48 protein-coding genes, 1 other RNA gene and 1 pseudogene (1 of these 50 cut by a window edge) are annotated in these 51,504 nt (G+C 59.0%); 40 read left to right on the top strand and 10 right to left on the bottom strand.

The features are described 5' to 3' along the window. Both GWQ22_RS03740 and GWQ22_RS03735 read left to right on the top strand, forming a co-directional pair. Positions 1–134: transposase domain-containing protein (locus GWQ22_RS03740; protein WP_275929495.1), on the top strand; the 134-nt coding region annotated here is incomplete at its 5' end. Positions 135–154: 20 nt separating this feature from the next. Further along, positions 155–553 (top strand): annotated as a pseudogene (locus GWQ22_RS03735) (methyl-accepting chemotaxis protein); the annotation flags it as partial. A 355-nt stretch (positions 554–908) separates the two neighbouring features. On the opposite strand, the gene suhB reads toward GWQ22_RS03735, so the two are convergent. Further along, positions 909–1,712 (bottom strand): inositol-1-monophosphatase, encoded by an 804-nt coding sequence (suhB, locus tag GWQ22_RS03730; protein WP_005310327.1) that lies wholly within the window; start codon positions 1,710–1,712, stop codon positions 909–911. Positions 1,713–1,912: 200 nt separating this feature from the next. Here suhB and GWQ22_RS03725 point away from each other — a divergent pair, with 200 nt between their 5' ends. The 3 genes from GWQ22_RS03725 to emrD all read left to right on the top strand — a co-directional run bounded on the left by GWQ22_RS03725 (position 1,913) and on the right by emrD (position 4,668). Further along, the gene (locus GWQ22_RS03725; protein ID WP_108537705.1) at positions 1,913–2,368 is read left to right on the top strand and encodes a hypothetical protein; all 456 of its coding nucleotides are present in this window, start codon (positions 1,913–1,915) and stop codon (positions 2,366–2,368) included. A 189-nt stretch (positions 2,369–2,557) separates the two neighbouring features. Next, positions 2,558–3,220, top strand: coding sequence for a glutathione S-transferase N-terminal domain-containing protein (locus tag GWQ22_RS03720; protein WP_275929494.1), 663 nt, complete (start codon positions 2,558–2,560; stop codon positions 3,218–3,220). Positions 3,221–3,468: 248 nt separating this feature from the next. Further along, on the top strand, positions 3,469–4,668 hold the full coding sequence (gene emrD / locus GWQ22_RS03715) for a multidrug efflux MFS transporter EmrD (RefSeq protein ID WP_275929489.1): 1,200 nt from the start codon (positions 3,469–3,471) through the stop codon (positions 4,666–4,668). Positions 4,669–4,843: 175 nt separating this feature from the next. Here emrD and ssrS read toward each other — a convergent pair. Then, a non-coding RNA gene (gene ssrS / locus GWQ22_RS03710) (6S RNA) lies at positions 4,844–5,026 on the bottom strand. Positions 5,027–5,042: 16 nt separating this feature from the next. Next, entirely contained in the window at positions 5,043–5,375 is a 333-nt protein-coding gene (gene zapA, locus GWQ22_RS03705; protein WP_042034444.1) for a cell division protein ZapA, read from the bottom strand. Positions 5,376–5,548: 173 nt separating this feature from the next. On the opposite strand from zapA, the gene GWQ22_RS03700 reads away from it, so the two are divergent. The 7 genes from GWQ22_RS03700 to GWQ22_RS03670 all read left to right on the top strand — a co-directional run bounded on the left by GWQ22_RS03700 (position 5,549) and on the right by GWQ22_RS03670 (position 17,023). Further along, positions 5,549–6,118, top strand: coding sequence for a UPF0149 family protein (locus GWQ22_RS03700; RefSeq protein WP_042034443.1), 570 nt, complete (start codon positions 5,549–5,551; stop codon positions 6,116–6,118). Between the two features lie 201 nt (positions 6,119–6,319). After that, on the top strand, positions 6,320–7,546 hold the full coding sequence (ubiH, locus tag GWQ22_RS03695; protein ID WP_275929488.1) for a 2-octaprenyl-6-methoxyphenyl hydroxylase: 1,227 nt from the start codon (positions 6,320–6,322) through the stop codon (positions 7,544–7,546). 97 nt (positions 7,547–7,643) lie between these two features. Continuing rightward, positions 7,644–8,879, top strand: coding sequence for an FAD-dependent 2-octaprenylphenol hydroxylase (locus GWQ22_RS03690; RefSeq protein WP_275929493.1), 1,236 nt, complete (start codon positions 7,644–7,646; stop codon positions 8,877–8,879). Positions 8,880–9,296: 417 nt separating this feature from the next. Continuing rightward, positions 9,297–10,394, top strand: a complete 1,098-nt coding sequence (gcvT, locus tag GWQ22_RS03685) for a glycine cleavage system aminomethyltransferase GcvT (protein ID WP_275929487.1) — start codon at positions 9,297–9,299, stop codon at positions 10,392–10,394. Positions 10,395–10,487: 93 nt separating this feature from the next. After that, a complete protein-coding gene (gene gcvH, locus GWQ22_RS03680) occupies positions 10,488–10,877 on the top strand; it encodes a glycine cleavage system protein GcvH (protein WP_042034436.1) in 390 nt (129 codons plus the stop codon). A gap of 272 nt (positions 10,878–11,149) precedes the next feature. Next, positions 11,150–14,026, top strand: coding sequence for an aminomethyl-transferring glycine dehydrogenase (gene gcvP, locus GWQ22_RS03675; RefSeq protein WP_275929486.1), 2,877 nt, complete (start codon positions 11,150–11,152; stop codon positions 14,024–14,026). Between the two features lie 789 nt (positions 14,027–14,815). After that, complete coding sequence (locus GWQ22_RS03670; protein ID WP_275929485.1) at positions 14,816–17,023, top strand: Ig-like domain-containing protein; 2,208 nt, start codon at positions 14,816–14,818, stop codon at positions 17,021–17,023. 674 nt (positions 17,024–17,697) lie between these two features. Here GWQ22_RS03670 and GWQ22_RS03665 read toward each other — a convergent pair. Then, positions 17,698–17,943 (bottom strand): hypothetical protein, encoded by a 246-nt coding sequence (locus GWQ22_RS03665; protein WP_275929484.1) that lies wholly within the window; start codon positions 17,941–17,943, stop codon positions 17,698–17,700. 118 nt (positions 17,944–18,061) lie between these two features. Between GWQ22_RS03665 and GWQ22_RS03660 the strand changes: the two genes are divergently transcribed. Next, positions 18,062–19,339 carry an MFS transporter gene (locus tag GWQ22_RS03660; RefSeq protein ID WP_275929483.1) on the top strand — a complete coding sequence of 426 codons (1,278 nt, stop codon included), beginning with the start codon at positions 18,062–18,064 and terminating at the stop codon, positions 19,337–19,339. Positions 19,340–19,405: 66 nt separating this feature from the next. Here GWQ22_RS03660 and ahpF read toward each other — a convergent pair whose 3' ends face one another. From ahpF to GWQ22_RS03645, 3 genes are all read right to left on the bottom strand, one after another. Further along, positions 19,406–20,998: an alkyl hydroperoxide reductase subunit F gene (gene ahpF, locus GWQ22_RS03655; protein ID WP_275929482.1), complete on the bottom strand. Its 1,593-nt coding sequence runs from the start codon at positions 20,996–20,998 to the stop codon at positions 19,406–19,408. Positions 20,999–21,089: 91 nt separating this feature from the next. After that, entirely contained in the window at positions 21,090–21,656 is a 567-nt protein-coding gene (gene ahpC, locus GWQ22_RS03650; protein WP_275929481.1) for an alkyl hydroperoxide reductase subunit C, read from the bottom strand. A gap of 646 nt (positions 21,657–22,302) precedes the next feature. Beyond that, positions 22,303–22,755, bottom strand: a complete 453-nt coding sequence (locus tag GWQ22_RS03645; RefSeq protein WP_275929480.1) for a CBS domain-containing protein — start codon at positions 22,753–22,755, stop codon at positions 22,303–22,305. A 211-nt stretch (positions 22,756–22,966) separates the two neighbouring features. Between GWQ22_RS03645 and queA the strand changes: the two genes are divergently transcribed. The 7 genes from queA (at position 22,967) to nlpI (ending at position 29,949) form a co-directional block, all read left to right on the top strand. Continuing rightward, positions 22,967–24,019: a tRNA preQ1(34) S-adenosylmethionine ribosyltransferase-isomerase QueA gene (gene queA / locus GWQ22_RS03640; protein WP_042034427.1), complete on the top strand. Its 1,053-nt coding sequence runs from the start codon at positions 22,967–22,969 to the stop codon at positions 24,017–24,019. A 71-nt stretch (positions 24,020–24,090) separates the two neighbouring features. Beyond that, a complete protein-coding gene (gene tgt / locus GWQ22_RS03635; protein WP_108536492.1) occupies positions 24,091–25,227 on the top strand; it encodes a tRNA guanosine(34) transglycosylase Tgt in 1,137 nt (378 codons plus the stop codon). A 51-nt stretch (positions 25,228–25,278) separates the two neighbouring features. Next, the gene (yajC, locus tag GWQ22_RS03630; protein WP_042034425.1) at positions 25,279–25,614 is read left to right on the top strand and encodes a preprotein translocase subunit YajC; all 336 of its coding nucleotides are present in this window, start codon (positions 25,279–25,281) and stop codon (positions 25,612–25,614) included. A gap of 18 nt (positions 25,615–25,632) precedes the next feature. After that, positions 25,633–27,486, top strand: a complete 1,854-nt coding sequence (secD, locus tag GWQ22_RS03625; RefSeq protein ID WP_042034424.1) for a protein translocase subunit SecD — start codon at positions 25,633–25,635, stop codon at positions 27,484–27,486. A 9-nt stretch (positions 27,487–27,495) separates the two neighbouring features. Continuing rightward, positions 27,496–28,443, top strand: a complete 948-nt coding sequence (gene secF, locus GWQ22_RS03620) for a protein translocase subunit SecF (protein ID WP_275929479.1) — start codon at positions 27,496–27,498, stop codon at positions 28,441–28,443. 99 nt (positions 28,444–28,542) lie between these two features. Then, positions 28,543–28,911, top strand: a complete 369-nt coding sequence (locus GWQ22_RS03615) for a rhodanese-like domain-containing protein (protein WP_042034422.1) — start codon at positions 28,543–28,545, stop codon at positions 28,909–28,911. Between the two features lie 90 nt (positions 28,912–29,001). Then, positions 29,002–29,949, top strand: a complete 948-nt coding sequence (gene nlpI / locus GWQ22_RS03610) for a lipoprotein NlpI (protein ID WP_345893617.1) — start codon at positions 29,002–29,004, stop codon at positions 29,947–29,949. Positions 29,950–30,033: 84 nt separating this feature from the next. Here the strand turns inward: nlpI and GWQ22_RS03605 are convergent, their stop codons facing one another. Both GWQ22_RS03605 and GWQ22_RS03600 read right to left on the bottom strand, forming a co-directional pair. Next, positions 30,034–30,906, bottom strand: coding sequence for a U32 family peptidase (locus tag GWQ22_RS03605; RefSeq protein WP_275929478.1), 873 nt, complete (start codon positions 30,904–30,906; stop codon positions 30,034–30,036). A gap of 14 nt (positions 30,907–30,920) precedes the next feature. After that, positions 30,921–31,916 (bottom strand): peptidase U32 family protein, encoded by a 996-nt coding sequence (locus GWQ22_RS03600; RefSeq protein ID WP_275929477.1) that lies wholly within the window; start codon positions 31,914–31,916, stop codon positions 30,921–30,923. Between the two features lie 189 nt (positions 31,917–32,105). Between GWQ22_RS03600 and GWQ22_RS03595 the strand changes: the two genes are divergently transcribed. Further along, complete coding sequence (locus GWQ22_RS03595; protein ID WP_275929476.1) at positions 32,106–32,645, top strand: SCP2 domain-containing protein; 540 nt, start codon at positions 32,106–32,108, stop codon at positions 32,643–32,645. Here the strand turns inward: GWQ22_RS03595 and GWQ22_RS03590 are convergent. Next, complete coding sequence (locus GWQ22_RS03590) at positions 32,592–33,008, bottom strand: hypothetical protein (protein WP_275929475.1); 417 nt, start codon at positions 33,006–33,008, stop codon at positions 32,592–32,594. The genes GWQ22_RS03595 and GWQ22_RS03590 overlap by 54 nt on opposite strands. Positions 33,009–33,188: 180 nt before the next feature. On the opposite strand from GWQ22_RS03590, the gene trmJ reads away from it, so the two are divergent. The 19 genes from trmJ to der all read left to right on the top strand — a co-directional run. After that, on the top strand, positions 33,189–33,911 hold the full coding sequence (gene trmJ, locus GWQ22_RS03585; RefSeq protein WP_108536486.1) for a tRNA (cytosine(32)/uridine(32)-2'-O)-methyltransferase TrmJ: 723 nt from the start codon (positions 33,189–33,191) through the stop codon (positions 33,909–33,911). A gap of 93 nt (positions 33,912–34,004) precedes the next feature. Then, positions 34,005–34,508: a Fe-S cluster assembly transcriptional regulator IscR gene (gene iscR / locus GWQ22_RS03580; protein WP_042034415.1), complete on the top strand. Its 504-nt coding sequence runs from the start codon at positions 34,005–34,007 to the stop codon at positions 34,506–34,508. Positions 34,509–34,565: 57 nt separating this feature from the next. Beyond that, positions 34,566–35,780 carry an IscS subfamily cysteine desulfurase gene (locus GWQ22_RS03575; RefSeq protein WP_108536485.1) on the top strand — a complete coding sequence of 405 codons (1,215 nt, stop codon included), beginning with the start codon at positions 34,566–34,568 and terminating at the stop codon, positions 35,778–35,780. A gap of 41 nt (positions 35,781–35,821) precedes the next feature. Next, positions 35,822–36,205, top strand: a complete 384-nt coding sequence (gene iscU / locus GWQ22_RS03570) for a Fe-S cluster assembly scaffold IscU (protein WP_005310405.1) — start codon at positions 35,822–35,824, stop codon at positions 36,203–36,205. Between the two features lie 15 nt (positions 36,206–36,220). Continuing rightward, positions 36,221–36,544, top strand: a complete 324-nt coding sequence (gene iscA, locus GWQ22_RS03565) for an iron-sulfur cluster assembly protein IscA (protein ID WP_042034411.1) — start codon at positions 36,221–36,223, stop codon at positions 36,542–36,544. Between the two features lie 112 nt (positions 36,545–36,656). Continuing rightward, on the top strand, positions 36,657–37,175 hold the full coding sequence (gene hscB, locus GWQ22_RS03560) for a co-chaperone HscB (RefSeq protein WP_108536484.1): 519 nt from the start codon (positions 36,657–36,659) through the stop codon (positions 37,173–37,175). 28 nt (positions 37,176–37,203) lie between these two features. Further along, on the top strand, positions 37,204–39,066 hold the full coding sequence (hscA, locus tag GWQ22_RS03555) for a Fe-S protein assembly chaperone HscA (protein WP_275929474.1): 1,863 nt from the start codon (positions 37,204–37,206) through the stop codon (positions 39,064–39,066). A gap of 1 nt (position 39,067) precedes the next feature. After that, positions 39,068–39,406, top strand: a complete 339-nt coding sequence (fdx, locus tag GWQ22_RS03550) for an ISC system 2Fe-2S type ferredoxin (RefSeq protein ID WP_212512669.1) — start codon at positions 39,068–39,070, stop codon at positions 39,404–39,406. A gap of 158 nt (positions 39,407–39,564) precedes the next feature. Next, the gene (pepB, locus tag GWQ22_RS03545; protein WP_275929473.1) at positions 39,565–40,869 is read left to right on the top strand and encodes an aminopeptidase PepB; all 1,305 of its coding nucleotides are present in this window, start codon (positions 39,565–39,567) and stop codon (positions 40,867–40,869) included. Beyond that, entirely contained in the window at positions 40,866–42,149 is a 1,284-nt protein-coding gene (pepB, locus tag GWQ22_RS03540) for an aminopeptidase PepB (RefSeq protein WP_275929472.1), read from the top strand. The genes pepB (GWQ22_RS03545) and pepB (GWQ22_RS03540) overlap by 4 nt, the downstream gene beginning before the upstream one ends. A gap of 283 nt (positions 42,150–42,432) precedes the next feature. Further along, complete coding sequence (ndk, locus tag GWQ22_RS03535) at positions 42,433–42,861, top strand: nucleoside-diphosphate kinase (protein WP_042034402.1); 429 nt, start codon at positions 42,433–42,435, stop codon at positions 42,859–42,861. A gap of 166 nt (positions 42,862–43,027) precedes the next feature. Further along, positions 43,028–44,131, top strand: coding sequence for a bifunctional tRNA (adenosine(37)-C2)-methyltransferase TrmG/ribosomal RNA large subunit methyltransferase RlmN (locus GWQ22_RS03530; RefSeq protein WP_042034400.1), 1,104 nt, complete (start codon positions 43,028–43,030; stop codon positions 44,129–44,131). Positions 44,132–44,143: 12 nt separating this feature from the next. Then, positions 44,144–44,935 (top strand): PilW family type IVa pilus biogenesis/stability lipoprotein TapF, encoded by a 792-nt coding sequence (gene tapF, locus GWQ22_RS03525; protein ID WP_157013240.1) that lies wholly within the window; start codon positions 44,144–44,146, stop codon positions 44,933–44,935. After that, positions 44,925–45,869 (top strand): cytoskeleton protein RodZ, encoded by a 945-nt coding sequence (gene rodZ, locus GWQ22_RS03520; RefSeq protein ID WP_275929471.1) that lies wholly within the window; start codon positions 44,925–44,927, stop codon positions 45,867–45,869. The genes tapF and rodZ overlap by 11 nt, the downstream gene beginning before the upstream one ends. Positions 45,870–45,879: 10 nt before the next feature. After that, positions 45,880–46,995, top strand: coding sequence for a flavodoxin-dependent (E)-4-hydroxy-3-methylbut-2-enyl-diphosphate synthase (gene ispG / locus GWQ22_RS03515; protein ID WP_042034644.1), 1,116 nt, complete (start codon positions 45,880–45,882; stop codon positions 46,993–46,995). Positions 46,996–47,134: 139 nt separating this feature from the next. Further along, complete coding sequence (hisS, locus tag GWQ22_RS03510) at positions 47,135–48,412, top strand: histidine--tRNA ligase (RefSeq protein WP_275929470.1); 1,278 nt, start codon at positions 47,135–47,137, stop codon at positions 48,410–48,412. Between the two features lie 3 nt (positions 48,413–48,415). Next, positions 48,416–49,066, top strand: coding sequence for a tetratricopeptide repeat protein (locus GWQ22_RS03505; RefSeq protein WP_042034395.1), 651 nt, complete (start codon positions 48,416–48,418; stop codon positions 49,064–49,066). Beyond that, positions 49,059–50,243 (top strand): outer membrane protein assembly factor BamB, encoded by a 1,185-nt coding sequence (gene bamB / locus GWQ22_RS03500; protein ID WP_275929469.1) that lies wholly within the window; start codon positions 49,059–49,061, stop codon positions 50,241–50,243. The genes GWQ22_RS03505 and bamB overlap by 8 nt, the downstream gene beginning before the upstream one ends. A 74-nt stretch (positions 50,244–50,317) precedes the next feature. Further along, positions 50,318–51,504: the 5' portion of a ribosome biogenesis GTPase Der gene (gene der, locus GWQ22_RS03495; protein ID WP_275929468.1), read on the top strand. It continues 310 nt past the right edge of the window; only the first 1,187 of its 1,497 coding nucleotides appear in the window; the start codon lies at positions 50,318–50,320; its stop codon lies off the right edge, out of view.

Genomic DNA, 51,504 nt, shown 5'->3' with positions numbered 1-51,504 from the left:
CAGCCTATATCAACTATGTGCTGGAGCGGATTGGCGAGGCCGATACCCTGGAAAAGCTCGAAGCCCTGCTGCCATGGAACGTCCCGCTGGAGCCGATTGCAAAAAAAGTGGCGCAATACGGTAAAGGCAAGTAGGTCGATTTAACGGCGCTTACGATGAGGTGCGTACCCTGGCGGGTCGCACCCAGGCATCCACCGGCGAGATAGTGGCCATCATAGAAACCCTGCAGGCGCGCGCCAACCAGGCGAAAGAGGTGACAGGTCAAAGTTGTGACATGATCCGTCAGTGCGTGGTGCAGAGCGAGCAGACCAGCGATGGCATCCAGCAGATCGAAGAGGCGGTCGCCCAGATTGCCGACATGGCCATTCAGATTGCCAGTGCCTGTGGTGAGCAGGATGCGGTCTCCGATGAGCTGGGTCGCAACGTGGAGCGGATCAATGAATCTTCCAATGAAGTTGCCATCGGGGCCGATCACACCGCCCGCGCTTGTCTGGAGCTGAGCCAGCTGGCCGCCGGCCTGAAGCAGACCATAGGTCGCTTCCGTCTGGCTTGATGATATAAGGGCAGTGCCGGGTCGGCTCACGCTGAGCAGGCACTGTCCCCGTTGGATTGATAACAAAACCCGGCTCAGGCCGGGTTTTGTTATTTGGCAAAGACAGTACTGAAAAGGCCGGCGCCCAGTGTATAAACCCCTTTTTGTGGTTGATTGAGTCGTTGCAAAGGGGAGGGACTTGATATCGGTGGCAAGACACTTGCTGAGTGCATGTGTACATCAAGCTCCCGGCTGAGGGTATGGTTGGTGCCGGGCAGGATTGTTTTGCGGCTTTGCAGATAGATGGCTTTGCAATAGACATAAAAAAACCCGGCCTGGACCGGGTTCACTGTGCGTGCCTCTGCGAGGCGCTGGCTTATTTGGCCAGGGACTCAGGCAGGTTTTCACGGATCTTGCCGAGCATCTCTTTCAGGACGCGCGGGTTGGCAACCACTATGTTGCCGGAATTTTCGTAGTTGTGACCACCCACGAAGTCGGTGACGATGGCGCCGGACTCTTTGGCCAGCAGCTCACCGGCAGCGGTATCCCAGGGCTTGAGGCCGATTTCCCAGAAACCGTCGACGCGACCTGCAGCCACATAGGCCAGATCCAGCGCGGCAGAGCCGGAGCGACGGATGTCAGCACATTCGATGAACATGCTCTGGAACATCTTCAGGTACGGTTCTATGTGGTGCTTCTGTTTGAATGGGAAACCGGTGGCCAATACGGTGCCAGCCAGCTCTTTGGCCTTGCCGACACGGATGCGGTAGCCGTTCAGCTGGGCGCCGTTACCACGGGTCGCGGTAAACAGCTCGTCACGGATGGGATCGTAAACGACGGCCTGCTCGGTCTTGCCCTTGACGCGCAGGGCGATGGAGACAGCAAAGTGCGGAATGCCCTTGACGAGGTTGGTCGTGCCATCCAGTGGGTCAATGATCCATTGGTAGTCCGGATTGGTACCGGCAATCTCACCAGACTCTTCAGCTATGATGCTGTGTTCCGGGTAAGATTTTTTGATGGTGTGAATGATGGCCGCTTCGGCGTCACGGTCAACGTTGGTCACGAAGTCATTGCTGCCTTTCTGAATGGCCTCGATGTTTTCGGGCTGGGAGAAGGCTTTTACTACTACTTGACCGGCGTTGCGCGCAGCGCGCACGGCGATATTCAGCATCGGATGCATAGGTTCACCACTGGATGTTAAAGAACGGGGGATAAAAGGACGCGGTATAATAGCAGTCTTTTCGATAATGGCAACCGTTATACGCCTTCTCCCTGACCTTGGCGACTGCCAGATCTGACGGCTCCAATACAGACTCTTTTTGGTCTAATCTTATGGCGGTAGCCGAATAACAGGCTGCATTGAGCATAGGGACGTGGATCATGAATCTGTCATTAGTCAGTCAAAAACCGTCGGCAGCGACCACTCAAGGTCTGCTGGCTGCCTTGAGAGCATCAACCGGATATGGCGACTACTTCAACGAGGTGAGCATTGCCCAGCCATCACTGTGGCAGCCGGGTAAAGAAGAGGCGGCCATATTGCTGTTAGATGGCGATACACCCTGGCCCGAGTTTGCCTGGCAGCGCAGCGGCGAGACGTTCGGTTTGCCGGTATTACCGCTGTTGATGCGCGGCGGGGACGAGACCCTTACTATTCAGGGGCCGGATGTGCGGGATCCGCGTTTCTATTTTGTCTCCAATGGCATAGTGCTGGACGAATCCGAGCTGGCCGATCCCGCCTGTAGCAGAGTGCTATTGAGCAAGCTTGAGTCCTATTTTCCGCTGTTGTCCCGTCTCATCTTGTTGCGTCAGCGCCAACCCATGGGGCTGTATAGCTAGCGTTTCCTTTCCTGCTTTCGGCCTGTTAAAGCGGTGCAATATTTGTCATAACTGACCGTATTGTGCCGCTTTGCCATGCCGGAGCACGGGAAGATGTCCGCATGGGTCTACCCCGTAGTCTTTCACGATCTGGCATAAGCGCAGCAGTGGCCATCTCTGTGCCAATGTGTGGATCACAAGGAGTTCATGATGATTGATTTTTATACCGCAGCTACCCCCAATGGTTTCAAGGTGGCGATTGCCCTCGAAGAGCTGGGGCTGCCTTATCGGGTGATCTCGCTGGATTTGTCGGCGCTGGATCAGAAAAAGCCCGAGTTTTTGGCCATCAACCCCAACGGACGCATCCCGGCCATCGTCGATCGGGATAACGGTGACTTCGCCGTGTTCGAGTCCGGCGCCATCCTGCTCTATCTGGCTGAGAAGGCGGGCAAGTTGCTGCCGCAGGATCCCAAGCGTCGTTCCCTGGCCATCCAGTGGCTGATGTTCCAGATGGGCGGGGTGGGCCCCATGATGGGGCAGGCCAATGTCTTCTATCGCTACTTCCCGGAGAAGATCCCTGCCGCCATCGAGCGCTACCAGAAGGAGGGACGCCGCCTGTTCGAGGTGCTCGACAGTCACCTGGCGCAGCATGAATACCTGGCCGATGAGTACAGCATCGCCGACATCGCCACCTGGCCCTGGGTGCGCATTCATGACTGGAGTGGTATCTCCATCGAGGGTCTGCCGCATCTGCAAGCCTGGATGGTGCGCATGGCAGAGAAACCCGCCTGCCAGAAAGGGATTACTATACCGCCGCGCAACGAGACACCGGAGGATCTGATCAAGCAGGCACAGCGGATGGTAACGCGTTGATTTTTATTGCTGACGGGGCAATTTGCCCCGTTACATTAGAAAAACTTGGGAAAGCTGATTACAAAGATTCGTTCGTTTTTCGTGATCTGAATCACTAAGATCACGCCAAGCCAAGGGAGTGCCCTGCTCCCGGCCGGTGCGGGTTCTCCGCCTTGTATTTTCACCTTTGATTGACTCTTTTTTTGGATCCCCTCTGCAGGTTTCTGTCAGGGATGCGGCAGCTTTTTGATGATTTTCGGGACTGAGATATGTATCGGCACAGTTTTTACCCTCTGTTTTTTCTGACCATCCTGATGGTTGCGGTGGGCCAGATGACCCAGACCCTGTATGTGCCCTCCATTCCTATGATGGCGGGGGACTTCAACGTGGCCTCCGGCCAGTTGCAGGCGGTGATGGCCTGTTACCTCATTCCGTACGGGCTCTCCCAGTTTGTCTATGGTCCGCTGTCAGATCGCATCGGCCGTCGTCCGGTGTTGCTTATCGGCATGATGGTGTTTCTGGTGGGGACTCTGACCATTCAGCTGATCCCGAGCTTCAGCGCGCTGCTGGTGGGCAGCCTGATCCAGGGGATGGGGACGGGTGCCGGTGGTGCCATGAGCCGTACCGTGATGCGCGATCGCTACAGCGGCGCCGAATTGAACCGGGCCAACAGCCTGGTGAGCATGGGGGTGATCTTCTCCCCGTTGCTGGCGCCCGTACTGGGCGGCTGGTTGACCGAGCTGTTCAACTGGCGCGCCGGTTACTGGTTCCTGTTCGGCTTTGGTGCCGTGACCACCCTGGCACTGCTGGCCTGGTTTGGTGAAACCCTGCCGCAGGCTGCCCGGCAACAGCCGCTGCGAGTCGGCGCCGCCTACCGCCACGTACTGGGCAATCCGCGCTTTCAGGGTAACCTGCTCTGCCTGATGGCGACCTTTGCCGGTCTGGCAGTGTTTGAAGCGGCGGCCGGCGTGCTGCTCGGCGATGTGCTCAAGCTGAGTGCCCGCACCGTGAGCGTTCTGTTCGTGTTGCCGCTGCCCGGCTACCTGTTCGGCGCCTGGCTCTCCGCCAAGCTGAGCTTTCGCCTGAGTCAGGGCAAGCTGATGCGTCTGGGCATCGTCTTCCTGGCGCTGGGGTCGCTGATCATTCTGCTGCCTGGCTTGTTTGGCGTGGTAAGTGCGGCTTCTTTGGTAGGCGGCGCGGCCGTCTACTTCATCGGTAGCGGCATCCTCTATCCGACCGCCACCTCCTGCGCCATCGAGCCCTTCCCGGGACAGGCAGGAACAGCCGGCGCGATCCTGGGTGGCATGCAGAACCTGGGGGCGGGGATAGTCACCCTGCTGGCAGCCGGCTTCCCGATGGAAGGGCAGGTGACCCTGGGGGTTATCATGACGCTCATGGTCCTGCTGGTGGCCCTGAGCTTTGCCTGGCTACGCCACCACGGCTCGCCTCACGAGCAGATGGCCGTCTGATCGTCTTCTGTCACAATGACAAGCCTGCCCTCGTCGGCGGGCTTTTTATTGGCTCGATAGCCGGTGCCGCGTGGGCATCGACCGGGGGGAATCTGAGCAGACAAGAATGCGCTGCGCCTTGGTAAACGGCAGGCAAAGAAAAAGCCCGTCATCTGGATGACGGGCTTTTTGCTGTTGGTACCCCGGAGATGCCGTTGCCGGTTTGGGCCCTTGAACCGTAGGTTCAAGGCGGGAATCGAATCTGACCGCAGGCTTCTCGGTCGTGCCGAGCATGCGCAATAGCCAGAAGGCCGATCCCCTGGTGGGTATGATTATCGGCTCGGGGACTTGAACCGGCTGACAAACATCCCAGGGAATTTTAAAACGGTACGCGATTAGGGCTGCAGGCCCTCGCCGCTGGATTCGCCATACTGTCCGTGCTCGATCAAGGCCGCTTCTATGGTGCGTTGCAGCATCTTGATCCGCTTGTCCATGGTCTCAGAGTATTGGTGATTCTTCTCTTTTTCAAGGCAGAGCTCATGGCAAAAATTGAGCGCGGCCATCACCGCCAGCTGTTCATTGCTGGAGACCTTTGAGCGTTGACGCAGCTCGATGAGTTTGTCAGTCAGCTGGTCGGCGGCCTGGCGCAGGGCATCCTGCTGTCCCAAGGGACAGGATACCTTGTAGGGACGTCCCAAAATGACGATTTCTACGGCCTCTGTGCTCATGCCTTCCTCAATACGGCGGTGCTGATTTCCGCCTTTATCCACGTGGACAACTGGGCGGGACTATATAGCGCAGATGCAGAAGTTTCAAGGCCTTGCTGGCTCTGGAAGGGGGAGAATGCTAGGATCCTGACCATTAATTTTGCATATTTGCCTGAACTTTGAGCGGATCTTCGATGAGCAAAACGAACCCCCTGAAATACACGGCCGTGGCCGACCTGATGGAACAGCATGAGCTGATGGCAACGGCGGTGGAGGCCCATGGCGTGATCTGTGGTCTCGTCTGCGGTGGCGTGGCACTGGATGACAAGAGCTGGCTGCCGCCCTTCAACGATCTGGTCAACGACGGTTTCGGCTTGCCGGCCCCGGTGCGCCAGGTGATGACAGATCTCTATCACGAGATAGTCGAGAGCCTGATGGCCCAGAAGGGCGTCGAGCTGCTGCTGCCAAGCGATGAGGCGCCGCTCGATGAGCGCATCGACTCGCTGGTGGACTGGTCACAGGCATTTCTGGCCGGGTTTGGCGTGGTGCAGCAGGAGCTTTCCAGGGCGTCCGAAGAGTTGCAGGAGATGATCCAGGACATCGCCAGCATCACCCAGGTCTCTGCCGAGTTCGATCAGGAGGATGACGAAAACGAAGCCTCCTTCCTGGTGCTCTACGAGCATGTACGGCTGGGGGTGATGATGACCTTCGAGGAGTTTGGCAAGCGTCCCGATACCCCGATCGCGCCGCCGACCTTGCACTGATGGCCCTTGCGACAGAAACAGCATAATACAACGCAGAGCGCCCTGGTGGCGCTCTGCTTTTATCCGGCCTGATGGAGATAAGCCGGGCATTTTTTCAACCAGATCATGGTCGTGACGCCGTTTTTTGCCCGTGGCTTCGCATCCCGGCCCCCCGCTTTGTGATAGCATGGGGCCACGTTTCCAGCTTCTTCCTCTCATCTCATGTCTCAATCTGATCTGGTTCATGTCGACGTGGCTATCGTCGGCGGTGGAATGAGTGGCGCCGTGCTGGCGCTCTCTCTTGCCGCGTTGCGAGGTGCCGACGGCGAGCCCCTGCAGATCCTGCTGCTGGAGGCGAGCGCCCCCGAGCTCAATGCCCATCCCGGCTTCGATGCCCGCGCCATCGCGCTCTCTGCGGGCACCTGTGATGCGCTGGCCCGTCACGGCCTCTGGCCTCGCTTCGCCCCCCACTGCACCCCCATCACCCAGATCCATGTCTCGGATCGGGGCCATTGTGGCCAGGCCAGGTTGTCGGCGGCGGAATATGGACTGCCTGCGCTCGGCCAGGTGATCGAGCTGTCGGCGGCCGGCATCACACTGCAACAGGGAATGGCGACCTGTCCTCACATCCATATGCGGTGCCCGGCCCAACTCTCGACCATTGAGCCGCTTGAGGAGGGCGTGACCCTGGTGCTGGCCAGTGGCGAGCGTTACCAGACCCGGCTGCTGGTGGCGGCGGATGGCGGTCACTCCTTCGTGCGTCAGCACTTCAAGCTGCCGGTCACTCGTCACGACTTTGAGCAAAGTGCCATCATCGCCACGGTCAAGACTGCCGAGGATCCTGCCGGGCGGGCGTTCGAACGTTTCACCCAAGGGGGGCCGCTGGCTTTGCTACCGATGCAGGATGGGCTCTCTTCCCTGGTGTGGAGCGTCGGGCGGGATCAGACGGATGACCTGATGGAACTGGATGACACCGCCTTTCTCGCCCGGTTGCAGCAGGCGTTTGGCTGGCGGCTCGGCCGTTTCGAGCGATGCGGCCAGCGTCACGTCTATCCGCTGGTGCAGACGGCCACCGACTATCCGTTGGCTCAGCGCACCGTGCTGGTGGGCAATGCCGCTCACCTGCTGCACCCCATCGCAGGGCAAGGCTTCAACCTCGGCATGCGCGATCTTGACCTGCTTGCTCAGGCGGTTGCTGGCGCGCTCGCGGTGGGGGAGGACATCGGCAGCTTTGCTGTGCTCAACGGTTACTGGCAGCAGCGTAAGGAGGATCAGGCCCGCACCATCTGGCTCACCTCCTCGCTGGCCCAGCTCTTCTCCAATGGCCACGATCCGTTGGTGGTGGGCCGCAACCTGGCGCTCTCCCTGATGGGGCGGCTGGCTTGCCTCAAGGCGCCGCTGGCCTCCCGTACCCTGGGGTTTGTGGCTGACGTGTGCCGTAGTAAATGAGGTGCGTTGCCCAGCAGCGGTCAAACGCGAATTGAAAGGGCTGATGCCAACGGGCGTCCCCTGCTGACCCGACGGTCAGCCACGAAAGGAACAGATGATGCAGATGCAAAACGTGGATGTGGTGATTGTGGGGGGCGGCATGGTGGGCCTGGGGCTCGCCGCCGCACTCAAGCAGAGTGGTCTCAAGATCGCCATCGTGGAGGGGCAGTTGCCCGATCCTGCGCTTGGTGACGCGCCGGACAACCGCGTCAGTGCCCTGAGTCTGGCCAGTCAGCGCATCTTGCAGCAGGTTGGCGCCTGGGCCGGGATCGAGTCGCGCCGCCTGCAGCTCTACGAGAAGATGCAGGTGTGGGAGCAAGACAGCTTCGGCCAGATTGGCTTTGATGCCGCCGGTCTGCGCCAGGCGGCGCTCGGTCACATCGTCGAGAATCGGGTCATTCAGCTGGCGTTGCTGGAGGCGATTCTCGATGACAGGAACGGGGGGGCGAGCAACATCAGTCTGCTGAGCCCAGCCCGAGCCGCCAGCCTGCAAAGTGGTGAGGCGGGTTCGCTCCTGCTGCTGGACGATGGCCGCGCCCTGTCGGCCAAGTTGGTGGTGGCCGCCGATGGCGCCCACTCCTGGGTGCGCCGGCAGGCGGATATTCCGCTCACCAGCTGGGATTACGGTCATCACGCCCTGGTGGCGACGGTGCGCTGTGCCGAGCCCCACGAGGCGGTGGCCCGCCAGATCTTCACCCCCGATGGTCCACTCGCCTTCCTGCCCCTGTGGCAACCCGATCTCTGCTCCATCGTCTGGTCTGTGCCCGCCACGCGGGCCGAGGCGCTGTGTGCCTGCGATGACGAACAGTTCAACCGCCAGCTCACCACCGCCTTCGATGGCCGGCTGGGGTTGTGCAAGGTGGAAGGGGCGCGCAGTGCCATCCCGCTCACCGCCCGCTATGCCCGTGATTTCGCTCGCGAGCGGTTGGTGCTGGTGGGGGATGCGGCTCACACCATACATCCGCTGGCGGGGCAGGGGGTCAACCTGGGCCTGCTGGATGCGGCAGCGCTGGCGGAGCAGATTGTGCACACTCATCGTGTCGGTGGGGATATAGGCCTGCTGGCCAACCTGCGCAGCTACGAGCGCTGGCGCAAGAGCGAGGCGGCCCGCATGCTGGCGGCGATGGAAGGGCTCAAGCGGCTGTTCAGCGGGGCCAACCCCCTCAAGAAGCTGGTGCGCGGGGTGGGATTGTGTGCTTTCGACGCACTGGCGCCACTCAAACAAGGGGTGATCCGGGCTGCCATGGGGCTCGATGGCGAACTGCCCATCCTGGCCAAGGGTGAAAAAATCTAATACTACTCAGGTTTTTTTACAACAAAACTAATCTGACGAGGCTGATGACCCATTTTGGGCATCAGCCTTTAATCTGGGTGGCGGGCGAAACGTTTTTCTGTAAATTGTGACGAAACGGTAAAAATCAAAATTTAATCTCGTGTGAGTCGCTTTTTTACTGTTTTTATCACTGTTTTTACCTTAGTGTCTGGGGTCTGTTTACTGGCAGTGGATTAGTTTTTTTTGAGCGGCCAGCTCGCCCGCTTGTCATATAATCCGCTGCGTTCAAGGAATCACTCTTGCCCTGCGGGGCTGGAACGAGCACAGACTCCGACCGTCTCTTCTCTTTTTCTGTTGCACAGACGATGGCATGTTCTGTTGGCTGTCAGGGGAGGGCGGATTGCGAGTGTTGTCGCGAACGCTTAAGGAAACACAGCGATGATCCAGACTACAGTATTGCATCCCAAGCACCTGGAAGCCGGCGCCAAAATGGTGGACTTCCACGGTTGGGAAATGCCCATCAACTACGGCTCCCAGCTGGAAGAGCACCACGCGGTGCGCACCGATGCCGGCATGTTCGACGTCTCCCACATGACCATAGTCGACTTGACTGGCGAGCGGGTCAAAGCCTTCCTGCAACACCTGCTGGCCAATGACGTGGCCAAACTCACAGTCTCCGGCAAGGCCCTCTACAGCGGCATGCTCAACCCCGATGGCGGCGTCATCGATGACCTCATTACCTACTATCTGACCGATACCTTCTATCGCCTGGTGGTGAACTCGGCTACCCGCGAGAAGGATCTGGCCTGGATCCGTCACCACGCCATCGATTTTGCCGTGAGCGTGACCGAACGTCCCGAACTCGCCATGATCGCGGTGCAGGGCCCCAACGCCAAGGCCAAGGCGGCCAAGGTGTTTACCCATGAGCAGAACGCGGCAGTGGAAGGGATGAAACCCTTCTTCGGCGTGCAGGCAGGGGATCTCTTCATCGCCACCACGGGTTACACAGGTGAAGACGGTTACGAAATCGTGGTGCCGGGATCCCGAGCATGCGAGCTGTGGCAGGCGCTGCTGGACAACGGCGTGGCCCCTTGCGGGCTGGGCGCGCGGGATACCCTGCGCCTCGAAGCCGGCATGAACCTCTACAGCCAGGACATGGACGAGAGTATCAGCCCACTCGCCGCCAACATGGCCTGGACGCTGGCCTTCGAGCCAGCCTCCCGCCAGTTTATTGGTCGCGCCGTGCTGGAAGCACAGAAGGCGGCGGGCACCCAGCCCAAGCAGGTTGGTCTGGTGATGGAAGAGAAGGGGGTGCTGCGTGCCGGCATGCCGGTCACCTTCACCACCGCCAGCGGTGAGAAGCGGGAAGGTGTGATCACCTCAGGCTCGTTCTCGCCGACCCTGGGCTACAGCATCGCCCTGGCTCGGGTGCCCCGGGATATCGGTGAAGAGGCCCAGGTAGAGATCCGCAAGAAACTGGTCACTGTGAAGGTCACCAAGCCCGCTTTCGTGCGCAACGGCCAGAAGCTGGTGTAACAACCCCATTGCGGCGAAGGGGCAGCCCTTCGCCAGTACCCCTTGTACGCGGTCCAGGTACAAGTGATCCAAGTGAATAAGAAGGAAGCACAAATGAGCCATATCCCGAGCGAACTGAAATATGCCACCTCCCACGAGTGGATCCGTGTTGAAGCCAACGGCGAGGCCGTGGTCGGTATCACCGAGCACGCCCAGGATCTGCTGGGAGACATGGTGTTTATCGACCTGCCGGAAGTGGGCAAGCAAATTGGCGCCGGTGATGACTGCGCCGTGGCCGAGTCGGTCAAGGCCGCCTCTGACATCTACAGCCCGGTGAGCGGTGAGATAGTTGCCATCAACGAAGAGCTGGAAGGCAGCCCGGAGCTGGTCAACTCAGACCCCTACGGCGCTGGCTGGCTGTTCCGCATCAAGCTGGACGATGCGGGCGAGCTCGCCAACCTGCTGGATGCGGAAGGCTACCAGAACGTGGTGGACGAAGAGTAATGCCCCCGGGCCCTGCCACACAGCAGGGCCCGTTTGTATGACCGCCAGCCGGGCACGCGCCCTCTGGTAGAAGGGTGACGTCGCCTGCGCCTGCCGTTTGCCAACCTGGCCTTGCCACGGGGCAAGCAGGCCGGTACGCAACAAGGCGATCCCCTGTCGATGCTGGTGCCGCACTCTGCCTGCGGGACCCAGAACATGAGTGGAGCTGGTATCTGCCGGCTATCAGGAACATCAGGTCTTGGTTATCAGGACTTAAAACCAGGAATAGGGAAATGACCCAGTCACTGTTTGAACTCGAGCAAAAAACCAATTTCATCCGTCGCCACATAGGCTCGGGTGAGGAAGAAGTGCGCGCCCTGTTGGCCATCGTTGGCGCAGAGAGCCTGGACGATCTGATTGAACAGACGGTCCCCGCCGCCATTCGCCGGCCGGGCCCGCTCGGTATCGGCGCCTCCATGACGGAAGTGGAGGCGCTGGCCAAGCTCAAGGGCTACGCCGCTCAGAACAAGATCGCCAAGAGCTACATCGGCATGGGCTATCACGACACCCATGTGCCCCACGTCATCCTGCGCAACGTGCTGGAGAACCCGGGCTGGTATACCGCCTACACCCCGTACCAGCCCGAGCTGGCCCAGGGGCGTCTCGAAGCCCTGCTCAACTTCCAGCAGCTGACGCTGGATCTCACCGGCATGGATCTCGCCAGCGCTTCCCTGCTGGATGAAGCCACCGCTGCCGCCGAAGCCATGGCGCTGGCCAAGCGCATGGCCAAGTCCAAATCCAACCTCTTCTTCGTGGCTGACGATGTGCACCCGCAGGTGATCGACGTGGTCAAGGAGCGCGCGGTTCACTTCGGTTTTGACGTGGCGGTCGGCGCCGCGAGCGATGCGGTGAGCGAAGAGGTGTTTGGTGCCCTGTTCCAGTACCCCACCACTACCGGTGAGGTGAAAGATCTGCGGGCCCTGATTGCTGCGGTACAGGCCCAGAAAGGGCTGGCCTGCGTCAGCGCCGATCTGCTCTCCCTGCTGCTGCTCAAATCCCCGGGCGAGCTGGGTGCCGACGTGGTGTTGGGCACCGCCCAGCGTTTCGGCGTGCCCATGGGTTACGGTGGCCCCCACGCCGCCTTCTTCGCCACCCGCGATGCCTACAAGCGCTCCATGCCGGGCCGCATCATCGGTGTCTCCAGGGACGCCCGTGGCAAGAGTGCCCTGCGCATGGCGATGCAGACCCGCGAGCAACATATCCGCCGTGAGAAGGCCAACTCCAACATTTGTACCGCACAGGTGCTGTTGGCCAACATGGCGAGTTTCTACGCCGTCTACCACGGCCCGGTGGGGCTGAAAACCATCGCCTCCCGCGTTCACCGTCTCACCACCATTCTGGCGCTGGGTCTCAAAGCCAAGGGCGTGGCCCTCAGGCACGCCAGCTGGTTCGATACCCTCACAGTGCTGACAGCAGATAAAGCCGCGCTCATTGCCAAAGCCGAAGGGCTGGGCATCAACCTGCGTGCCGATCTCGATGGCGCCGTGGGGGTGTCGCTCTCTGAAACCACCACCCGCGCCGATGTGGCCGAGCTGTTTGATCTCTTCCTCGGTCAAGGCCACGGCCTGGACGTGGAGGTGCTCGACAAGGCGGCCCAGACCCATCACGGCATCCCGCAGGATCTGCTGCGCACCGATGCCGTGTTGACCCACGAGGTGTTCAACAAGTACCACTCCGAGACCGAGATGCTGCGCTACATCCACCGTCTCGAAGCCAAAGATCTGGCCCTCAACTACGCCATGATTTCGCTGGGTTCCTGCACCATGAAGCTCAACGCCACCGCCGAGATGATCCCGGTGACCTGGCCCGAGTTTGGCAAGTTGCACCCGTTTGCGCCGCTGGCCCAGGCCAAGGGCTACCAGCTGCTGCTGGCCGACCTCGAAGACTGGCTGGTGAAGGTGACCGGTTACGATGCGGTCTGCATGCAGCCGAACTCAGGTGCTCAGGGTGAGTACGCGGGCTTGCTCGCCATCAAGAAGTACCACGAGTCCCGTGGCGATGGTCATCGCGACATCTGCCTCATTCCGGCCTCTGCCCACGGCACCAACCCGGCCTCCGCCCAGATGGCGGGGCTGCGGGTCATCGTCACGGCCTGCGACAAGTTCGGCAACGTGGATCTCGACGACCTGCGCGCCAAGGCCGCTGAGGCGGGGGATCAGCTCTCCTGCCTGATGGTGACCTATCCCTCCACCCACGGGGTGTATGAGGAGACCATCAAGGAGGTGTGCGACATCGTTCACCAGCACGGTGGTCAGGTCTATCTCGACGGCGCCAACATGAATGCCCAGGTGGGCCTCACTGCCCCGGGCTTTATCGGGGCGGACGTCTCTCACCTCAACCTGCACAAGACCTTCGCCATTCCCCATGGCGGCGGTGGCCCGGGCATGGGCCCCATCGGCGTGAAGAAACACTTGGCACCGTTTGTGGCCGGTCACGCCGTGGTCAAGACCAACAAGGAGAGCCGTAACAACGGCGCCGTGTCGGCGGCGCCGTTCGGCTCGGCCAGCATATTGCCCATCAGCTGGATGTATATCGCCATGCTGGGGGATGCAGGGCTCAAAAAATCCACTCAGGTGGCCATCCTCAACGCCAACTACCTGGCCAAGAAGCTGGGTGAATCCTTCCCCGTGCTCTACTCCGGGCGCAACAACCGCGTGGCCCATGAGTGCATCCTGGATATCCGCCCGCTCAAAGAGGCCTGTGGCATCAGCGAGATGGACGTGGCCAAGCGGCTGATGGACTATGGCTTCCATGCGCCGACCATGAGCTTCCCGGTGGCGGGCACCCTGATGGTCGAGCCGACGGAATCCGAATCCAAGCGCGAGCTGGATCGCTTCATCGAGGCGATGACTGCCATCCGTGCCGAGATTGCCAAGGTGCAGGATGGTCACTGGAGCTTGGCCGACAACCCGCTGGTCAACGCGCCCCATACCCAGGATGACGTGATGGACAGCGAGTGGAACCGGGGTTACAGCCGCGCCGAGGCGGTCTTCCCGACCGACGCCGTGCGGGCCAGCAAGCTGTGGCCGTCGGTGAACCGTATTGACGACGTCTACGGCGATCGCAACCTGTTCTGCGCCTGTATCCCGACTGAGGATTACGCCAAGTAAGGGCGCGTGATCACGACCATTTAAGTTAGAAATGAAAGAGGCCCTGCAATCGCAGGGCCTCTTTCATTTCTACTGTAGTGCTATTGAATGCTCATCTTGGTTAACGGCGTCTGCGTCTACAGGTGATGTCAATTTGAGAGCGGAGGCCTCAGCCAACTTGGCAGCGGTACGCCCTATGGCGCTGACCATACTGAGCTCGGAGCCAAGCAAAAAAGGTGGGCGTCGGGCGCAAGCAAAAGATGGTGGCAATGAGCAGCAGCTATCTGGAACTGGTGATCCTGAGTGGCTTTAACGGAGTGAATAAAAGTGAGCCGTCATGCGTTTGCCCTGGCCTAACAGGGTGTCCGGACTTGGTTGATCATTGCGTCAATGAACGATAAATTAATCACATATTGAAGATGTGATGGGTTTGCGTGTTAATGAATGTATGTAAAAGTTACCTTGCTGTGCTTTTATGGTTGCCGTAGCGGCAGTAGGGATGACTTCATTTGTAGAAAAGTTTAAGTTTAAGTTAAATGTAATTTTTTGATGAGTCTCGTTCATTGTTTCGGTGGTTATCTCTTGATGGTGGAGTGAGAGATGTCGTTAAAACAACAATGTGCAAGGAGTACAAGGTTTATAGTGGGTTTCTGCCGGAGGGAGCGTTAATTACAACTTTATATTCGGGTGAGTCTTGTTTGTGGCGTGTAACCTTCTGGGGGGATGAAAAATATTTCACATGGAAGAACACTCTTTGTATAAACAATATATATAATTAACTTGTCCATTTTTAAATCATGGTGATTAATAATGATAGCTTTAAACACTAAAAGATGCATTGGTTTATTTTTAACGTTGATTTCATTACTTTTTATATCAGGTTGTAGTGGAGGTTCAAATAGTTCTGATAGGCCTACTGATATACCTCCGGATATATCGGTAGTGCGTTTGCAGATCACCCCCGCCGTTTCCTATCTGCCGGTAGATCTACATAAGTCCCTCAAGGCTGAAGCCATCCTTGAAGATGGCAGGGTACTGGACGTCACCGCTGATCCCGCAGTCCAGTGGAGTAGTAGCGACCCAGACGTAGCCACCGTCGACCAGGGCATTGTCACCGGCCTTGCGGTTGGCACCGTCAACATCACTGCATCCGGTGAGGCCAATGGCCAGTCGTTCAGCGAAAAGGTTGAGGTGATCATCACCAATAGAATCGTGACTGATCTACAGATCACCCCCAAAGAATACGCTTTGCCGATAGGGCTACAGACGAACCTCAAGGCTAAAGCCACCCTGGATGATGACAGTGTACTGGACGTCACCACTGATACTACAGTCCAGTGGAGTAGCAGCGCCCCAGGGGTAGCCTCCGTCGACCAGGGCACTGTCACCGGCCTTGCGGTTGGCAACGCTACCATCACTGCATCCGGTGTGGCCAATGGCAAGGCGTTCAGCGACTCTGCCGTGGTGACCATCACAAGTGCGGTCGTGAAGGAGCTTCAGATCAACTCCCACGCTCCCACTCTGGCGGCAGGGCTACATAAGGACCTCAAGGCTCAAGTCAGGCTGTCTGATGGCCGTGTGCTGGACATCACCGGTAATGAGGCTCTCAACTGGAAGAGTAGCGACGACAAAATAGCCACTATCAGCAACATCGGCAGGGTTACTGCCAAATCGGCTGGCACCGTCGAGTTCACTGCATCCGGTGTGGCCAATAACACGCCGTTCAGCGACGAGACTAGCTTGGAGATCACTGCTGCCTTCGTGCGGTCACTGGCGATCCTCGACGAGGACGGAGCGCCGATCGTAGAGCCGAACAATCTGCCGGCTGGGCTACATCAGCAGCTTTTGGCTCAAGCCACCCTGTCTAATAACACTTTAGAGAACGTCACCACTGAGGATGATCTCCACTGGAACAGTCTCAATCCAGAGGTAGCCATAATCGATCAGAATGGCCGGGTTACTGCCCACGAGCCTGGCCAGGCCACCATCACTGCTAGCTACATTATTGAGGGGCGGGACCCGGTAGCAGCACCAGCAGTTGTTGTGAAAGTAACAAATGCAGTCGTGAAGAAACTAGTGATCAACGCCGCCGATGGTACAGAACTGCCGCTCAGACTGCCGGCAGGGCTACATCAGAACCTCCAGGCTCAAGCCACCCTGTCTGATGGCGATGTGCGGAACGTCACCGATGAGGATGCTCTTTTCTGGGTGAGTGAGCCCCCAGAGGTAGCCACCATCGACGACAATGGCAGGGTTACCGCCGGCCGCTTGCCGGGCGAGGCCACCATCACTGCTACATACATTTATGGGGATCGCGCGCCGGTAGGGACATCTACTGAGGTGACCATTACAGACGCAGTCGTGAAAGCCCTACGGATCACTCCCCCCCGTTTCCTTCTGTCGATAGATGGGAATCAAGGGCTCAATGCTATAGCCACCTTGTCTAATGATAGTGAGCGGGTCGTCACCACTGAGGAGCTAGTCAGCTGGGAGAGCAACAACAGAGGGGTAGCCACCATCAGCAGCATTGGCAGCGACAAGGGCACGGCTACCGGCCGCGCGAATGGCTCCGCCCGCATCACTGCACGCATTGACGACGATGCCGACGATATCTATGCAGTGGCTTCGGTGACGGTTTCGGATAGTTTATTGGACTATTTCACTGATCCTACTAATAAGCTGATGAACTGGAGTGAGGCCGATGAATTCTGTAAAGCGTCAGACGCTCGCTTGCCAACCGTGGCAGAGCTGCAAAATCTATTTATCCAGAGCACGTCTGCTACGGCAATCGGCAGTATGGTGGAGAATTATGAGATGTGTAATCTTCACGGCTGGCCATTGTTTGCTGAATCCTGCGAAGGTACATACGGCGCCTACTGGACCGGTGAGCCGAAAGATCCCCTAGTTAGTGGCGTCCACAGTCTCGTCTATATGAGCTCCGGCACTAAAATTCCGGGAATCGAAACCGGCGACGAAGCCATAATCGGCCTTGCAGTGTGTGTTGAGACAGGTTTTTAGCTTTTAATATGTAACTTTTAACCTTTTGCAAGTCAGTTAAGAGAATGTGAGCCTCAACCCGCGAGGTATAGGGCCAAAGAGTGAGGGAGGCATGATGCCTCCCTCTTTTTATTGGATACCAGTCAGGGTAAGGGGTTTCGCCAAATTGACGGGTTAACCATGGCGCGGCTCCTGTTATTCAACATTTCGATTATTGAGTCGCAAAAGTGGCTAACTGTGCCATAGAAAGGACCATCTCTTTGCCTCGGAAGTTGTGTTCGGGGCCGGTTTCGACATCGGCGGCGTAGTTGCATGCCGCCTGGTGCCTGGTTCGCAATCCCATCTTGTCTTGCCAGACCAACCCCTGGGCACGGCACCGGCGCGGGGATGGCGACCGCCGCCGTGATTTTCTCGGCAACCTCGGCTGGCACCATCTCCATGAGCCGCTGTCGGCCCTGCCCAGTGCCTGGCGCCGCACCTGGACCCTTGTCATGAATATCGTGGTGCAAAAGAGGCCGCCACTATGAAGGGAAGGGGGGAACGCTGCCGGTGATGCTGCCAGCCAGAGGCTGATATGCCGGTGCGTGCCGCCCAGACTGTTGCCAGTAAAAAGCCCCCGCCAGTTGGCGGGGGCTTGCTCTTGTTGAGTCACCTACAGTTGCCCTGCATCGGGGCAACCTCAGTCGTGGGCTGCGTCAGGAGTTGGCCGGTGCGAGCAGGGCCAGGGCTTTGGCCAGGGTATCGACGGATGCCTGATGTTTGCCCGCATTATGCAGGGTTTCTCCTTCGGCCCTGAGCTGCTTCACCTCGGCCAGTTGCTCGGCGCTGAGGGCGGGGCCTGCGGCGAGGGCATCATCGATCTTCTTCATGTCTGCGGGGCAGTGAAACGCGAGGGCACTGCCGGCAAAGAGCAGGCCAATCAATAACAGGACAGGCTTCATCTTGGTTACCTCAATGGTGGGTCTCATCAAGCATAGTGTGGTCGTGGCAGGGCCGGTTGGGTTGAAGTGGGGGGGAAGCAAACGGTACCATGGTTGTTTAGCCCGAAAGGAAGACCCCATGACGCTCACAAGGTTGTTGTCACCCTTGGCCAGTCTGGTGATATTCATTCTGGGCCACGGCATGTTCAATACCCTGCTGACGGTGCGCCTCTCGGCCGAGCAGGTGTCGGTGCAGGCCATCGGTCTGGTGTCGGCTGCCTATTTCGGTGGCCTGGTGCTGGGGGCCTTCGTCAACGCTCGCCTTATCATACGGGTCGGCCATATCCGGGCTTATGCGGCCTACGCCTCCCTGCTCTGTTTTCTGTTTCTGTTGCACGGCATGGTGGTGGACCCCATCAGCTGGGCCGCACTGCGGCTGGTGGGGGGCTTTGCCACCGGTGGCCTGTTCGTGGTGCTGGAGTCCTGGATGCTGGTTTCAAGCACCCCGCTCAACCGGGGGCGGCTGATGTCGCTCTACATGATCCTGCTCTACGGATCCTTGGCGATGGGCCAGTTGCTGCTCAAGTGGGTGGACCCCATGGTGCTGACCCCGTTTGCCCTGTGCGCCATGGCGGCCACCTTGTCTGTGGTGCCGCTGGCGCTCTCCCGGGTGGCGACGCCCGCCATGGTCGCGCCCCAACCGGTCGGGGTGATCGATCTGGTGCGGCTCACTCCGGCTGGCATGGGCAGCAGCTTCCTCTCTGGCCTGATCCTCGGCGCCATTTACGGCCTGCTGCCACTTTACTTTACCGACAGCGGTGCCTCGCTTTCGCGGGTGGCGGAGATGATGGCACTGGTTATCCTGGGGGGCATGTGCCTGCAGTACCCCATAGGCCGTATGTCCGATCGCTATGACAGGCGGCTGGTGATCCTGCTGCTCGGCGCCGTGCTGACTCTGCTCGCCCTGCTGATGGTGCTGTTGCCGGAAGATTGGCGCGAACCTGTCACCGGTACTCTGGTGTTCTTGCTGGGAGGGATGGCGTTTTCTATCTATCCCCTGAGCCTGAGTCACGCCTGCGATGAGCTGCGTCCGGATCAGGTGCTGGGGGCCAATCAGGGGCTGCTGCTCGCCTACAGCCTGGGGGCCATGATAGGGCCGCTGCTGGCGCCTTTCGTCATGCTGCAGTTTGGGCCGCAGGGCTTGTTTGTCTATTTCGCCCTGTGCGGCACCCTGCTGACAGCGTATCTGGGTTGGCGCAAGCGGCAGCGGGCCCCCATTCCCCTGGCCGATCATCAGGTGTTCATGCCGGTGCCGCCCAATACGCCCATGACGCCTGAGCTGGAGCCGAGAACGGATCTGGCGGGGGAGGCCGTACCTGCCAGCTATGCCACGCCTGAGTCGTCCGGGCCGGCCTAGTGGTCTGAATGACGTGGACAAAAAAGCCGGCTCCAGGGAGCCGGCTTTTTATTGGTAAAAGGATTATCAGGCGGTCACGCCATCGGCCTTGGCGGATGCCTCGGTGGCGTCCGGCGCCGCATTGCGGATGAGGTAATCAAACGCACCCAGTGCAGCAGTGGCACCCGCTCCCATGGAGATGATGATCTGCTTGAACGGCACGGTAGTGGCGTCACCGGCGGCATAGACGCCGGGCAGGGAAGTGGCGCCCTTGGTGTCGATCTCAATTTCGCCAAAACGGGTCAGGGCAATCTCGCTCCCTTTCAGGAACTCGGTGTTGGGGATCAGGCCTATCTGCACGAAGATACCCGCCACGCCTAAGTGCTTGATCTCACCAGTAGTGCGATCTTCGTAATCCATGCCGACCACCTTGCTGCCATCACCAATCACTTCGGTAGTGCGGGCGCTCATGATGATGTCGATATTGCCCATGGAGCGAGCCTTCTTCTGCAGCACCTCGTCGGCACGCAGGGTATCGGCAAATTCCACCACGGTCACATGCTCGACTAGGCCGGCCAGATCGATGGCTGCCTCGACACCTGAGTTGCCGCCCCCGATCACCGCCACCCGCTTGCCTTTGAAGAAGGGGCCATCGCAGTGCGGGCAGTAGGCCACGCCCTTGGTGCGGTACTCGAGCTCGCCCGGCACGTTCAGGTCGCGCCAGCGGGCACCGGTTGCCAGGATCACGGCGCGGCTCTTCAAGGTGGCGCCGGAGGCGAGATCCACGTTCACATAGCCATCTTTGCTGATGGCGGCAGCGCGCTGCTCTGTGATCACTTCCACGCCGTACTGCTTGACGTGTTGCTCCAGGCTTGCGGTCAGCTTGGGACCTTCGGTGTAGGGCACGGAGATAAAGTTCTCGATACCGACGGTGTCCATCATCTGGCCACCGAAGCGCTCGGCGACGATGGCGGTGCGGATGCCTTTACGAGCGGCATAGATGGCGGCTGCAGCACCAGCCGGGCCACCACCGACCACCAGCACGTCGTAGGGGGCTTTTTCACTCAGCTCGGCAGCCTTGCGATCGGCCGCGCCGGTGTCGAGCTTGGCCACTATCTCTTCCAGCGAGATGCGGCCCTGGCTGAACGGTTGACCGTTCATATAGACGTTCGGCACCGCCATGATTTGACGTTCGGTGACTTCTTCCTGGAACAGGGCGCCGTCGATCATGGTGTGGGTGATGCCGGGGTTTAAGGTCGCCATCAGATTCAGCGCCTGCACCACGTCCGGGCAGTTGTGGCAGGAGAGGGAGATATAGGTCTCGAAGTGGAACTCGCCCTTGAGATTGCGGATCTGCTCCTGCACGGCCGCATCGGCCTTGGAGGGGTGACCGCCGCTTTGCAGCAGGGCGAGCACGAGAGAGGTAAATTCATGACCCATGGGGATGCCGGCAAAATGAACGCGCGGGGCTTGGCCCTGTGCTGCGACACTCATGGAAGGCTTGCGGGCATTGTTGCCATCTGTCATGGCAATCTTGGGGGACATCTCGGCTATCTCGCGGGCCAGCGCCAGCAGCTCGGCGGTTTTGTCACTGTCGTTGCCGGACACGCTGATCTCGATGGGATTGACGATGTACTGCAGATAGGTGTTCAGCTGTTGTTTGAGGTTGGTATCCAACATCTTCCAATTCCTTCTTGTGATTGCGGGTCGGCGTTTTGTCAGGCCAGAAAGCAGACCGGCCCTTGAATGGGCCGGTCTTGGAAGCGGAGGCTTAGATTTTGCCTACCAGATCCAGGGACGGGGCCAGGGTGGCATCGCCTTCTTTCCACTTGGCCGGGCACACTTCACCCGGGTGGGAGGCAACGTACTGGGCCGCTTTGACTTTGCGCAGCAGTTCCAGAGCGTCACGGCCGATACCGCCAGCGTTGATTTCAACGATCTGGATGATGCCCTGCGGGTCGATGACGAAGGTGCCGCGGTCAGCCAGACCGGCTTCTTCGATCATCACGCCGAAGTTGCGGGTGATGGCGCCTGTCGGGTCACCAATCATCGGATACTGGATCTTCTGGATGGTGTCGGAGGTGTCGTGCCACGCCTTGTGAGTGAAGTGGGTGTCAGTGGAGACGGAGTAGATCTCGACGCCCAGCTTCTTGAATTCGGCGTAGTTGTCAGCCAGGTCACCCAGCTCGGTCGGGCAAACGAAGGTGAAGTCTGCCGGGTAGAAGAACACCACGGACCACTTGCCTTTCAGGTCAGCGTCAGACACCTGAACGAATTTGCCATTGTGGTAGGCGGTGGCGTTGAACGGCTTGATTGTAGTGTTGATGTAGGTAGACATGTATTTGCTCCTTGGTGATGTACATATGCCTGTCTGGTGTTGAAGAGTCTATCCGGATCAGGCGTTTAACGTTCGATGGATTCATCATAGGGGCTTCTCCTAATCGGCTAAAGCCGCAATTTTGAATCACTTCAATCTATCTATTAGATAATCTACCGCTGCTGTACTAAACATGAATATTTCTGACGTGCCAAGGTAACCCCTTGCCGAGATTAACATCTGTGCGGCACCCTGGATTTTCAAGGGCCGAATGGGCATCTTCTTCAGGGACGGGCAGGGCGTGGCAGTGACGTGCTGCGTGACGCATGTAACAAAGTGGGGTGGGGCAGGATCGTGCAGATAAAAAAATCCCGGCGCTGTCGTGAGGACAAGGCCGGGTCATCAAACAAGGAATGGCTATGTAAACAAAAGCTTTACAGCAAAGACTAACTACGGGGTGTGCAAACTTGCAGACATATGAGAGGAAGAGGCTGGGTGCACAATCCCTCGTCTCCCCCTCGGCAACTATTGCATGGGGTAGATAATAGTGTGATGAAGATCACAAAGCAAGTCTGTGGTGTAATTTTTCCATCAAAATGGAGCGCTTTCAGCATTATTGCTGATTTCATGTGCTGAAAACGCTTTTATTGTAATTTTATTACAGAATTTACAGATCAGAATCGCTGGGCGGCTCCTGTTCTTCCATCAGTTCGAGCAGGTTGATGGCAACTGCAATGAAATCTGACTCCGTGACTATGCCTACCAGTTTGCGCCCCTTGAGCACCGGCAGGCAGCCATATTTGTGGCGTTGCAGGTAGAGGACCGCTTCCTTGATGCCGGCGTGGGGATCCACGCTCGCCACCTGGCGGGTCATGATCTCGTCGAGCTGGACGCTGTCGGTGAATTCCGCTTCCCGCTCCGGGTTGATGAGCAGCAGCTTGGACTCGCGGGTGGCCAGGATGTCTGTGAGGGTGACCAGACCCAGCAGATGACGGTGCTCGTCGACGATGGGGATGTGGCGGATCTGCTCCTGTTGCATCAGATCCATCGCCTGTTTGACGCTGTTTTCCGGACCCAGGGTGAAGGGATGTTCTGTCATGATCTCGGATAAAGTCATCATGGTGGGCCTCCTTGTGTATCTGCTTTCACCCTAGCTCACCCCTCCTGAATAGAACATGATCAGGGTCAATACAGATCATTAAAGAATCATTAACCGGAGGTGTGTCTCAATATTGCTCGCTATCCCTTGTCTCTCTTGGGTTTTTGGTCTTTTGGGTTGCCTTGGAAGAGGGGGATAACTAGACTAGCCGCCGATTCCCCCGAGGTGAAAGATGCAAGTATCCGATTTTCATTTTGATCTGCCAGACGAGCTGATTGCTCGCTATCCGATGGCAGAGCGTACCGCCAGCCGCCTGTTGCAGCTCGATGGTCAAAGCGGCGCCCTGCGCCATGGTCAATTTGTGGATGTGCTGGACCAGCTCCACCCCGGTGATCTGCTGGTATTCAACAACACCCGTGTCATTCCGGCGCGCATGTTTGGCCAGAAGGCCAGCGGCGGCAAGCTGGAGGTGCTGGTGGAGCGCATCCTGGACGAGCACAGCGTGCTGGCTCACGTGCGTTCCTCCAAGTCGCCCAAGCCGGGCACCCGGATGATCATGGATGGTGGGGTGGAAGCCGAGATGCGGGCCCGCCACGATGCCCTGTTCGAGATCCATTTCCTCGACCCGCGTCCGGTGTTGGAGATTTTGGACGCCATCGGTCACATGCCGTTGCCGCCCTATATCGACAGGCCCGATGAGGATGCCGACAAGGAGCGCTACCAGACTGTCTACAACCAGAAGCCGGGTGCCGTGGCCGCGCCGACCGCCGGCCTGCACTTCGATGAGCCGCTGCTGGCAAAGATCCGCGCCAAAGGGGTTGAAACGGCCTTCGTCACCCTACATGTAGGTGCGGGGACCTTCCAGCCGGTGCGGGTGGACAAGATTGAAGATCACCACATGCACTCGGAATATGCCGAAGTGCCGCAGGAGGTGGTGGATGCCATTACGGCGACCCGTGCCCGTGGTGGTCGCGTCATCGCCGTCGGCACTACCTCGGTACGCTCCCTGGAGAGTGCGGCCAAGGTGAGCCTGGCCCAGGGCAAGCCGCTGGCGCCATTTTTCAGCGACACCGACATCTTCATCTTCCCCGGCTACCAGTTTCAGGTAGTCGATGCCATGGTCACCAACTTCCATCTGCCGGAGTCGACCCTGATCATGCTGGTCAGTGCCTTCGCCGGATACGATCAGGTGATGGCGGCCTATCAGGCCGCCGTGGCCGAGCAGTACCGTTTCTTCAGCTACGGGGACGCGATGTTTGTCACCCGTCGCCGGGCAGTGGCATAAGCCTCGCCCTTATATACCGGGCCTTTGGGCTCTCTATTGTCAGACTGTTTCTCTGACGCAACGAGGTAACAATGAAATTTGAACTGAAAACCACCGATGGCCGTGCCCGTCGCGGTCAACTGGTGTTCGAACGTGGCGTGGTACAAACGCCGGCCTTCATGCCGGTCGGTACCTATGGCACCGTCAAGGGGATGACCCCGGAAGAAGTGCGTGAGACCGGTGCCCAGATCCTGCTTGGCAACACCTTCCACCTCTGGCTGCGGCCGGGGCAGGAAGTGATGCGCGCCCACGGCGATCTGCACGACTTCATGAACTGGCAGGGCCCGATCCTGACCGACTCAGGTGGTTTCCAAGTGTTCAGCCTGGGACACATTCGCAAGATCACCGAGGCGGGTGTGCACTTCCGTCACCCCATCAATGGCGAGAAGATCTTCCTCGACCCCGAGAAATCCATGGAGATCCAGTACGATCTGGGCTCCGACATCGTGATGATCTTCGACGAGTGCACCCCCTATCCGGCCACTTACGAAGAGGCGCGCAAGTCCATGGAGATGTCCCTGCGTTGGGGCAAGCGCTCGCGCGACAAGTTTGATGCCATGGGCAATAAAAATGCCCTGTTCGGCATCATCCAGGGCTCGGTATATGAAGAGCTGCGGGATGTGTCCCTCAACGGCCTGCTGGAGATCGGCTTTGACGGTTATGCGGTTGGCGGTCTGGCGGTGGGCGAGCCCAAGGAAGACATGCACCGGATCCTCGAGCACGTCTGCCCGAAAATTCCGGCCGACAAGCCGCGCTACCTGATGGGGGTGGGCAAGCCGGAAGATCTGGTTGAAGGGGTGCGCCGCGGGGTCGACATGTTCGACTGCGTGATGCCGACCCGCAATGCCCGCAACGGTCATCTGTTTACCACCGATGGTGTGGTCAAGATCCGCAACGCCAAGTATCGCAGCGACACCAGCACTCTGGATGCCGATTGCGATTGCTACACCTGCAAGAACTACACCCGCAGCTATCTGTACCATCTGGACAAGTGCAACGAGATCCTCGGTGCCCGTCTGAACACCATTCACAACCTGCGTTATTACCAGCGTGTGATGCAGGGTTTGCGGGACGCGATCGAGCAGGGTAAATTAGACGACTTTGTAACTGAGTTTTACCGTCGGCAAGGGAAGCCTGTGCCTCCATTAGCTGAAAATGACGTTAAATAACAACGATATATAAGTTAGTTATCAAATCTACATCAAATAAGAGGTTGTTAAATGAGCATTATCTCCAAGGCATATGCAGAAGGCGCAGTTCCGGGTGCACAGAGTGGTGGCATGGAAATGATCATCATGCTGGCCGTGTTCGGCCTTATCTTCTACTTCATGATCTATCGTCCCCAGGCCAAGCGTGCCAAAACTCATCGTGACCTGATGAGCTCCCTGGCAAAGGGTGATGAAGTGCTCACCTCAGGTGGCCTGGTTGGCAAGATCGCCAAGGTGTCCGCCGATAGCGAATACATAGTGCTGTCCCTGAATGATCAGACTCAAGTTACCATCAAACGTGATTTCGTCTCTGCCGTTCTGCCCAAGGGTTCTATCCAGTCCCTTTAATCTCCCGAGGAGCACAGCGTGTTAAATCGCTATCCGCTGTGGAAATACCTGATGGTGGTCTTCGTGATCGCCATCGGTTTTCTATATGCAGCCCCCAATCTTTACGGCGAAGACCCGGCCTTGCAGATCTCTGCCAGCCGGGGTGCCGAAGTCAAGCTAGAGACGCTTGATCTGGTGAAAGAGGCCCTAGAGGCGGCTCAGATCCCGGTCAAGCATGCTGCGTTCGAGCATGGTTTCATTCTGATCCGCTTCAGGAACACCGAAGAACAGCTCAAGGCGCGCGACGTCGTCGCCAACAAGCTGGGCGACAACTTCATTACCGCCCTCAACCTGGCGCCCTCCACGCCGGCCTGGCTTGAAGCCATCGGTGCTGCACCGCTGAAGCTGGGTCTGGATCTGCGCGGTGGTGTGCACTTCCTGATGGAAGTGGACATGGCCGAGGCGCTGACCAAGCAGCAAGAGCAGATGGTGCAGGATTTTCGCACCGAGCTGCGTACCCAGAAGATCCGTTACTCCGGCGTGCGCCGGGTCGGTGATCAGGTACAGGTTCTGTTCCGTGATGAAGCGGATCAGGAACGCGCTATCTCTTATCTGCGTCGTCAGAACCCGGATTTGAACTTCACCACAGAGCAGAAAGGGGACGAGTTCGTTCTCAACGCTGCCCTCAGTGATGCCAAGATAAAAGAGGTGAGAAAGTATGCTCTCGAGCAGAACATCACCATTATCCGTAACCGGGTGAACGAACTGGGTGTGGCTGAGCCGCTGGTCCAGCAGCAGGGCGCTGAACGCATAGTGGTCCAGCTGCCCGGTATTCAGGATACAGCCCGCGCCAAGGAGATCCTGGGGGCAACCGCGACCCTGGAATTCCACATGGTCGATGAAACCGCTGATATCCAGGCTGCCGCTGATGGCCGGGTTTCGCCGAGCTCCAAGGTCTATACCGACCGCCACGGCCGTCCGGTTGTGCTGCAAAAGCGGGTGATCCTGACCGGCGACCACATAGTGGGTGCCCAGTCCGGTTTCGATGAGTACAGCCGCCCTCAGGTCAACATCAAACTCGATGGCCAGGGTGGCAACAAGATGGCCAACTTTACCAAGGACAACGTCGGTAAAGGCATGGCGACCGTCTTCATCGAGTACAAGCCGGTGGGCCAACCCGGTCCGGATGGCAAGCGCAAGTTCCGCAAGCAGGAGGAGGTGATCAACGTCGCCACCATCCAGTCGCGTCTTGGCAGCCAGTTCCGCATCACGGGTATCGACAACGCCAATGAAGCCCATAACCTGGCGCTGCTGTTGCGTGCCGGTGCCCTGATTGCCCCCATCCAGATTGTGGAAGAGCGCACCATAGGCCCAAGCCTGGGTCAGCAGAACATCGACAGCGGGATGGAAGCCATCGGCTGGGCAATGCTGGTGATCGTACTGTTCATGGGGATCTACTACCGTGCCTTCGGCTGGGTGGCCAACCTGGCGCTGGTGATCAACCTGGTATTGATTGTCGGCATCATGTCGATGATCCCGGGGGCCACCATGACACTGCCGGGCATTGCCGGTATCGTCTTGACGCTGGGAATGGCGGTGGATGCCAACGTGTTGATCTTCGAGCGTATCCGGGAAGAGATCCGCAACGGTCGCGGTGTGCAGCAGGCCATCCATCTGGGCTTTGATCGCGCATTCTCGACCATCGCCGACTCCAACGTCACCTCGCTCATCACCTGTGTGATCCTGTTCGGTATCGGTACCGGTGCCATCAAGGGCTTTGCCTTGACGCTGGGTATTGGTCTGACGGCTTCCATGTTTACTGCCATCACGGTTTCCCGCGCCATTATCAATCTGGTCTGGGGTGGACGGCATATCGACAAGCTGCCGATCTAAGGAAGAGACATGTTTCAGATTCTACATTTTGAAAAACCTATCCCGTTTATGCGCTATGCCAAGCCGGGTGTGGTTTTCTCTACCCTGCTGATGGTGATCTCCCTGTTCTTCCTGTTCGATCGGGGTCTGAACTGGGGTCTGGACTTTACCGGCGGCACCACCATAGAGGTGGGATTTCCGCAGTCGGTGAGCCTGGACAAGATCCACAAGGTGCTGGATGAGCAGAAGATTGCAGGGGCAACCCTGCAACACTTCGGCTCCAGCCGTGACGTACTGGTGCGGATGACTCCACAAGAGGGGGTCAGGGTAGAGCAGCAGGGCAATCAGGTGCTGGCAGTTGCCCAGCAGATTGATCCGGAGGCCGTGCTCAAGCGCGTCGAGTTCGTCGGCCCTTCAGTGGGCGATGAACTGGCTACCGATGGTGCCCTGGCTATGCTGGCATCCATCCTTTGCATCATGGCCTACGTGGCGGTGCGCTTCGAATGGCGTCTGGCGTTGGGGGGGATCGTTTCCTTGGTGCACGACGTTGTCATCACCCTGGGCGTATTTGCCTTCTTCCAGTATGAGTTCGATTTGACCGTGCTGGCGGCGCTGATGACGCTGGTAGGTTACTCCTTGAACGACACCATAGTGGTGTTCGATCGCCTGCGGGAAAATTTCCGCAAGGTGCGCAAGGGGGATACCGAGTACATCCTGGATCTCTCCATGACCGAAACCTTGAGTCGGACCGTCATTACCTCGGGTCTGACTTTCGTGGTGGTGCTGGCGTTGCTGCTCAAAGGCGGCGCCCTGCTCCACGGGTTTGCGGTAGCCATGGTGATAGGTGTGGCATTTGGTACCTATTCCTCCATCTATGTGGCGAGTTCGTTCGCCATGTTCCTCGGGGTTAAACGGGAGCACATGCTGCCGACTCCGGTGGAAAAAGAGGGCGCGGATCAGCAAGAGATCCTGCCGTAATCGACAAGGGCGCCGTGAGGCGCCCTTTCTCTTATGGGCCGAGTGAGTCATGATGCTACGCATCATCAATGTCCTATTACTCAAGGCAAGGAGCAAACCATGCAACATAATCCACGTTTTCTGGCGCTGGTCGAGGCGATCCGTCCTCAGGTAACAGAGACTGACGTGCACCAGATAAAGCGTTGGCAGAATGAGGGACGTGCCTTTCACCTGATCGACGTGCGTGAGGAGAGCGAGTGGGGCAGGGGCCATCTGCCTGGCGCGGTTTACCTCGGTCGTGGCGTGATTGAGCGCGATATCGAGACGCGCTATCCGGATCCGGCCACCGAGCTCTACCTCTATTGTGGTGGGGGATTTCGCTCCATCCTGGTGGCGGATAACCTGCAGAAGATGGGGTATAGCCGGGTTGTCAGCGTCGATGGTGGTTTTCGGGGCTGGTGTGATGCCGGATACCCTGTCGAATCCTGATTTATTTGAGGGATAGAGGTTCAGCCACATGACAAAGTGTCGGTTGACCTTTACCATATGCGGGGTCAAGCGTCAGCGTCGGAGTGTTCATTGAACGTCAGGAAAGGGATTGGATACCTCCTTGGTATCCTGTTGCTGCTCCCCATGTGGGGTTGCAGCAGTAGCAGTCAGGTTGAAGCGCCTCAAGTTCCCAAGCCGCAACCCGCTTCACTGGTATTGGCGACCCCCCTGCAGGTCTCTTACCAGAGCGAGTTGGCGTTGGCACGACTCGGGCAAATGCTCGGTGAGATGGAATTAACCACCGAGCAACGGGCTGAACTGTTTTATGAGCGTGCCGTGGTGTTTGACCGGGTTGGCTTGCGTTCCCTGGCGAGGCTGGATTTCAACCGGGCCTTGCGGGAGAAACCGGATTTTGCCGAGGCCTACAACTTCATCGGCGTTTATCTGGTGCAGCAGCAGAATTATGACGAAGCCTACGAGGCATTTGATTCTGCCCTCGAGCTGGCTCCTGATTATGACTATGCCTATCTCAACCGTGGCATTGCGCTCTATTACGGCAATCGTCCCGAGCTGGCCGCCGCCGATATGAAACGCTTCTATGAAGCGCAGCCAGAAGATCCCTATCGGGTGATCTGGCTCTATCTGGCCGAGCAAAAGCTCAATGCGCCAGCCGCCATGAGCCGGATGCGCGAGCGTCTCAACAAGTATGACGACGACGCCTGGAACTGGGATCTGGTGCGCCTTTACACCGGCGAGATCAATGCGACCCAGTTGATGAGCAACGTGGTGAAAGGGGTGAAGGATAACCGGGAGCTTGCCGAGCGCTTGAGTGAAACCTATTTCTACCTCGGCAAATTTGAACTGGCCAAGGGCAACCGCAAGGAAGCCATCAGCTACTTCAAGCTGGCACTCGCCAACAACGTGTACGACTTCATCGAGCACAGATATGCCCTGCTCGAGCTGGAACTGATGGCGCGCAAACCCTTGCCGCCGGGGACCCAGAGCTCACAGGGCAAGAGCAGCAAGCAGGCCTACTGATTGCTGGTGCTCGCGATGTAAAAAAGGCCTCAATGATGAGGCCTTTTTGCTGTCTGCTGCCTGCGTTCTGGTATCGGTACGGCATTATTCCACCAGACTCATACCGGGGATCTGGCGCCAGTAACCGTTGCAGTCACGCTCCCGTTGCAGGGAGAGGGGGGCCTGACCTTGCTGATTGGCCTTGAAGCGATCCAGCATCTCAAGGGTGTCCAGTCCTTCGGGGGAGAGGCGTACCACGTCCACCAGACCCTCCATGCCGGTGATCTCGTTGCCCAGGTTGTAGCAGTAACCTGACTGGGTCTGGATACCGTTGAGGTTGAACACCTTCTGTCCCTCGCGGCTGCTGGCCAGCCGGCCTGTGGGATAGTGGATGCAGGCGAGTTCGCAGTTGTCCTTTGGCTTGTCGAGGGAGCGGGCGGTGAAGCAGCGCGCTGAGTAGGCGAGCGGCAAGTGGCCGTAGGCGAACACCTCCACGTCGAACTGCTGGCGAGCGCTGCCCAGATCCTGATTGAGCTGCATCAGCCAGTCGCGCGACAGCTCCACCGGCATCACCCAGCGTGTCATCCCCTGTTTGAGCAGCATACGCAGCACGTCGGCGTTGTAGGCATTGATGGCCGGGCCGCAGACAAACGGGATCCCCGCCTCCCAGGCAAGTTGCACCGTGCCGAGATCGTTGGCTTCGACCATCAGATCGCCATTGTCGACCAGCCGTTTGACCTCCTTGAGCTCCGAGGGGGCCGAGATCAGCGCCAGGGTGGAGAGTACGGCCTGCTTGCCTGAGGCCGCCACCTGGCGGGCGAGGGAGATCCAGTCATCCACCTTGAGTTCACGGCGCTTGCTGCAGACCGTTTCCCCCAGATAGATGATGTCCGCCTGGCTCTGTGTCGCGGCGTCATAAAAGGCCTGGAGATCGGCTTTGGGCCAGTAGAAGAGCAGAGGCCCGAGAGAGAATTGCATGTGGTTGAGATCCTTTATTGCCACTGACGATGATAGGCGCCGAGAGTAGTCTGACTCCCCTCGGAGACGCGGGCTAGCTGGGCATCCCACTCGGCTTTGACGCTATAGGCATCGGGATTGGCCTGGTAGGCGTCAATGGCCGCGCGCCAGACCCGGGTGACTTGCTCCACGTAGGCGGGACTGCGCTGGCGCCCCTCTATCTTGACCGACTGGATCCCGGTCTGGAACAGCTCTGGCAAGAGCCCCAAGGTGTTGAGGCTGGTCGGCTCCTCCAGCGCATGGTAGGTCTGGCCATCCACCTCGAAGCGGCCCTTGCACAGGGTTGGGTAACCGGCGTTTTCACCCGGGCCGTAACGGTCGATCAGCACCTCGTTGAGGCGGGATTCGAGGCCACTCGGTGTTTCCTCCCAGCGTACAAACTTGGCCGGTGAGCAGGCTCCCACCGTATTGGGACTCTCACCTGTCATGTAGGAGGATAAGTAGCAACGTCCCTCCGCCATGATGCAGAGGCTGCCGAAGGCGAACACCTCGAGACCGACGTCAGTCTCGCGGGCCAGCTGCCTGACCTGATGCATGGAGAGCACCCGTGGCAACACCACTCGGCCAACGTTGAAATGCTGCTGATAGAAGCGGATGGCGGCGGCGTTGGTGGCGCTGGCCTGCACCGAAACGTGCAGCTCCATGTCCGGATGGTGGCGGCTGGCGTAATCGAGCACGGCGAGATCGGCGATGATCAGGGCGTCGGCACCGAGCGCCACACCCCGGTCCACTGCCTGCTTCCATCTGGTATCCGATCCCGGATGGGCGAAGGTATTGATGGCGATGTGTAGCTTTCGGCCATGCTGGTGCACGTAGTCCACCGCTTTTTCCAGCTTGCTGTCGGTGAAATTGAGGCCGGCAAAGTGGCGTGCATTGGTGTCATCCTTGAAACCGATGTAAACCGCATCGGCCCCGTTATCCACGGCTATTTTCAGTGCCGGCAAACTACCTGCCGGACAGAGTAATTCCATCGGGTACGCTCCGAGAGGGCAAAAAATGCAAAAGTGGCCCGATTGTATTCATCGATGCCTTCCCACTTTTTGACCTGAGGCAGCTTTGTGTGGCTTTACCCTTCTTGAGGTAAGTCGGCACAAGTTTGATTTTCAACAGGATCCAGCGCGTGGCCTTGTGTTTGAATGCGCAAAAACTGGGAGTTTATCGTGTTTCAACAACTGCAATGTCGCCTGGTCGAACAGGCTCCCCGCTTTCTGCGCCGCCCCCTCAAGCTGGTGCCGTTTGCGCTGCAGCAGAACCTGATGGAGCGCCTGCTGGCGCGGGTGTTCAAGGAAGCCATCCAGGAGGGTGATTTCGAATTTCTGGCCGGCAAATGGCTCAGGGTCGAGGTGTCGGATCTCGAGCTCAGCTGGTTCATCAGCGAACAGGATGGAAAACTGGTGGTGGTCCGCCATTGTGAGCGGGCGGATGTCTGCTTCAGCGGCACCACCAATGACCTCATCCTGATCGCCGGTCGCAAGGAAGATCCTGATTCTCTCTTTTTTCAACGCAAGCTGAAGATTGAAGGGGATACCGAGCTGGGACTGGAGGTGAAGAACCTGATGGACAGCCTGGACCTGGATGGCTTGCCGAGCCTGATGCGCTATCCGCTGCTGGATCTTGCCACCTTCATCGAACGGGCGCGCACCGCGTCAGCGCAGGAGTCGCGCTCTGCGCTGACGGGCGGGGTCCCGTCTCAGGTGTAATACCAGGCCACTGGCATGGTGGCGGTAGTGACTGCGAGCCCACAGGCAGCGACAGGCCCAGACACAAGGGATCACAGCCAGCAGGGCGGCAGCGTTGGGGAGGCGGGAGAGCAACAGACCCAGCGCCAGCCAGACGAAGGGTTGCGCCTCGTACAGCCACTCCGGCTTGAACCAGCGTTTGGTCGGAAAGATGATCAGGTCGGTACGTCGATAGCTGGAGCGCATCATCCAGATGACAGCGCCTGCGACAAATAACAGGCTGCCCGCCAGCCAGAGCAAGGGGGTTTGGGTGAGCGTGATCATGCCGACCGCGGTCAGCAGATAGCAGACTGGTAACCTCTCATAAAGCCAGTGCGGGCACATGTTGCCTCCGTTCCTAGATCCACGCATCCTCCAAGTTTAGCCTGTGGTCAGCCTCTGCTCATGATGCTTTGTTCTACACAATGAGGGTTTTGTTGTGAAATGGCGCGCCTTTTACGGTGCCAAAATAGCGATTGGCTATGTTACAATTGCGCGCCATTTTTGACTGAAGATTGACAGGGCATGTTGGATCAGATTCGTATCGTGTTGGTAAACACTTCTCACACCGGCAACATGGGCTCTGCGGCACGCGCCATGAAGACCATGGGACTGACCCAACTGGTGTTGGTTGATCCGCAGGCCTTGCCAGATGACAACGCCATGGCCCTGGCGGCAGGTGCCAGCGATGTCCTGGCCAATGCCCGTATAGTGCCGACGCTGGATGAAGCCATTGCCGATTGTGGTCTGGTCATAGGCACCAGTGCCCGTTCCCGTACCCTGAGCTGGCCCATGCTGGATCCTCGCGAAGCGGGGGAGAAGGCGGTGGTGGAAGGCGTGAAGCATCCGGTGGCCCTGGTGTTTGGCCGTGAACGCACTGGCCTCACCAACGACGAGCTGCAGAAATGCCACTACCACGTGGCCATAGCGGCTAACCCTGAATACAGCTCTCTTAATCTGGCCATGGCGGTGCAGACTATCTGCTACGAAGTGCGGATGCACTGGTTGCAGGATCAGGCTCCCGAGGTGGTGAGTGAGGCGGATTATCCCAGTGCCGACCAGCTGGAAGGCTTCTATCAGCACCTGGAGCAGACCCTGCTCAAGACGGGTTTCATTGCTGACGACCATCCCGGGCAGGTGATGAGCAAGCTGCGTCGCCTGTTCAATCGGGCCCGTCCGGAAACGGTGGAGCTGAACATTTTGCGCGGTATTTTGACCTCGGTACAGAAGCCGAAACCGCAGGATTAAACCTGACTGTATTACTCAACCATATACTTGACTGTTTTAGTCGGGTATGTGACCATATGCCCATGTTGATTGGTTCGCAAGACGGTAAGGCATATGAGACTGACCTCAAAAGGACGTTACGCTGTGACTGCCATGCTCGACGTGGCGTTGCATGCAGAGCAGGGGCCTGTGCCTCTGGCTGATATTTCAGAACGCCAGGGCATCTCTTTGTCCTATCTGGAACAGCTGTTTGCCCGCCTGCGCAAGCATGGCCTGGTGAGTAGCGTACGTGGCCCGGGTGGCGGTTATCGCCTCGGTCTGGCCCCTGACGCCATCTCGGTCGGTCAGGTGATCACCGCAGTCGACGAGTCGGTGGATGCCACCAAGTGCCTAGGCAAAGGCGGTTGCCACGGCGGCACCCAGTGCCTCACTCACTCCCTGTGGCGTGATCTTAGCGAGCGCATTTCCAGTTTCCTGGGGGATATCACCCTGGCAGAGCTGGTGAGTCAGGCGGATGTGCGCCGGATCGCCGGCAAGCAAGACGAACAAATGAAAACCGTGTTGTCCCTGGTTGATCGGGCAGAACGCGGCGATGTGAGCTTGAAAGTCCAACTATAAACAAACGTGCTTTCCACAGTCGGTCGATGTGTGACCCTGGCTGTAACGGAGAAAAACATGAAACTGCCTATTTACCTTGATTATTCGGCAACCTGTCCGGTGGACCCGCGTGTCGCAGAAAAAATGATGCAGTGTCTCACCATGGATGGCCTGTTTGGCAATCCAGCATCCCGTTCCCACCGCTTTGGCTGGCAAGCCGAAGAGGCGGTAGACTTGGCCCGTAATCAAGTGGCAGACCTGATCGGTGCCGACCCGCGCGAGATCGTCTTCACCTCCGGCGCGACCGAATCCAACAACCTGGCCATCAAGGGCGTTGCCCATTTCTATGCTGGCAAGGGCAAACACATCATCACTTCCAAGACAGAGCACAAGGCAGTACTCGATACTTGTCGCCAGCTGGAGCGTGAAGGCTATGAGGTGACTTACCTCGAGCCGATGCCGAACGGTCTGTTCACCCTGGAGCAGATCGAAGGCGCCCTGCGCGATGACACCATTTTGGTCAGCATCATGCATGTGAACAACGAGATCGGCGTGGTGCAGAACATTGCCGCTATCGGCGATCTGTGCCGCTCCCGCAAGATCCTGCTGCACGTGGACGCGGTTCAGAGCGTGGGCAAAATCCCGGTGGATGTGGAAGCCCTGAAAGTGGATCTGCTCTCCGTGTCCGCCCACAAGGTATACGGCCCCAAAGGCATAGGTGCCCTCTACGTGCGTCGCAAGCCCCGCGTGCGTCTGGAAGCCCAGATGCACGGTGGCGGTCATGAGCGCGGCATGCGTTCTGGCACCCTGCCGACCCACCAGATCGTCGGCATGGGCGAAGCCTTCCGCATCGCCAAGGAAGAGATGGTGAGCGAAGGTCAACACATCATGGCTCTGCGTCAGCGTTTGTGGGATGGCATCAAGGACATCGAAGCCGTTTATATCAACGGTGACCTGGAACAGCGCGTGCCGGGCAACCTGAACGTCAGCTTCGCCTATGTGGAAGGGGAATCCCTCATCATGGCGCTGAAGGATCTGGCAGTCTCTTCCGGCTCGGCCTGTACCTCGGCCAGCCTGGAGCCCTCCTATGTGCTGCGTGCACTGGGTCTGAACGACGAGCTGGCGCACAGCTCCATCCGTTTCAGCTTGGGTCGCTTCACTACAGAAGAAGAGATTGATTACGCAATCAAGCTTATCCGTGACTCCATCGGTCGTCTGCGCGAGATGTCTCCCCTGTGGGAGATGTACAAAGATGGCGTCGATCTGAACACGGTCGAATGGGCTCATCACTGATCCACAGGATCAGTGATCAACGGAATTAGCAGGAGTTAGATATGGCTTACAGTGAAAAAGTAATCGACCACTACGAGAATCCCCGCAACGTAGGTGGCTTCGACAAGAACGATCCCAACATAGCGACCGGCATGGTTGGCGCCCCGGCTTGTGGCGACGTGATGAAGCTGCAGCTGAAGATCAGCGACGATGGCATCATCGAAGATGCCAAGTTCAAGACCTACGGCTGTGGCTCTGCCATTGCCTCCAGCTCCCTGGTGACCGAGTGGGTCAAGGGCAAGACGCTGGACGAGGCCGCCGGCATCAAGAACACCGACATCGCGGAAGAGCTGGCCCTGCCGCCGGTGAAGATCCACTGCTCCATTCTGGCTGAGGATGCCATCAAGGCCGCCATCGCCGATTACAAGCAGAAGAAAGGTCTCTAAGGTCAGGAGCGCAGTATGGCCATTACCATGACAGATGCCGCAGCGGCACGGGTTTCCTCTTTTCTGACCAACCGGGGCAAGGGCATTGGCCTTCGCCTCGGCGTCAAGACCACCGGCTGTTCGGGTCTTGCCTATGTGCTCGAGTTTGTCGATGAGCTGGCGGATGAAGATCAGGTGTTTGAGCAAAACGGTGTCAAAGTCATCGTCGATGCCAAGAGCCTGATCCATCTGGATGGCACTGAGCTGGACTTCGTCAAGGAGGGGCTCAACGAGGGCTTCCAGTTCAACAACCCCAACGCCAAGGGCGAGTGTGGTTGTGGCGAAAGTTTCAATGTCTAACCGGTTTGACATACGGTATGTTTTGCCGCTTGAACTGGCCGGAAACGGCCAGTTCAATATCGCCCACGCCAGGGGCGAGTGTGGTGGTGGCGAACGTGTCTAAGAGGCTTGCATGAATCATTTCGAGCTGTTTGGGCTGGTTGAAGGCTTCGAGCTCGATACCCGTCAGCTGGCGGATACCTACCGTCAGTTGCAAACCCAGTTCCACCCCGATCGTTTTGCCACGGCTCCCGAGCGGGAGCAACTGGTTGCGGTGCAACGTGCCGCCCAGATCAACGATGCCTTCACGACCCTCAAGGCGCCCCTGCGCCGAGCCGAGTATCTGCTCTCCCTGCGCGGCACCGAACTTCGTGGCGAGCAGCAAACCCTGCAAGACACTACCTTCCTGATGCAGCAGCTGGAGTGGCGTGAGCGGCTGGCCGACCTGAAAGGGGAGTCCGAGCCTGAGCGTGCCATCAAGGATTTTCGCCACGAAATCAGGCATGATCACCAGTTGTTGATGCAACGCCTGACGCAGGATCTCGCCGCTGGCGATGATGTGAGCGCGGCTGATTGCGTTCGCAAACTCAAGTTTGTCGACAAGCTCCTCGAAGAGCTGGAACGATTCGAAGACTCGCTGTTCGAGTCTTGATCCTTTAACGCTGGAATTTTGATTACCCATGGCATTACTGCAAATCGCCGAGCCCGGCCAGAGCGCCGCACCTCATCAGCATAAACGTGCCGTTGGCATCGATCTTGGCACCACCAACTCTCTCGTTGCTGCGGTTCGCAGCGGTCACGCCGATACCCTCTGCGACGAGCAGGGGCGCGATCTGCTGCCGTCTGTGGTGCACTATCAGTTTGACAATGGCCAGGCTGATGCCATTCGGGTCGGCTTCGACGCCAAGCGCGAGGCGGCCCTCGATCCGCACAACACCATCGTCTCCGCCAAGCGGATGATGGGCAAGGCGCTGGCCGATATCGATACCCGCCAGCAGCCTTACCAGTTTGTGGCCGCCGACAATGGCATGCCCCAGTTTCAGACCCGTCAGGGGCTGGTCAACCCGGTGCAGGTCTCTGCCGAAATCTTGAAGAAACTGGCCGAGCGGGGCGCTGCCGCACTGGGCGGTGAGCTGGATGGCGTTGTCATCACTGTGCCTGCCTATTTCGATGATGCCCAGCGTCAGGGCACCAAGGATGCGGCCCGTCTGGCCGGCTTACACGTGCTGCGCCTGCTCAATGAGCCGACCGCGGCCGCCATCGCCTACGGCCTCGACTCCGGTCAGGAAGGGGTGATTGCGGTCTACGATCTCGGCGGCGGGACCTTCGACATCTCCATCCTGCGGCTGCATCGCGGCGTGTTCGAGGTGATGGCCACTGGCGGCGACTCCGCCCTTGGGGGCGATGATTTTGATCACCTGCTGGCGGACTGGATCAAGGAGCAGGCCGGCCTTGAAGGTCTGCTCGACGCCCGTACCCAGCGCGAGCTGCTGGACGTGGCGGCCGCTGTTAAACACGGCCTGACCGATACCGTTCGGGTGCCCTGTGCCTTTGCCGGCTGGCAGGGCGAGGTGAGCCGCAGCCAGTTTGATGCGCTCATCATGCCGCTGGTCAAGCGTACCCTGCTGGCCTGCCGCCGCGCTCTGCGCGATGCGGATCTTGAGCAGGTGGAAGTGCTGGAAGTGGTGATGGTCGGTGGCTCCACCCGGGTGCCGCTGGTGCGCGAGCGGGTGGGCGATTTCTTCCAGCGTCCGCCGCTGACCCGTATCGACCCGGACAAGGTAGTGGCCATCGGCGCCGCCATTCAGGCCGACATTCTGGTGGGCAACAAGCCCGATGCCGAGATGCTGCTGCTGGACGTGATCCCGCTTTCCCTGGGGCTCGAGACCATGGGTGGCCTGGCCGAGAAGGTGATCCCGCGCAACACCACCATACCGGTGGCCCGCGCCCAGGAGTTCACCACTTTCAAGGACGGCCAGACCGCGATGGCGATCCATGTGGTACAGGGTGAGCGCGAACTGGTGGCCGATTGCCGCTCTCTGGCGCGTTTCACCCTGACCGGTATTCCGCCAATGGCGGCGGGTGCGGCCCACATTCGTGTCACCTTCCAGGTGGATGCGGATGGTCTGCTGTCGGTCAGCGCCATGGAAAAATCCTCTGGTGTGCAGGCCGAGATCCAGGTCAAGCCCTCCTACGGGCTGGGGGAGGAGGACATACTCACCATGCTGAGCGCCTCCATCGCCAATGCCCAGCAAGACATGGATGCCCGCATGCTGGCAGAGCAGCAGGTGGAGGCCGATCGTGTGGTCGAAAGCCTCAACGCCGCGCTGGCCACTGACGGTGATACGCTGCTGAGCGCCGCCGAGCGCGCCACCATCGACAGTGCGATCACCCATCTGCTGGCCATGCGCGCCGCAGGGACAACCAATCAAATCAAAGATGCCATCGAGGCGGCGGACGCTGCCAGTGGCGAATTTGCAGCCCGCCGGATGGATGCCTCCATCCGCAAGGTGCTGACCGGACAAAACGTCAACAAGGTGTAATATGCCAAAAGTGATTATTCTGCCCCATCCCGAGCTCTGTCCGGACGGTGCTGCCCTCGAAGGCCAGAGTGGCGAAACTATTCTGGACGTGGCACTGCGCAACGGTATCGAGCTCGAGCACGCCTGCGAGAAGTCCTGCGCCTGCACCACCTGTCACTGCGTGGTGCGGGAGGGGTTTGACTCCCTCGAGCCGAGCGATGAGTTGGAAGATGACATGCTGGACAAGGCGTGGGGACTGGAGCCGGAATCCCGCCTCAGTTGCCAGGCTAGACTGGCAGACGAGGATCTGGTGGTGGAACTGCCCAAGTACACCATCAACCTCGCCTCAGAACGCCATTGATGGCACCTTAATTACACATGAGTGAATTGAGCGTGCAGCATCTCATGGTGCAGTAATGATATGGTGAAGGCCGTGACCCTCGAGGGGAACGGCCTTTTTTGTACTCGTTATTTCCCTATTCATTAATGCAAGTGCCAATAAAAAGGAAGCAAGAGAAGATGGCTGACATGATGAAGGTAGTGTTGTCCACCCAGGCCGCTGCCGCCCATTGGGGCGAAGGCGCCCTGCTCAGTTTCAACGATGACCAGGTGCTGATCCATCTGGACCTTGCCCGCCAGGAGCAGGATGCACTGCGTGCCATCCAGCGTGCTGGCCGTCGACTCGAGTCGACCGGTATCAAGCGGGTCAAGCTGGCCGGTGAAGCCTGGGTTCTGGAGCGCCGCTACGCCTTCGCCCAGGGCTTCTATGCCGCCAAGGGAGTGCGTGAGCTGGACTTCGGTGAGCAGAGTGCTTCTGATGCCCGCGAGCTGGATGCGCTGATCAAGGCGAGCCGCTGGGTGCGCGAGGTGACCAACGGTTGTCCGGAAGATATTTATCCCATGAGCCTGGCGGAGTCATCCCTGCTGCTCATTCGTGGTCTGGCCGGGGATGAGGTGACTGCCCGTATCACGGCTGGCGAGGCGCTGCGTGAGGCGGGTCATATCGGGATCTGGTCGGTGGGCCGTGGCAGCGAGCGCGAACCCGTGCTGCTGGAGCTGGACTACAATCCGACCGGGGATCGCAATGCCCCCGTGGTGGCTGCCCTGGTGGGCAAGGGCATCACCTTCGACTCAGGTGGCTACTCCATGAAGTCCTCTGACAACATGCTGCCGATGAAGTCCGATATGGGCGGCGCCGCCATGGTGACCGGCGCCCTGGCGCTCGCCATCAGTCGCGGCCTCAAGCACAGGGTCAAGCTCATCCTCTGCTGCGCCGAAAACCTGGTCTCCGGCCACGCCTTCAAGCTGGGTGACATCCTCACCTACAAGAACGGCATCTCGGTCGAGATCCAGAATACCGATGCCGAAGGGCGTCTGGTGCTGGCCGACGGCCTGATGGCGGCCTCCGACAGTGGCGCGGCCTATATTCTCGATGCGGCTACCCTGACCGGCGCCGCCAAGACGGCGCTGGGTCGCGACTACAACGCCGTTTTTGCCCTCGATGAGACCGAGCAGCAGCGTGCCCTGGCTGCCGCCAGGGTCGAGCACGAGAAGGCCTGGGCCCTGCCGCTGGAGCCCTGGCATGTGGGCCAGCTCACCTCCGCCTTTGCCGATCTGGGCAATGTGGCTTCCGCCGAAGGCACGGCCGGTGCCACCACGGCGGCTGCGTTTTTGTCCCGCTTCGTGCGCGATGAGGGCAAGGGGTGGGTACACCTGGATCTGGCCGCGGCTTATCAAAAATCTGGCAACGATCTCTGGGCGACCGGTGCCAAGGGCCACGGTCTGCGCACGATCGCTCGCTGGCTGCAGGAGGTGACGATATGAACGTCTGGTTAAACCGTGAGTTCGCGCCAGCCGAGTGGGGGGAGGGAGCACTGCTCTCTCACCGTGCCAATGGCATGGTGATCCATCTGGTCACCGCCACGCCACTGCTCGATATCCAGCAGGCAGCGCGTCGCCTGTGCAGTCAGGGGATCCAGAAGGTGGCGCTGGCCGGTCATTGGGAGCGCGAGCAGCAGTGGGCCTTCGCCCAGGGGTTGCAAACTCCCAAGGCCGAAGTCGAGCTGCAGTGGGCCACCTCGTCGGAAGAGGACAGGGAAGAGCTGGAGGCACGCTGGTTGTGCGGGCGCTGGGTACGCGAGATGACCAATGCGACCCCGGAACAGCTGGGGCCGCTGGATCTGGCGGTGGAGGCGGCGGCCTTCATTACCGAGCTGGCGCCGGACAGGATCAGTCATCGCATCCTGAAAGGAGAGGCGTTGCAACAGGCTGGCTGGGTCGGCCTCTATCAGGTTGGCCGTGGCAGCGAGCGTGAGCCCGTGCTGCTGGAGCTGGACTACAACCCGACCGGGGATCGTAACGCCCTGGTGGCGGCGGCCCTGGTGGGCAAGGGCATCACCTTCGACTCCGGTGGCTACTCCATGAAAACCTCCCAGGGCATGCTCACCATGAAGCATGACATGGGGGGGGCGGCCATAGTGACCGGTGCCCTGGCGCTGGCCATACTGCGCGGCCTCGACAAGCGGGTGAAGCTCATCCTCTGCTGCGCCGAGAATCTGGTCTCTGGCCACGCCTACAAGCTGGGTGACATCCTCACCTACAAGAACGGCACTACGGTGGAAATCGTCAACACGGATGCAGAGGGGCGCCTGGTGCTGGCCGACGGCCTGCAACTGGCTAGCGACAGCGGGGCGCCGCTCATCATAGATGCAGCCACCCTGACGGGCGCCGCCGTGATGGCGCTGGGGGGGCGTTACAACGCCCTGTTTGGACTGGACAAGGGACTGGTGAGTCGTGCCATGGCTTACGCCGATGCCGAGCAGGAGCCCGCCTGGCCGCTGCCGCTGGAGCCCTGGCACCGCCAGCAGTGCCCGTCTCACTATGCCGACACGGCCAACAGCCGCCCTGTGCCGGGCGGTGGCCCGGGCGGCGCTTCCAACGCGGCGGGCTTCCTCTCTCGCTTCGTCGGCAATGAAGGACGGGGTTGGTTGCACGTCGATCTGGCCGCCTGTTTCAGCGAGAACGGTGACAGCCTGTGGGCGCCGGGCGCCAACACCCTTGGCATGCGCACCATAGCGCATACCCTGCTGGCGGAAGCGCGCTGAGCAGAATGACAATCGTCAAGGAAGGGCACCTGAGGGTGCCCTTTTCAACTGTGCTGGATTAGTGAGCAATAGGCTGGGTTTTAGAGGCTTAACAGGGCTATCGTGCACAAGCGCACATTTTTTCCTGCTGCACTGGGTCAAGATGAGTGGTGATGTTGTTTTGAGGACGCTTTTGTTTAATAAAAAGTTGCTTTTTTGTGTGTTGTTTCGGTTTTTGTTTACGTATAATCGCCGCCGAACATGGATTCTAACAATAAAACTCTGTAGTTAAGGAAAGATCTCAATGGCCATCGAACGTACCTTCTCTATCGTGAAACCGGATGCTGTCAGCAAAAACCTGATCGGTGCCATCTACAACCGCTTCGAGAGCGCTGGCCTGAAGGTCATCGCCGCCAAGATGCTGCACATGAGCAGCGAGCAAGCCGCCGGTTTCTACGCAGAACACCAGGGCAAGCCTTTCTATGATGCACTGGTCAGCTTTATGACCTCGGGCCCTGTGATGGTACAGGTGCTGGAAGGGGAAGAGGCCATCCGCCGTCACCGTGAAATCATGGGGGCGACCAACCCGAAAGAGGCCCAGGCCGGTACCCTGCGTGCCTGCTACGCCGAGAGCATCGACCGCAACGCGGTGCATGGTTCCGACGCCCCGGCCTCTGCCGCCCGTGAAATTGCCTACTTCTTCTCCGACAACGAGATCTGCCCGCGCCGCTGATCTTGTCCTGAGATGATCAAGGGAGCCTCGGCTCCCTTTTGTTTTTTGGCCTTTTGGTCAATATCCCCTTATTCTCCGGGTAGAAAGCCAGACCCATTATTTGTACAATGCCGCCCCCTGACATCGTCAGCCAATAATTTATGTAGTTTGTGGACTGAGGCCTTTGATGAGCGAAATAAAAACCAACCTGCTGGATCTTGATCGGGATGCCATGCGTGCCTTCTTCGTCGAACTGGGCGAGAAGCCATTCCGGGCAGATCAGATCATGAAGTGGATCTATCACTTCGGTTGTGATGATTTCGATCAGATGAACAACGTCAACAAGGTACTGCGCGAGCGCCTGAAGGCGATCGCCGAGATCCGCGCGCCGGAAGTGAGCCGTGAACAGCGTTCCGCGGATGGCACCATCAAGTGGGCGTTGCAGGTCGGCGGTCAGGAAGTGGAAACCGTCTACATCCCGGAAGAAGACCGAGCCACCCTGTGCGTCTCCTCCCAGGTCGGTTGCGCGCTGGCGTGCAAGTTTTGCTCCACCGCCCAGCAGGGTTTTAACCGCAATCTGAAAGTGTCCGAGATCATCGGCCAGGTGTGGCGCGCCGCCAAGATAGTCGGTGGCAAGCGCCCCATCACTAACGTAGTAATGATGGGCATGGGCGAGCCGCTGCTCAACCTCGCCAATGTGGTGCCTGCCATGCGCCTGATGATGGATGACTTCGGCTACGGTATCTCCAAGCGCCGCGTGACCATCTCCACCTCGGGTGTGGTGCCAGCGCTGGATATCCTTGGTGATCAAATTGACGTGGCCCTGGCCATCTCCTTGCATGCGCCGAACGACAAGCTGCGCTCCGAGATCATGCCGATCAACGACAAGTACAACATCGAGGACTTCCTCGCTGGAGTGCGCCGTTATCTGGCCAAGTCCAATGCCAATGGCGGCCGTGTGACGGTGGAGTATGTGCTGCTCGATCATATCAATGACGACATGCAGCATGCCCACGAGCTGGCCAAGGTGCTCAAAGACACCCCGAGCAAGATCAACCTGATCCCGTTCAACCCCTTCCCGGGCAACCCCTATGGCAAGCCGAGCAACAGCCGCATCGACCGTTTCTCCAAGGTGTTGATGGAATATGGCTTCACCGTCATCGTCCGCAAGACCCGTGGTGACGACATAGATGCCGCCTGCGGTCAGCTGGTGGGGGAGGTGATAGATCGCACCAAACGCACCATGAAAAATCGGATGCAACAGGATGGGATTTCCGTCAAAATGGTTTAAATAGCTAAGCCATTGTATAGTCAGGGAATGGATACACGTACATTGATCGTAGTGGCAGCGCTCTGCGCGCTGCCAGGCTGTGTTACCGAGACCACTTACGCGGGCCAAAATTCGACCCAGCGTGAAGTGGGTCCCGACCTCAAGGCTGCTGCCCAGACTCGTCTGGACTTAGGCATTCAATATCTTCGACAGGGCAATGCCGAGCAGGCCAAGTTCAACCTTGATCGCGCCCTTCAGTACGACCCCGACAACCCTCAGGTCTATATCGGCTTCGCTTACTTCTACCAGCAGGTAGAGGATTACAACGCGGCCGAGGAGAGCTACAAGAAAGCTCTCGCCATGGATCCGTCCAATGCTGACGCAATGAACAACTATGGTGCCTTCCTGTGCAACCGTGGTCGCTTCGACGAGGCGGAGAAGGCCTTCCTGCAGGCGATCAGCCAACCCAATTACATCAAGATTGCTGATACCTATGAAAATGCGGCACTTTGCGCCGCGCAAAATCGTAGAAATGATAAAGCAAGCGAGTACTATCGCTTGGCCTTGGGGTATAATCCCCGCAATCCAAGGTTATTGCTGGACATGGCTGAGCTTTCCATGAAAGATGACAAGCTGCCAGATGTGCAGGCCTATCTCGCTCGTTTCGCCGATGCGTCAGACGAGAACGAGAGCAGTCTCTGGTTGAGATTGCGGCTGGCTCAGGCCATGGACAAACCGGCACTCCTTCACCAATTCGGCACTGAGCTGGTAAGGCAATATCCCTCTTCGCAACAAGCCAAGCGTTACTTAGCCAATGACTACTGAACAGCCACACGATTTTCAAGACGACTCTCAGGTAGCAGGCCCAGGCCAGCTGCTGCGCAACGCCCGTGAACAGCTTGGCTGGACACGAGAACAGGTTGCGTCCCGCATTCACCTTCGTCTGACCCTGATTGCTGCGATCGAATCAGATACGTATGACAAGCACACTTCCCATACCTTTATCCGGGGCTACCTGCGTACCTACGCCAAGCTGGTCGGCATCCCGGATGAAACCATCCTGGCCGCCTACGACAAGCTGGGGCTGACCCCTCCCGACAACATCGATATGCAGAGCTTCTCCCGTCGCTCGCGCCAGCAGGCCAACGACAGTCGGCTAAAGGTGGTGACCTGGCTGGTGATCTTGGTGCTGATCGCGCTCTCCGTCGCCTGGTGGTGGCAGAGCACGGCGCGCCGCTCCGCCGGTGACGAGGCCCTGGCGGCCACTGAAATGAGCGCTACCATCGTGGTGCCCTCTGCCGAGGCGTCGCCAGAGATTGTTAACCCTGTTCTCATTGAGGGGGCGGTGCAATCACCGGTTGCAGTCGACGCTAGCGTGGCTGCACCGATCTCCGCGGCGACCGGCACCGAGGCTGCGGTCTATGCTCCCGTAGCTGATGCCGCCGTGGCGACTGTGGCCGCTGCGGGTGTGTCGACGCTGGCGGTAGCAGACGATGCGACGACGGATCCCGCCAAGGCACCTCAGCTCAAGATGAGTTTCACCGCCGACTGCTGGCTGGACGTCAAGGATGCCAAGGGCAAGACACTGTTCAGCGGCCTGAAAAAGGCAAATGATCAACTGGTATTGGAAGGACCCGAGCCGCTCAAGCTCATCATTGGCGCGCCCATGGCGGTCAATATGGAATATCAGGGCAAGTCCATCGACATGAGCCGTTACAACAACGGCCGGACTGCTCGCCTCTCACTGCCGCAGGAGTAATCTGTCCGCCATGTCCGCTCACGAATCTCCCATCATTCGTCGTAAATCCAGGCAGATCATGGTCGGTAACGTACCGGTTGGGGGCGACGCACCCATCACGGTCCAGACCATGACCAACACCAAGACCACGGACGTAGCCGCCACCGTCGAGCAGATCCGGCGGATCGAACGGGTTGGCGCCGACATAGTCCGGGTCTCGGTACCCACCATGGAAGCGGCGGAAGCCTTCAAGCTCATCAAGCAGCAGACCCGTATCCCCATCGTTGCCGACATCCACTTCGACTACCGCATCGCGCTCAAAGTGGCCGAGTATGGCGCCGACTGCCTGCGCATCAACCCGGGCAACATAGGCAACGAAGAGCGGGTACGTGCCGTGGTCGATTGCGCGCGCCACTACAACATTCCAATCCGCATCGGCGTCAACGGCGGTTCTCTTGAGAAAGACATTCAGGAGAAGTACGGTGAGCCGACCCCGCAGGCGCTGCTTGAGTCGGCCATGCGCCACGTGGATTACCTGGATCGCTTCAACTTCGACAACTTCAAGGTGAGCGTCAAGGCGTCAGACGTCTTCCTGGCCATCGGGGCCTATCGCCTGCTGGCCAAACAGATCGAGCAGCCGCTGCACCTTGGCATCACGGAAGCGGGCGGTTTTCGCGCTGGCGCAGTGAAATCCGCTGTCGGGCTTGGCATGCTGCTGGCCGATGGCATAGGCGATACCATTCGTATCTCGCTGGCGGCGGATCCGGTGGAAGAGATCAAGGTAGGCTTTGATATCCTCAAATCCCTGCGCATCCGTTCCCGCGGCATCAACTTCATTGCCTGTCCTTCCTGTTCTCGTCAGGAGTTCGACGTGATCGGTACCGTCAACGCCCTGGAAGAGCGGCTGGAAGACATCATCACCCCCATGGATGTCTCCATCATCGGCTGTGTGGTTAACGGGCCGGGCGAGGCGCTGGTCTCCGATCTGGGGCTGGCGGGGGCCGCCAACAAGAGCGCCTTCTACGAGGGCGGTCAGCGGGTCGACCGGCTGGACAACAAGGATCTCATCCCGATCTTGGAGCGCCGCATTCGCGCCCGGGCGGCCATGCTGGATCCGGCCAACCAGATCCTGGTGGACGAGGGTTGAGCCAGTGCGGGGCCACCTAGGGTGGCCCCGTCTTTAGGTTGCTGATTTTAAATCCCGCATTGGAACGCCCCGATTTTACCTCAGGGTCGAAAATCCCTATAATGCGGCCAAATTTCACGTCTTTTTCTCGAGTATCAACGTGGCAAAACAGATCCAAGCTATTCGCGGTATGAACGATTGCCTGCCGGAGCAGAGCCCGGTATGGCAGAAAGTAGAACAGATACTGCGCCAAGTGGTCGCCAGCTATGGCTACAGCGAAGTGCGCATGCCGATCGTCGAGCAGACTCATCTGTTCAAGCGTGCCATCGGTGAAGTGACCGACGTGGTTGAAAAAGAGATGTACAGCTTCGAAGACCGCAACGGCGACAGCCTGAGCCTGCGTCCGGAAGGGACCGCCAGCTGCGTCCGTGCCGGTATCGAGCACGGTCTTCTCTATAACCAGGAACGCCGTATGTGGTACATGGGTCCCATGTTCCGCCACGAGCGTCCCCAGAAGGGCCGTTACCGCCAGTTCCACCAGTTCGGGGTCGAGCTGTTTGGCATCAAGGGGCCAGATATTGACGCCGAACTCATCATGCTGACCCACCGCCTGTGGCGTCTGTTCGGCATCAGCGGTCATGTCACCCTGCAGCTCAACACCCTGGGTCAGAGTGCCGAGCGCGCCGCCTATCGCGATGCCCTGGTGGCCTACCTTGAGCAGTACAAGGATCAGCTGGACGAAGAGAGCCAGCGCCGCATGTACAGCAACCCGCTGCGGGTGCTCGACTCCAAGGATGCCAAGGTACAGGCCATTCTGGTGAATGCCCCGCGTCTGTTCGATCACCTGGGTGAAGAGAGCCTGGCTCACTTCGAAGGGCTCAAACGCCTGCTCACCGCCGCTGGCATCCAGTTCGAAGTGAACGAGCGTCTGGTGCGCGGCCTTGACTATTACAACCTCACCGTGTTCGAGTGGGTCACCACCAGCCTGGGTGCTCAGGGCACCGTCTGTGCCGGTGGCCGTTACGACGGCCTGGTGGAGCAGCTTGGCGGTCAAGCGACCCCGGCCGTGGGCTTTGCCATGGGCATGGAGCGTCTGGTGCTGATGCTGGAGACTCTCGAGCTCAACGGCGATATCCGTCCTGCGGTGGATGTCTATCTGGCCATGGTGGGCGAGGGGACCGAGCAGGCTGGTTTCGCGCTTGCCGAGCGGCTGCGTGATGCCCTGCCTGACTTGCGCCTGATGAGCCACTGCGGTGGCGGCAACTTCAAGAAACAACTCAAGCGTGCCGACAAGTGCGGTGCGGCCATTGCCCTGATCCTTGGTGAAACCGAGGTGCAAAACGGGGAGATCACCATCAAATATCTGCGTGGCCAGGCCGAGCAACAGACCGTCACGGTCGACGCCGCCATTGCCCTGCTGGCAGCCAAAGGAGAGTAAGCAGTGGAAGTTTATACCACCGAAGAACAACAGGTTGAGGTCATCAAGAGCTGGTGGAAAGAGAACGGAACCTCGGTGCTCGCAGGAACTGTTATCGGTCTGGTTGGGCTCTTTGGCTGGCGTTATTACAACGAGCGTCAGCAGACCAACCAGGAAGCCGCTTCCCAGGCCTACAACGAGATCTCGGCCCAGCTGGCCAAAGGGGATGCCGCCGCCTTCGAACAGGTGCAAAGCTTCATCAGTGCCCACCAGGGTGATGCTTACGCCGAGCTGGCCGCCCTGCAACTGGCTGCGGCTGCCGTCAAGGCAAACAAGCTGGATCTGGCTGTCGAGCAGCTGACCCTGGTGGCGAACAGTGGTGATGAGAGCATTCGTCCCATCGCTGGCCTGCGTCTGGCCCGGGTCTTAAATGATCTGGGCAAGGCCGATGAGGCCCTGGCCCAGCTTGGCAAGATCAACAATGACGCCTTCAAGGCCCAAGTGGCGGAAGTGCGTGGCGACATCCTGCTCAAACAGGGCAAGGCCGAAGAGGCGCGCGATGCCTATCAGGCGGCGGCCGATGCCGGCGGCCTGCAGGGTAGTGGCGAGCTCAAGCTGAAGATGGACGATCTGGCGCTGCCAGCCGTGACCACGGGTGGAGCTCCGGATGCGTAATCTGTTCAAGATGATGGTGTTGGGGGCAGCAGTCTCCTTCGCCCTGCAGGGGTGCTCCCTGTTCAGCTCCGAAGAAGATCTCAATCCGATGGCACCTTTGCCCGTGGTTGAATCTGCCTTCACTGCCAACATCGTCTGGTCCTCTTCCGTCGGGAATGGCATAGGTGACTTCTACTCCCAGCTCAAACCTGTGGTGGAAGAGGATCGCATCTTTGCCGCGGCCCGCGATGGCACTGTGAGTGCCTTCGATCGCGCCAGCGGCAAGGTGCTGTGGCGTGTGGACTTGGCTGACTTGCCCATCAACGCCGACAAGCGCAGCGCCCGTCTCTCCGGCGGTCTGGTCTCTCGCTACGGCAAGCTGTTCCTCGGCTCCGAGAACGGGGTGGTTTACGCCCTGAACGCAGAGAACGGGGAAGTACTGTGGCAGACCTCGGTGCCGGGTGAAGTGGTGGCAAGCCCTGTCGTCGAAGATGGTCGTGTGGTGGTGCTGACCACCTCGGGTCGCCTGGTGGCGCTCGATACCGATGAAGGCAAGTTGCAGTGGACCCTGGCGGAAGAGCAGCCGCCGCTGACACTGCGCAGTGCCGGTGCCCCGGTCATTACCAATGGCGCGGTGATTTATGGTCGTGCCGATGGCAAGGTTGGCATTGCACTGCTGAGCAACGGTCAGCCGGTTCGTCAATCCAAGGTGGCTGATCCCCGTGGTGCCACTGAGCTTGACCGCATGGTCGACGTCGATGCCAGCCCGCTGATCGCCGGCGATGAGCTCTATGCCATTGCCTACAATGGTCAGCTGATGGCACGCAAGCTGATGACGGGTGACGAGGTGTGGAAGCGCAAGTACTCCGGCTACCGCGACATGGCGGTGACCGGCAATGCCATCGTGCTGACCGACAGCCGCAGCCATCTGTTTGCCGTTGACAGACGCAACGGGCTTGAGCTGTGGTCCAATACCCAGCTGGAAAACCGAACCGTGACTGCCCCTGTCATCTTGGGTGACTATGTGGTGGTCGGCGATGTGGAAGGTTACCTGTATTGGCTGGATCGTACCGACGGTACCATCAAGGCCGTGCAGCAGCTCGACAGCAGTGGTCTCTACGCCGCCCCCTTGGTGGACGGTGACACCCTGTATGTGCAGAGCCGTGGCGGTAAGTTGTACGCAATTTCGCGTCCCTGATCGCCCGTCAATGTGAATATCCGGCTCCTGGTCTTCGGACCCGGAGCCTTTGTCGTCTTGAGAATGAGGCTTTTATGACTCCTGTAGTAGCCCTGGTGGGCCGCCCCAACGTGGGGAAATCCACCCTGTTTAACCGCTTGATCCGTACCCGGGATGCCCTGGTGGCCGACTTCCCCGGTTTGACCCGGGACCGTAAATACGGTCAGGCGAAGTTGGGCGAGCTGGAATTTATCGTGGTGGATACCGGTGGTATCGATGGCACCGAAGAGGGGATCGAGCTGAAGATGGCCGAACAGTCCCTGCTGGCCATCGAAGAAGCCGATGTGGTGCTGTTCATGGTGGATGCCCGTGCCGGTCTGACTGCGGCGGATCAGGCCATCGCCGAGCACCTGCGCAAGACCCACAAGACGGTGTTTCTGGTGGCCAACAAGACCGATGGCATCGACGGTGACTCCGCCGTGTCCGAGTTCTACGGTCTGGCGCTGGGGGAGGTCTATCAGATTGCCGCCGCCCACGGCCGTGGCGTGCTGAGCCTGTTGGAGCTGGCGCTGGCCCCCCACCTGGAAACCCTGGTCGATGCCGCTGCCGAAGAAGATGCGCAGGATGAAGAAGAGGACTTCGACGAAGAAGCCCTGCTGCGCATGGTAGCCGCCGGTGATCTCGATACCAGGGAAGATACCAAGGAGACCCCGTTCGCCGACTTGCCCATCAAGTTCGCCATCGTCGGTCGCCCCAACGTCGGCAAATCGACCCTGACCAACCGCATGCTGGGTGAAGACCGCGTCATCGTCTATGACATGCCGGGGACCACCCGTGACTCCGTCTATGTTCCGATGGAACGTGACGAGCAGAAGTACGTCATCATCGATACCGCCGGTGTGCGTCGTCGTGGCAAGGTGCACGAGACGGTGGAGAAGTTCTCCGTCATCAAGACGCTCAAGGCTATTGAAGATGCGAACGTCTGCCTGCTGGTGATCGATGCCCAGGAGACCATCACGGATCAGGATTTGAGCATCCTCGGCTTCGTGCTTCACTCAGGCCGATCAGTGGTGCTGGTGGTGAACAAGTGGGATGGCCTGGATCAGAAGGTGAAAGAGGACGTCAAGAACGAGCTGGACAGACGCCTGGGCTTCATCGATTTTGCCCGTGTCCACTTCATCTCTGCTCTGCACGGCAGCGGCGTCGGCCACCTGTTTGAATCCATCCAGGAGGCGTACCAGTCCGCCACCCGCCGTACCAGCACCGCCATGCTGACCCGCAT

Origin of the sequence: Aeromonas sp. 1HA1 (assembly GCF_029237385.1) — a bacterium.
Lineage (GTDB): Bacteria > Pseudomonadota > Gammaproteobacteria > Enterobacterales > Aeromonadaceae > Aeromonas > Aeromonas popoffii.
The sequence above is the reverse complement of the archived record's forward strand: the minus strand, read 5'-3'. Positions and strand labels throughout refer to the sequence as shown.

Coding starts and splice junctions, on each gene's coding strand:
- suhB (WP_005310327.1), bottom strand. CDS start 1,712: ATGCATCCGATGCTGAATATCGCCGTGCGCGCTGCGCGCAACGCCGGT.
- GWQ22_RS03725 (WP_108537705.1), top strand. CDS start 1,913: ATGAATCTGTCATTAGTCAGTCAAAAACCGTCGGCAGCGACCACTCAA.
- GWQ22_RS03720 (WP_275929494.1), top strand. CDS start 2,558: ATGATTGATTTTTATACCGCAGCTACCCCCAATGGTTTCAAGGTGGCG.
- emrD (WP_275929489.1), top strand. CDS start 3,469: ATGTATCGGCACAGTTTTTACCCTCTGTTTTTTCTGACCATCCTGATG.
- zapA (WP_042034444.1), bottom strand. CDS start 5,375: ATGAGCACAGAGGCCGTAGAAATCGTCATTTTGGGACGTCCCTACAAG.
- GWQ22_RS03700 (WP_042034443.1), top strand. CDS start 5,549: ATGAGCAAAACGAACCCCCTGAAATACACGGCCGTGGCCGACCTGATG.
- ubiH (WP_275929488.1), top strand. CDS start 6,320: ATGTCTCAATCTGATCTGGTTCATGTCGACGTGGCTATCGTCGGCGGT.
- GWQ22_RS03690 (WP_275929493.1), top strand. CDS start 7,644: ATGCAGATGCAAAACGTGGATGTGGTGATTGTGGGGGGCGGCATGGTG.
- gcvT (WP_275929487.1), top strand. CDS start 9,297: ATGATCCAGACTACAGTATTGCATCCCAAGCACCTGGAAGCCGGCGCC.
- gcvH (WP_042034436.1), top strand. CDS start 10,488: ATGAGCCATATCCCGAGCGAACTGAAATATGCCACCTCCCACGAGTGG.
- gcvP (WP_275929486.1), top strand. CDS start 11,150: ATGACCCAGTCACTGTTTGAACTCGAGCAAAAAACCAATTTCATCCGT.
- GWQ22_RS03670 (WP_275929485.1), top strand. CDS start 14,816: ATGATAGCTTTAAACACTAAAAGATGCATTGGTTTATTTTTAACGTTG.
- GWQ22_RS03665 (WP_275929484.1), bottom strand. CDS start 17,943: ATGAAGCCTGTCCTGTTATTGATTGGCCTGCTCTTTGCCGGCAGTGCC.
- GWQ22_RS03660 (WP_275929483.1), top strand. CDS start 18,062: ATGACGCTCACAAGGTTGTTGTCACCCTTGGCCAGTCTGGTGATATTC.
- ahpF (WP_275929482.1), bottom strand. CDS start 20,998: ATGTTGGATACCAACCTCAAACAACAGCTGAACACCTATCTGCAGTAC.
- ahpC (WP_275929481.1), bottom strand. CDS start 21,656: ATGTCTACCTACATCAACACTACAATCAAGCCGTTCAACGCCACCGCC.
- GWQ22_RS03645 (WP_275929480.1), bottom strand. CDS start 22,755: ATGATGACTTTATCCGAGATCATGACAGAACATCCCTTCACCCTGGGT.
- queA (WP_042034427.1), top strand. CDS start 22,967: ATGCAAGTATCCGATTTTCATTTTGATCTGCCAGACGAGCTGATTGCT.
- tgt (WP_108536492.1), top strand. CDS start 24,091: ATGAAATTTGAACTGAAAACCACCGATGGCCGTGCCCGTCGCGGTCAA.
- yajC (WP_042034425.1), top strand. CDS start 25,279: ATGAGCATTATCTCCAAGGCATATGCAGAAGGCGCAGTTCCGGGTGCA.
- secF (WP_275929479.1), top strand. CDS start 27,496: ATGTTTCAGATTCTACATTTTGAAAAACCTATCCCGTTTATGCGCTAT.
- GWQ22_RS03615 (WP_042034422.1), top strand. CDS start 28,543: ATGCAACATAATCCACGTTTTCTGGCGCTGGTCGAGGCGATCCGTCCT.
- GWQ22_RS03605 (WP_275929478.1), bottom strand. CDS start 30,906: ATGCAATTCTCTCTCGGGCCTCTGCTCTTCTACTGGCCCAAAGCCGAT.
- GWQ22_RS03600 (WP_275929477.1), bottom strand. CDS start 31,916: ATGGAATTACTCTGTCCGGCAGGTAGTTTGCCGGCACTGAAAATAGCC.
- GWQ22_RS03590 (WP_275929475.1), bottom strand. CDS start 33,008: ATGTGCCCGCACTGGCTTTATGAGAGGTTACCAGTCTGCTATCTGCTG.
- trmJ (WP_108536486.1), top strand. CDS start 33,189: ATGTTGGATCAGATTCGTATCGTGTTGGTAAACACTTCTCACACCGGC.
- iscR (WP_042034415.1), top strand. CDS start 34,005: ATGAGACTGACCTCAAAAGGACGTTACGCTGTGACTGCCATGCTCGAC.
- GWQ22_RS03575 (WP_108536485.1), top strand. CDS start 34,566: ATGAAACTGCCTATTTACCTTGATTATTCGGCAACCTGTCCGGTGGAC.
- iscU (WP_005310405.1), top strand. CDS start 35,822: ATGGCTTACAGTGAAAAAGTAATCGACCACTACGAGAATCCCCGCAAC.
- iscA (WP_042034411.1), top strand. CDS start 36,221: ATGGCCATTACCATGACAGATGCCGCAGCGGCACGGGTTTCCTCTTTT.
- hscB (WP_108536484.1), top strand. CDS start 36,657: ATGAATCATTTCGAGCTGTTTGGGCTGGTTGAAGGCTTCGAGCTCGAT.
- hscA (WP_275929474.1), top strand. CDS start 37,204: ATGGCATTACTGCAAATCGCCGAGCCCGGCCAGAGCGCCGCACCTCAT.
- fdx (WP_212512669.1), top strand. CDS start 39,068: ATGCCAAAAGTGATTATTCTGCCCCATCCCGAGCTCTGTCCGGACGGT.
- pepB (WP_275929473.1), top strand. CDS start 39,565: ATGGCTGACATGATGAAGGTAGTGTTGTCCACCCAGGCCGCTGCCGCC.
- pepB (WP_275929472.1), top strand. CDS start 40,866: ATGAACGTCTGGTTAAACCGTGAGTTCGCGCCAGCCGAGTGGGGGGAG.
- ndk (WP_042034402.1), top strand. CDS start 42,433: ATGGCCATCGAACGTACCTTCTCTATCGTGAAACCGGATGCTGTCAGC.
- GWQ22_RS03530 (WP_042034400.1), top strand. CDS start 43,028: ATGAGCGAAATAAAAACCAACCTGCTGGATCTTGATCGGGATGCCATG.
- rodZ (WP_275929471.1), top strand. CDS start 44,925: ATGACTACTGAACAGCCACACGATTTTCAAGACGACTCTCAGGTAGCA.
- ispG (WP_042034644.1), top strand. CDS start 45,880: ATGTCCGCTCACGAATCTCCCATCATTCGTCGTAAATCCAGGCAGATC.
- bamB (WP_275929469.1), top strand. CDS start 49,059: ATGCGTAATCTGTTCAAGATGATGGTGTTGGGGGCAGCAGTCTCCTTC.